The sequence below is a fragment of the Acetobacterium sp. genome (assembly GCF_039830195.1).
GTDB lineage: Bacteria > Bacillota > Clostridia > Eubacteriales > Eubacteriaceae > Acetobacterium.
In genome coordinates this window covers 57672-115342 of sequence record NZ_JBDODG010000046.1, presented here as the reverse complement: position 1 = coordinate 115342, position 57671 = coordinate 57672, and the positions used below count along the sequence as shown (strand labels likewise).

48 protein-coding genes (2 of these 48 cut by a window edge) are annotated in these 57671 nt (G+C 44.5%); 30 read left to right on the top strand and 18 right to left on the bottom strand.

Annotated elements, in window-relative coordinates; translation table 11 throughout:
- Positions 1 to 463 carry the start of a low-specificity L-threonine aldolase gene (ltaE, locus tag ABGU93_RS15125; RefSeq protein ID WP_347414230.1) on the bottom strand. 569 nt of this gene lie to the left of the window's left edge, so only the first 463 of its 1032 coding nucleotides appear in the window; it begins with the start codon at positions 461 to 463; its stop codon lies off the left edge, out of view.
- 222 nt (positions 464 to 685) lie between these two features.
- Between ltaE and ABGU93_RS15120 the strand changes: the two genes are divergently transcribed.
- Both ABGU93_RS15120 and ABGU93_RS15115 read left to right on the top strand, forming a co-directional pair.
- Positions 686 to 1963, top strand: coding sequence for an HD domain-containing phosphohydrolase (locus ABGU93_RS15120; protein ID WP_347414229.1), 1278 nt, complete (start codon positions 686 to 688; stop codon positions 1961 to 1963).
- Positions 1947 to 2825, top strand: a complete 879-nt coding sequence (locus ABGU93_RS15115) for a patatin family protein (RefSeq protein WP_347414228.1) — start codon at positions 1947 to 1949, stop codon at positions 2823 to 2825. Before ABGU93_RS15120 ends, ABGU93_RS15115 begins: the two co-directional genes overlap by 17 nt.
- A gap of 108 nt (positions 2826 to 2933) precedes the next feature.
- Here ABGU93_RS15115 and ABGU93_RS15110 read toward each other — a convergent pair whose 3' ends face one another.
- The 3 genes from ABGU93_RS15110 to ABGU93_RS15100 form a co-directional block, all read right to left on the bottom strand.
- Positions 2934 to 5672: a methyl-accepting chemotaxis protein gene (locus ABGU93_RS15110; protein ID WP_347414227.1), complete on the bottom strand. Its 2739-nt coding sequence runs from the start codon at positions 5670 to 5672 to the stop codon at positions 2934 to 2936.
- 505 nt (positions 5673 to 6177) lie between these two features.
- Positions 6178 to 9543 (bottom strand): methyl-accepting chemotaxis protein, encoded by a 3366-nt coding sequence (locus ABGU93_RS15105; protein WP_347414226.1) that lies wholly within the window; start codon positions 9541 to 9543, stop codon positions 6178 to 6180.
- A gap of 298 nt (positions 9544 to 9841) precedes the next feature.
- Positions 9842 to 10414, bottom strand: a complete 573-nt coding sequence (locus tag ABGU93_RS15100) for a GGDEF domain-containing protein (RefSeq protein ID WP_347414225.1) — start codon at positions 10412 to 10414, stop codon at positions 9842 to 9844.
- A 307-nt stretch (positions 10415 to 10721) separates the two neighbouring features.
- Here ABGU93_RS15100 and ABGU93_RS15095 point away from each other — a divergent pair, with 307 nt between their 5' ends.
- Positions 10722 to 11606 carry an EFR1 family ferrodoxin gene (locus tag ABGU93_RS15095; RefSeq protein WP_347414224.1) on the top strand — a complete coding sequence of 295 codons (885 nt, stop codon included), beginning with the start codon at positions 10722 to 10724 and terminating at the stop codon, positions 11604 to 11606.
- Between the two features lie 41 nt (positions 11607 to 11647).
- Positions 11648 to 12235, top strand: coding sequence for a protein-L-isoaspartate(D-aspartate) O-methyltransferase (locus ABGU93_RS15090; RefSeq protein WP_347414223.1), 588 nt, complete (start codon positions 11648 to 11650; stop codon positions 12233 to 12235).
- Between the two features lie 86 nt (positions 12236 to 12321).
- On the opposite strand, the gene ABGU93_RS15085 is transcribed toward ABGU93_RS15090, so the two are convergent.
- The 3 genes from ABGU93_RS15085 to ABGU93_RS15075 are packed head-to-tail and all read right to left on the bottom strand — an operon-like array spanning position 12322 to position 15197.
- Positions 12322 to 12846 (bottom strand): diguanylate cyclase, encoded by a 525-nt coding sequence (locus ABGU93_RS15085; RefSeq protein ID WP_347414383.1) that lies wholly within the window; start codon positions 12844 to 12846, stop codon positions 12322 to 12324.
- A 41-nt stretch (positions 12847 to 12887) separates the two neighbouring features.
- A complete protein-coding gene (locus ABGU93_RS15080; RefSeq protein WP_347414222.1) occupies positions 12888 to 14459 on the bottom strand; it encodes a response regulator in 1572 nt (523 codons plus the stop codon).
- Positions 14460 to 14498: 39 nt separating this feature from the next.
- Positions 14499 to 15197, bottom strand: coding sequence for an MBL fold metallo-hydrolase (locus tag ABGU93_RS15075; RefSeq protein ID WP_347414221.1), 699 nt, complete (start codon positions 15195 to 15197; stop codon positions 14499 to 14501).
- A 247-nt stretch (positions 15198 to 15444) separates the two neighbouring features.
- Here ABGU93_RS15075 and ABGU93_RS15070 point away from each other — a divergent pair, with 247 nt between their 5' ends.
- From ABGU93_RS15070 to groL, 17 genes are all read left to right on the top strand, one after another.
- The gene (locus tag ABGU93_RS15070; protein WP_347414220.1) at positions 15445 to 19194 is read left to right on the top strand and encodes a phosphoribosylformylglycinamidine synthase; all 3750 of its coding nucleotides are present in this window, start codon (positions 15445 to 15447) and stop codon (positions 19192 to 19194) included.
- A gap of 179 nt (positions 19195 to 19373) precedes the next feature.
- Positions 19374 to 19868, top strand: a complete 495-nt coding sequence (gene purE / locus ABGU93_RS15065; RefSeq protein ID WP_347414219.1) for a 5-(carboxyamino)imidazole ribonucleotide mutase — start codon at positions 19374 to 19376, stop codon at positions 19866 to 19868.
- 34 nt (positions 19869 to 19902) lie between these two features.
- Positions 19903 to 20610 (top strand): phosphoribosylaminoimidazolesuccinocarboxamide synthase, encoded by a 708-nt coding sequence (purC, locus tag ABGU93_RS15060; protein WP_347414218.1) that lies wholly within the window; start codon positions 19903 to 19905, stop codon positions 20608 to 20610.
- A gap of 74 nt (positions 20611 to 20684) precedes the next feature.
- A complete protein-coding gene (purF, locus tag ABGU93_RS15055) occupies positions 20685 to 22073 on the top strand; it encodes an amidophosphoribosyltransferase (protein ID WP_347414217.1) in 1389 nt (462 codons plus the stop codon).
- Positions 22074 to 22123: 50 nt separating this feature from the next.
- On the top strand, positions 22124 to 23170 hold the full coding sequence (gene purM / locus ABGU93_RS15050) for a phosphoribosylformylglycinamidine cyclo-ligase (protein WP_347414216.1): 1047 nt from the start codon (positions 22124 to 22126) through the stop codon (positions 23168 to 23170).
- Positions 23161 to 23799: a phosphoribosylglycinamide formyltransferase gene (gene purN, locus ABGU93_RS15045; protein ID WP_347414215.1), complete on the top strand. Its 639-nt coding sequence runs from the start codon at positions 23161 to 23163 to the stop codon at positions 23797 to 23799. Before purM ends, purN begins: the two co-directional genes overlap by 10 nt.
- A gap of 47 nt (positions 23800 to 23846) precedes the next feature.
- On the top strand, positions 23847 to 25376 hold the full coding sequence (purH, locus tag ABGU93_RS15040; RefSeq protein ID WP_347414214.1) for a bifunctional phosphoribosylaminoimidazolecarboxamide formyltransferase/IMP cyclohydrolase: 1530 nt from the start codon (positions 23847 to 23849) through the stop codon (positions 25374 to 25376).
- 19 nt (positions 25377 to 25395) lie between these two features.
- A complete protein-coding gene (gene purD, locus ABGU93_RS15035; RefSeq protein WP_347414213.1) occupies positions 25396 to 26652 on the top strand; it encodes a phosphoribosylamine--glycine ligase in 1257 nt (418 codons plus the stop codon).
- A gap of 34 nt (positions 26653 to 26686) precedes the next feature.
- Positions 26687 to 27574, top strand: a complete 888-nt coding sequence (rarD, locus tag ABGU93_RS15030; RefSeq protein WP_347414212.1) for an EamA family transporter RarD — start codon at positions 26687 to 26689, stop codon at positions 27572 to 27574.
- 242 nt (positions 27575 to 27816) lie between these two features.
- A complete protein-coding gene (gene proC, locus ABGU93_RS15025; RefSeq protein WP_347414211.1) occupies positions 27817 to 28632 on the top strand; it encodes a pyrroline-5-carboxylate reductase in 816 nt (271 codons plus the stop codon).
- An 88-nt stretch (positions 28633 to 28720) separates the two neighbouring features.
- Entirely contained in the window at positions 28721 to 31324 is a 2604-nt protein-coding gene (locus ABGU93_RS15020) for a glycoside hydrolase family 3 C-terminal domain-containing protein (RefSeq protein WP_347414210.1), read from the top strand.
- 133 nt (positions 31325 to 31457) lie between these two features.
- Complete coding sequence (gene tsaB / locus ABGU93_RS15015) at positions 31458 to 32144, top strand: tRNA (adenosine(37)-N6)-threonylcarbamoyltransferase complex dimerization subunit type 1 TsaB (protein WP_347414209.1); 687 nt, start codon at positions 31458 to 31460, stop codon at positions 32142 to 32144.
- Positions 32141 to 32584, top strand: coding sequence for a ribosomal protein S18-alanine N-acetyltransferase (gene rimI, locus ABGU93_RS15010; RefSeq protein ID WP_347414208.1), 444 nt, complete (start codon positions 32141 to 32143; stop codon positions 32582 to 32584). The genes tsaB and rimI overlap by 4 nt, the downstream gene beginning before the upstream one ends.
- Positions 32577 to 33323 (top strand): TIGR01906 family membrane protein, encoded by a 747-nt coding sequence (locus tag ABGU93_RS15005; RefSeq protein WP_347414207.1) that lies wholly within the window; start codon positions 32577 to 32579, stop codon positions 33321 to 33323. The genes rimI and ABGU93_RS15005 overlap by 8 nt, the downstream gene beginning before the upstream one ends.
- Positions 33310 to 34323 carry a tRNA (adenosine(37)-N6)-threonylcarbamoyltransferase complex transferase subunit TsaD gene (tsaD, locus tag ABGU93_RS15000; protein WP_347414206.1) on the top strand — a complete coding sequence of 338 codons (1014 nt, stop codon included), beginning with the start codon at positions 33310 to 33312 and terminating at the stop codon, positions 34321 to 34323. The genes ABGU93_RS15005 and tsaD overlap by 14 nt, the downstream gene beginning before the upstream one ends.
- A 235-nt stretch (positions 34324 to 34558) precedes the next feature.
- Positions 34559 to 34843 carry a co-chaperone GroES gene (gene groES / locus ABGU93_RS14995; protein ID WP_026394612.1) on the top strand — a complete coding sequence of 95 codons (285 nt, stop codon included), beginning with the start codon at positions 34559 to 34561 and terminating at the stop codon, positions 34841 to 34843.
- A gap of 30 nt (positions 34844 to 34873) precedes the next feature.
- Complete coding sequence (gene groL, locus ABGU93_RS14990; RefSeq protein WP_347414205.1) at positions 34874 to 36505, top strand: chaperonin GroEL; 1632 nt, start codon at positions 34874 to 34876, stop codon at positions 36503 to 36505.
- Positions 36506 to 36607: 102 nt separating this feature from the next.
- On the opposite strand, the gene ABGU93_RS14985 is transcribed toward groL, so the two are convergent.
- Both ABGU93_RS14985 and ABGU93_RS14980 read right to left on the bottom strand, forming a co-directional pair.
- Entirely contained in the window at positions 36608 to 36841 is a 234-nt protein-coding gene (locus tag ABGU93_RS14985) for a hypothetical protein (RefSeq protein ID WP_347414204.1), read from the bottom strand.
- Between the two features lie 61 nt (positions 36842 to 36902).
- Complete coding sequence (locus ABGU93_RS14980; protein WP_347414203.1) at positions 36903 to 38837, bottom strand: ATP-binding cassette domain-containing protein; 1935 nt, start codon at positions 38835 to 38837, stop codon at positions 36903 to 36905.
- Between the two features lie 148 nt (positions 38838 to 38985).
- On the opposite strand from ABGU93_RS14980, the gene ABGU93_RS14975 reads away from it, so the two are divergent.
- Positions 38986 to 39615, top strand: coding sequence for a redox-sensing transcriptional repressor Rex (locus ABGU93_RS14975; protein WP_347414202.1), 630 nt, complete (start codon positions 38986 to 38988; stop codon positions 39613 to 39615).
- 174 nt (positions 39616 to 39789) lie between these two features.
- Here the strand turns inward: ABGU93_RS14975 and ABGU93_RS14970 are convergent, their stop codons facing one another.
- The 4 genes from ABGU93_RS14970 to ABGU93_RS14955 form a co-directional block, all read right to left on the bottom strand.
- Positions 39790 to 40170 (bottom strand): helix-turn-helix transcriptional regulator, encoded by a 381-nt coding sequence (locus tag ABGU93_RS14970; protein ID WP_026394608.1) that lies wholly within the window; start codon positions 40168 to 40170, stop codon positions 39790 to 39792.
- Positions 40171 to 40299: 129 nt separating this feature from the next.
- Positions 40300 to 41064, bottom strand: a complete 765-nt coding sequence (locus ABGU93_RS14965; protein ID WP_347414201.1) for a hypothetical protein — start codon at positions 41062 to 41064, stop codon at positions 40300 to 40302.
- Between the two features lie 102 nt (positions 41065 to 41166).
- Positions 41167 to 42789, bottom strand: coding sequence for a putative manganese-dependent inorganic diphosphatase (locus tag ABGU93_RS14960; protein ID WP_347414200.1), 1623 nt, complete (start codon positions 42787 to 42789; stop codon positions 41167 to 41169).
- 15 nt (positions 42790 to 42804) lie between these two features.
- Positions 42805 to 43743 (bottom strand): alpha/beta fold hydrolase, encoded by a 939-nt coding sequence (locus ABGU93_RS14955; protein ID WP_347414199.1) that lies wholly within the window; start codon positions 43741 to 43743, stop codon positions 42805 to 42807.
- Positions 43744 to 43934: 191 nt separating this feature from the next.
- Between ABGU93_RS14955 and ABGU93_RS14950 the strand changes: the two genes are divergently transcribed.
- Together ABGU93_RS14950 and holA are read left to right on the top strand one after the other, a co-directional pair.
- The gene (locus tag ABGU93_RS14950; RefSeq protein ID WP_347414198.1) at positions 43935 to 46355 is read left to right on the top strand and encodes a DNA internalization-related competence protein ComEC/Rec2; all 2421 of its coding nucleotides are present in this window, start codon (positions 43935 to 43937) and stop codon (positions 46353 to 46355) included.
- Positions 46356 to 46430: 75 nt separating this feature from the next.
- A complete protein-coding gene (gene holA / locus ABGU93_RS14945) occupies positions 46431 to 47447 on the top strand; it encodes a DNA polymerase III subunit delta (protein ID WP_347414197.1) in 1017 nt (338 codons plus the stop codon).
- Between the two features lie 285 nt (positions 47448 to 47732).
- Here holA and rpsT read toward each other — a convergent pair whose 3' ends face one another.
- A complete protein-coding gene (rpsT, locus tag ABGU93_RS14940; protein ID WP_026394602.1) occupies positions 47733 to 47999 on the bottom strand; it encodes a 30S ribosomal protein S20 in 267 nt (88 codons plus the stop codon).
- A gap of 182 nt (positions 48000 to 48181) precedes the next feature.
- Here rpsT and lepA point away from each other — a divergent pair, with 182 nt between their 5' ends.
- The gene (lepA, locus tag ABGU93_RS14935) at positions 48182 to 49987 is read left to right on the top strand and encodes a translation elongation factor 4 (RefSeq protein WP_347414196.1); all 1806 of its coding nucleotides are present in this window, start codon (positions 48182 to 48184) and stop codon (positions 49985 to 49987) included.
- Between the two features lie 59 nt (positions 49988 to 50046).
- Here lepA and lsrF read toward each other — a convergent pair whose 3' ends face one another.
- Genes lsrF through ABGU93_RS14920 form a run of 3 tightly spaced genes read right to left on the bottom strand, consistent with a single transcriptional unit; the run spans position 50047 to position 52581 of the window.
- The gene (lsrF, locus tag ABGU93_RS14930) at positions 50047 to 50925 is read right to left on the bottom strand and encodes a 3-hydroxy-5-phosphonooxypentane-2,4-dione thiolase (protein ID WP_347414195.1); all 879 of its coding nucleotides are present in this window, start codon (positions 50923 to 50925) and stop codon (positions 50047 to 50049) included.
- Between the two features lie 2 nt (positions 50926 to 50927).
- On the bottom strand, positions 50928 to 51926 hold the full coding sequence (locus tag ABGU93_RS14925) for a dihydroxyacetone kinase subunit DhaK (RefSeq protein ID WP_347414194.1): 999 nt from the start codon (positions 51924 to 51926) through the stop codon (positions 50928 to 50930).
- 28 nt (positions 51927 to 51954) lie between these two features.
- Complete coding sequence (locus tag ABGU93_RS14920; protein ID WP_347414193.1) at positions 51955 to 52581, bottom strand: dihydroxyacetone kinase subunit L; 627 nt, start codon at positions 52579 to 52581, stop codon at positions 51955 to 51957.
- 204 nt (positions 52582 to 52785) lie between these two features.
- On the opposite strand from ABGU93_RS14920, the gene ABGU93_RS14915 reads away from it, so the two are divergent.
- The gene (locus ABGU93_RS14915; RefSeq protein WP_347414192.1) at positions 52786 to 53712 is read left to right on the top strand and encodes a sugar-binding domain-containing protein; all 927 of its coding nucleotides are present in this window, start codon (positions 52786 to 52788) and stop codon (positions 53710 to 53712) included.
- A 28-nt stretch (positions 53713 to 53740) separates the two neighbouring features.
- Complete coding sequence (locus ABGU93_RS14910) at positions 53741 to 54508, top strand: DeoR/GlpR family DNA-binding transcription regulator (RefSeq protein ID WP_347414191.1); 768 nt, start codon at positions 53741 to 53743, stop codon at positions 54506 to 54508.
- 107 nt (positions 54509 to 54615) lie between these two features.
- Here ABGU93_RS14910 and ABGU93_RS14905 read toward each other — a convergent pair whose 3' ends face one another.
- Positions 54616 to 55614, bottom strand: coding sequence for a dihydroxyacetone kinase subunit DhaK (locus tag ABGU93_RS14905; protein WP_347414190.1), 999 nt, complete (start codon positions 55612 to 55614; stop codon positions 54616 to 54618).
- Positions 55615 to 55901: 287 nt separating this feature from the next.
- On the opposite strand from ABGU93_RS14905, the gene ABGU93_RS14900 reads away from it, so the two are divergent.
- From ABGU93_RS14900 to ABGU93_RS14890, 3 genes are all read left to right on the top strand, one after another.
- Entirely contained in the window at positions 55902 to 56615 is a 714-nt protein-coding gene (locus ABGU93_RS14900; protein WP_347414189.1) for a LytTR family DNA-binding domain-containing protein, read from the top strand.
- Entirely contained in the window at positions 56612 to 57472 is an 861-nt protein-coding gene (locus ABGU93_RS14895; RefSeq protein ID WP_347414188.1) for an ATP-binding protein, read from the top strand. Before ABGU93_RS14900 ends, ABGU93_RS14895 begins: the two co-directional genes overlap by 4 nt.
- Before the next feature lie 106 nt (positions 57473 to 57578).
- Positions 57579 to 57671, top strand: the 5' portion of a protein-coding gene (locus ABGU93_RS14890) for a sugar-binding domain-containing protein (RefSeq protein WP_347414187.1). 840 nt of this gene lie beyond the right edge of the window; 93 of the gene's 933 nt are visible here — the first part of the coding sequence; its start codon is at positions 57579 to 57581; its stop codon lies beyond the right edge, outside the window.

The following is a 57671-nucleotide window of genomic DNA, read 5'->3' as shown; positions in this document are numbered from 1 at the left end:
TATACACTGTTTGCATATTAGCGAGTGGAACGGTTTTTCCGGAAGACTGGGCATTTTCCATACAGATCAGGCCAGTTTCCGGGAAGTGGATGTCATCGCCCCGGAGCATTAGCTCCAGTTTTTCAACATCAATGCCATCATCCAGAACGGGGAAGGTTCTGATCTGAACGCCTGAAAGAACCGCGGCAGCACCCACCTCATGCATCAGGATATGGCAGGCATTACCGACTAACACCTCGTTTCCTCTTAGGGTGTGAGTCATAATTGCCAGCTGATTTCCAAATGTGCCGGAGGGTACAAACAGTGCAGCTTCCTTACCCAGCAATTCGGCAGCCATTTCTTCTAGCTGGTTGACAGTGGGGTCATCCCCATAGACATCGTCTCCGACGGTCGCATTGGCCATGGCATCCCGCATCGATTGCGTTGGCTGGGTAACGGTATCGCTTCTTAAATCAATGATCATTGTAATTCTCCTTATAATGTTAGACTTAATCTTAATCTCTATGGATATTATATGTTTTTACTGATTGGATTGCTAGAACAGTTTGAAATATTTTGTGAACACTAGAGTGTACGCCAATGGTTTTATCAAAATTAGATGGGATTAGGATTACATTTATCAGAAAAATATGTTATCATATCAAAATATTATGTGCAATTTAATTTTTATCGGAAAGGAAATAATATGGTTTCTTTATTAGAGTTAACCCTTCAATTATCAAGAGCCTCTGACATGGTAAGTCCGGAACTGAATCACCATCAACGGCTCGTCGCTTACATCACTTTTAACCTGGGAGAAGCGTTGAACTTTGATGAAAAGAAACTCAATTTAGTCTCTGTCGCTGCGGTCCTTCATGATATTGGTGGCTTAAGCATGCAGGAGCGGATTAATGTATTGAGATTTGAAGCAATAAATCCCCATCAACATGCCCGAATTGGATGGCTGCTTTTGAAGGACTATCGGGAATTTTCAGAAATTGCGAAGATTATCAAATTTCATCATGTCGACTGGAATGATGGTAAGGGGCTTAGCTTTGAGGGAGAAACGGTCATGCCGGAGAGTCATCTTATTCACCTGGCTGACCGGATTGCGACACTGATTTCAAGAAGTGAAAAAATAATTAATCAAAAAGATCGGATTTATGAGAAAATTGTATCCGCATCCGGTCGCAAATTCGATCCTAATTTTATTAGAGCCTTTGAAATGATAAAAGATAAAGAATATTTCTGGTACGACCTCGAATCAATTTTCAATGGGCGCCGTTATTATAAGAAAATTAACTTTAAAGATCAATGTCTGAATATCGACGAATTAATTGGAATTACCAAACTTTATGCCCGGGTCATTGACTTCAGGAGCAATTTTACAGCGGTTCACAGCGAAGGGGTATCAGCTGTGGCCAAACGGCTGGCCCAGCATTTGAATTGCGACGAACTAACCTGTAAAAAAATTCAGGCTGCCGGCTATATTCATGATATCGGCAAACTGTCGGTCCCCTCTGAAATACTCGAAAAACCGGCATCGCTGACCCGAGAGGAATTTGCCGTGATGAAGGAGCATACTTATCACACCTATGTATTACTGCATCAGGTACACGGATTAGAGGAAATCAATGAATACGCGTCAATGCATCATGAACGATTGGATGGAACCGGTTATCCGTTTAAATTAACAGAGAAAGATCTTTCATTGGGGGCCCGGATTATGGCTGTTGCTGATATTTTTACAGCCGTGACCGAAAACAGACCCTACCGCAAGGGGATGCAGAAGGATGAGGTTATCAGGATTTTAAAAAACATGGCAGCTGACGACAAAATTGATGCAAGTATTGTTGAAATCCTCATCACTTTCTATCAGGACATCAATAAAGCGAGGATAAAAGCCCAGAAAAAGGCAAGAACCCGATATGAAGATTTTGCAAAATTGCTGGTGCAGGGAGAAAACAATGGAAATAAAAAATAATATTCATGACACGGCACTGATTTTTGAAGGAGGTGGCATGCGTGGCAGCTATACTGCTGGTTTCTTAAATAATCTGCTGGATAATGAACTATATTTCAACTACGTGGCAGGAATATCGGCAGGTTCCAGCCACTGTGTCAACTATCTGTCACGAGATCGGGAACGGGCTCGGAAATCCTTTGTCGATCTGGTCAAGGATCCGAAGTTTGGCGGATGGAAATCATTTATTAAAGGGGAAGGCTTCTTTCGGTCAGAATATATTTATGAACAGACCTCACATCCGGAAGGTCCACTGCCGCTTAAGTTTGAGATCTTTATGTCAAATCCGGCAAGTTTGCGAATTGGTGTTTTTGACAGGGACTCAGGTCAGGTTGTTTATTATAAAAAAGAGGATATTTATGAGATGCAAGACCTGATGAAAATTGTCCGTTCCTCCTCTTCGCTCCCAATTTTTATGCCGCCTACCGAATATCAGAATCATACCTACGTTGATGGCGGCTTGGGGGGCGGTATAGCTCTTGATATTGCCCAAAAAGATGGCTATCAGAAGTTTTTTGTAGTACTGACCCGGGAAAAGGGATATCGAAAACCACCGATGAAGTTCAAACGGACGATCAGGGCCTGGTACCGAAAATATCCCCTGATGGTTAAGGCCATGATCATACGACATCAAGTTTATAATCAGACCCTTGATGAACTGGAAACTCTGGAGCGGGAAGGGAAAGCCTTCCTGGTATATCCGGAGATCATGCCGGTGTCAAATCGGGAAATTGATTTTGAAAAGCTCTCCAATAGTTACGAAATGGGCTATGCTCAGGGGAAACGGGATCTGCCAAAATGGCGGGAGTTTCTGGAGATATAACTGCAGCAATTTTGCATAAACATGTAAAATAAAAATCCTGTCTGAATCTGAGAATTCAAACAGGATTTTTTTAGTTCCATTTTAAAAGTAACATAGTTGTGGAATATTTTAGTATTTATCAAGCTCCTGATCGTCGAGAATGATTTCTGGCTGATCGTAAATTACTTGTTCAACGACGTTTTCTTTTTTGGTGGCGACCGGCGCTTTGCCTGAATGGGATGATTTTGAATTTTTTAGTTTAAACGCTTCGACCATTTGTTTTAGCATTTCTGCTTGTCCTGACAGTTCTTCACTGGCTGCGGCGCTTTGTTCAGCAGTGGCGGAATTGGTTTGAACTACCTGCGAAACCGCTTCAATGCCCTGATTGATCTGGGCGATTTCTGATGCCTGGTCATTTGAAGCCCTGGCAATACGGCCGACCAAATCGGTGACTTTTTCAATCTGTTTAAGAATCTCTGCCAGGCTAATAGCGGTTTCATCGGCAATCCGAGTCCCGACTTCCACCTTATCGATGGAACCTTCAATCAGACCGGTGGTTTCCTTGGCAGCTTCAGCACTCCGGGCCGCCAGGGTTCGGACTTCTTCAGCAACGACGGCAAAGCCCTTTCCGTGTTGTCCGGCTCTAGCCGCTTCAACAGCGGCATTGAGGGCCAGAATATTGGTCTGGAAAGCAATGTCGTCGATAACTTTGATGATTTTAGAAATATTGTTTGACGAATCATTGATTTCACTCATGGCGGCAACCATTTTAACCATCTGGGTATTGCCGACTTCAGCGTTGGTGCGAACGTTGATGGCTAGTTCGTTGGCTTCGTTGGCATTTTTTGCGTTTCGTTTGGTTTCCGAAGCGACCTCTTCAATGGAAGCTGTTAGTTCCTGAATCGAGCTGGCTTGTTCGGTGGTACCCTGCGACAAGGCCTGACCGCCGTCGGAGATCTGCTGGGCACCGATTTCCACCTGGCTGGCGGCAACATTGATGTCAGATAGGGTGGTACTTAAACTAGTGGCAATATCATTTAAGGCTATTTTAATAGCCAGGAAATCCCCGCAATAGAGGTTGGTAATCTCTAAATCAAAATTTCCGCGGCCCATTTCTTCAAGCGTATGGGTTATTTCTTCCACATAAGCTCTCAAGAACTCAATTGTCTGATTCATGTCATGCTTAATTTTCCCATGTTGACCTTTAAAATCGCCGTCCATCGTAATATTGAGGTTACCTTCGGCAAGTTCGTTCAGCGTCGCTGAAGCAGCTTTAATAGGATCAATAACAGCATCAAGGGTCTGGTTGAACCCTTCAATGACGGTTGCGTATTCGCCCTGGAATTTTGAGATATCGCCACGGTTGTTCAAATCGCCGTCGATGGCAATTTGAGCCATGGTTCTGGTTTCTTCAACCAGCATGAGAATGGTTTCGGTCATACCCAGAAGGGCTGGGACCAAATGGTCATTTTCACTGCGTTTGCCAATGCTGCGGAGGAAGTCCAGGTCACTTAAATCACCATTGCGGATATTGGTGGAAATATCGACAATCCGACCGAGCTGAGCGTGAACGCCGTTGATGGACTTGGAAATTTCTCCGAAGATACCATCGAATTCTCCTTCTATGGGTTGGGTTAAATCGTTCTTATTCATTAATTTAAGGGTATGATCGGCTACCGACAAGGCACTTAATCCATCCAGACAGGCATTGAGGTTGTTTTTAATTTCCCGGAAGTCGCCATAATATTCATCAGTTATTTTGGGTGGAATTTCACCTTTGCCGATGCGCTCAATATATTCAGCAGCGACGTTAAGGGGTCCGACAACTGCATCCAGGGTGCTGTTAACACCAGCAACGATCTCTCGGAAGCCACCGTTGAATGCATCAGCATGTCCCCGGGTATCCAGTCGGCCTTCCACAGCGGCCTGAGATAGCGCGTTGGCTTCGGTAATCAGAGATCGGATGGTTTCGATGGTTTTCTTTAGAGCTGGCGCGATTTCATCTTGCGAATCAGCGATTTCCACGTTCATGGAAACATCCCCGTCAGAGATGCGATTTATCGTGCCGATGACCATAAACTGAAGAGCATCGGCCATATGATCCATGGCGATTGCCATTTCTCCCACTTCGTCCTTAGTATCCATATTGAGGCGATTGCTTAAATGTCCCTTACTCATCTCCTGAATCATATGACTGGCTTTGCGAAGCGGTCCGCAGATCAGCGAAGTCAGCAATAAGCCAAGTGCAACGGCCAAAATCATGCTGATCACCATCATGATTGTCATGGTAGTAGTTGCACCAGCCGCCTGGGCAATATTACTTTCGGATTTTGCCAATCCATCGGCAAGTTTCAAGGCCGACAGATTGTCGATGGCTGATTGCATCGCAGCTGTAGCTTTACCGGCCGCTCCATCAGAGCTCATCAGGTTAAAGGCTTCAGTATCCTGATTTTGAGTTGCCTGATTCATCACTGCTTCGAGATGTTTATTATACTCGATCCGGGCTGATGAAAATGTTTCAAAGGCTTTTCGCATTTCATCAGACTGAATTGTTTTTTCGTATTCTCCGGCTAATTCGTCGATCTTCAGTTGCTCTTCAGCAATATTTTTCTTGATTGTTTGAATAAGATCGGGATCGTTTGCCAGAATCATATCCCGCAGGTTCACACGCATCATTTGAAAGGTGGTGGATATTTGACCCATTTGGGAAATCGGCACCGTCATGCTTTCATAAAGCTCCTGATCGGATTCCTGGAGTGACCAGGTGTTTAAGATTCCGATGAAACCAACAACACCGACTAATAGCGCAATAAGAATGAAAGATGTCAGCAGTTTCGTTTTAATTTTTAAATTTCTAAACCAATTCAAGTTATCTTCCTCCGGTTTTTAATCTGGGGGCACACAAATTGCGGACGGAGTCCTTACTCACAGGTGATAAAACAAAAAAAGTTCCAAATGAATTGGAATTAATCGGTTCAAACCTGGGTAGGACCATTCAGATAGAATTATTTTGTTAAACACCACCTTGCAAAATGAATACATAATCATATTTTAAATTAATATAATTATTTTTGTCTAGATTAAATTATAAGTGATAACGTTTAAAAAAGAAACAAAAATTTTATGAAAATCTATAATATTCTTATGAATTGTATATATTATATTAATATTTTTATACTTAAAGTTATCATTTGCTAAAGAAGTTGATAACTTTGAGTTGTGTGTCAGATGACAAGCATATAAATCATGGTGAATTAGCAATGAAAACAAACTATTTGTTGAAGTGATCTTAATTGGCATAAAAAAATCCTGAAGACAATTATTGTCTTCAGGAAGGGTGATGCATAAATCCGTGTTTTCATCTGGCAGTTTGCTATAAGGTAGGGGCACGTCGACCGACCAGCAGACCGACAACCTGACCATTGTTTTTAATGGGAGCCACATCAAATACAACAGGTTCATTTGTGACTTTACTGATGGTTACTTCAGAAATGGATGGTTCTCCTTTAAAGCCGTTTTCGTACCAGAATTCGCCCCAGGCATCAAATTCACCGCCACCTTTGATGTACTTGGCATGACCGGCAAGGTTCATTATTGCGAAGTCCTGGTAGCCTAGCCGTTCAACATCACCAGTAAGAGCTTCGACCTGCTTTTGCCAGTCCATGGTGGCAACTAGCGGTTGAGTCGCTAATTCATTGAGTAAAATGGTGCCTTTATGGGAAGTCGTTTCAGTATTGACCTGTTTTGCGCTTTTTAGTTTGAAGGTACTGATCATATGTTTAAGCATTTCGGCCTGGCTGGATAGTTCTTCGCTGGATGCGGCACTTTCTTCGGCAGTGGCTGAGTTCGTTTGAACTACATTTGAAACCTGCTCGATGCCCTTGGTAATTTGAGCAATTTCTGAGGCTTGATCATTGGAGGCTCGGGCAATGTTGCCCACCAGTCCAGTAACCTTTTCAATTTCATTCAGAATCTCAAGCAGACTTTCAGCGGTTTCATCGGCAATCTTGGTGCCAACCGCAACCTTATCAATAGAGCCTTCGATGAGGCCGGTAGTTTCCTTGGCGGCTTCAGCACTACGGGCTGCCAGGGTTCGTACTTCTTCAGCAACAACGGCAAAACCTTTACCATGCTGTCCGGCTCGGGCAGCCTCGACGGCGGCATTAAGGGCCAGAATATTTGTCTGGAAGGCGATGTCGTCAATCACCTTGATAATCTTGGATATATTATTGGATGCTTCGTTGATTTCGACCATAGCCGTTACCATTTTAGCCATTTGCGAATTGCCCACTTCGGCGTTGGTACGAACCTCAATGGCCCGTTCGTTGGCTTCGTTGGCATTTTTGGCGTTTCGTTTGGTTTCAGCAGCCACCTCTTCAATGGAAGCGGTGAGTTCCTGGATGGCACTGGCTTGTTCGGTGGTACCTTGAGACAAGGCCTGGCCGCCGTCGGAGATTTGGATGGCACCGGCTTCAACCTGTCCGGCTGCAGCATCGATTTCTTTTAACACCTCGCTTAAACTGGTGGTGATATTATTTATCACAAGCTTGGCAGCATTATAATCGCCATGATAATAGGCTTTGATTTCCTGTGTGAGGTCACCCTCGCCAATAAGTTGGAGCAATGATGTAATGTCAGCCACATAATTTTTCAGGAAGCTGATGGTGCGGTTCATGTCTTCTTTAATTTTGCCATGCTGTCCTTTATAATCCCCGGCCATGGTAAAGTTCAGATTACCTTTTGACAGTTCATCGAGAGCTACTGATGTAGCTTGGATTGGTTCGATGATCGCATCCAGTGTCTGATTGAAGCCTGAAATAACCTTGGCATATTCACCCTTGAATTTGAATGGATCGCCGCGATGATCCAGATCACCTTCAACTGCCAGATGCGCCATTTCATCGGCTTCACTGACCAGGGAGTGGATATTCTCAATCATTTGAATCAGACTGGGAATAAATTCATCTTCGTCACTGCGCTTTCCGATTCTAACCAGTTCGTCATAGTCATGCATATTACCATTGGAAACATTATTGACAATAGAGTGAATATAGTTGAGTTTCCATTGAATTTCATTGACAGAGGTCGCCAGATCTCCGAAGACGCCTAAATAGTTACCCTCCATTTTTGCTGAAAAGTCATTGACATAGAGTCGGTGGAGGACTTCGCCGGTTTCAGTTAAGGCTCCCAGTCCGTCAATACAGGCATTGATATGATTTTTAAGATCGTTGAAATCACCCTTATACTCAGTTGTGATTTTTGGTGGAATCACCCCGTTGCCAATGCGTTCAATGGCTTTATTGGCTACTTTGAGTGGCTTAACAAAGGTATTGATGACATTATTTAAGGAAATAATCATATCTTTGTAGGCTCCAGTGTACTCATTGGTATTACCACGGTAATTGAGCTGACCTTCTAAAGCAGCGCTACCGATTTTGACGATGGCGTCGTGAACTCTGTTCATTTCAGTCAGGACGGCAGTCATTGAATAGGAAATTACATCATCTTCAGATCGGGGGATAATTTCAACTTCAAAATCACCCTTAGCCATCCGTTGGGCAGCATCGGACATGCCCTTGTTGTTTTGAATCATGGTTTCGAAGGATTGCATTAAATCGCCTATTTCGTCATTGGTGGTGACTTCAATGTCGATATCCACCTTTCCCACAGCAACCTGATCTGCAACCTCTTTAAGTTTGATAATGGGTTTGGCGAGTTTTTGCGCCATTATAAAGGCAGCGACGCCTCCAATTAAGAGAATCGCCAATGAGATTAACAAGATGAGATTTCTCAGATTGATGATGGGTACCAGAACGTCATCCTGATATTGGGCAACAATCAGGGTCCAGTTTGTTCCTGGGATAGGTGCCGATGATCCAATCTTCGTTTCGCCGTTTACTGTATATGTCAGCATTCCGGTTGTTTGGGTTCCCAGTTCCTTCAAGGCTAAACCAAAACTTTTCCAGGTGCCATCTTTTTCAATATCATCAAATACATTTACCTGATCCAGAACCATCTGGGCATCTGGATGGGCTACCATCGCTCCGTTGGCATCGACAACAAAGCCGAATTGACGTTCACCATCACCCATGGTATTGGTAGTACTGTTCAAGAAGGTGGGTTCCCGACGACCAATCAGTAATCCAACAACCTGGCCATTGTTTTTAATTGGTGCCACATCAAAGACAACAGGTGCTTTGGTGACCTTACTAATGACCACATCAGAAATGGAGAGCTTGTTATCGAAACCGTCTTCATACCAGAATTCACCTGAGGCTTCAAACTCACCACCGCCGTTGATGTATTTGGCATGACCGGCAAGATTCATTACCGCAATATCCTGGTAGCCCAACTGTTCAACATCACCGGTAATAGTAGCGACTTGGGTTTGCCAGTCCATGGTGGCAACTCGCGCCCGGTTTGCCACTTCACTGAGGGTGGACAGGTTTCCGGAAATAATGGCGCCAACGTGAGCAGCGCCTTGAGTAGCATACTTTTGGGCATCGGCATTTGCCTGGTTGGTCAACGCAGTTGTGCCCAGATTAACGGCAATAATCCCCAGTGATAGCACCGCCAGTGCAATCAGAGAAACAGTAAACGTTAACAATTTTACGGATATCCGGCCCTTGCGTTGAGTTTTAGTCTGAATAGATCCAGCTGTATGTACAGCGGTTGCCTGTGCTGCATCGGTAGCATGTTCTATTTCCCGATCCAGCAGTGGTTCTTGATTTTTGTTCATAATGACCCCTTTCAAATATAAACCTTCAGAATACCCGACTGAGTAATTTCTATTTAAATTAAGAATTATTCAGCCGGGAGACCACTTAATAACTAAATGCTTTTAGCATCATGAGTAATTTCACACTGTTTTATTATAGCTCTTTTCACAGCAAATATCTACCGTTTGTTAACTAATATTTATCATGTTCGGTCGATTTGATTGAGTAATCCTATTAAAATTGCTAAATGTTGAAGTAAAAAATCGGGGTTGGATTTTATGACAACCAAATTAAAAAACCAGGCTGATAACCTGGTTTCTAACTTTTGTAAATATAGATTTGATTTCCACCCATTTCGATAGCAGTTAATAAGGCGTGATCCGCATTTTTCAAAAGCGTATCATAGGAAGTTTCATCCGTGAGAATGGACGTCACCACACCAATCGAAACGGTGATGACTGCAGCAGTTAGGGAGTTGGGGATGGCCATGTTCACAACTTTTTTTCTTATTTTCTCAGCCATGTCTGCAGCACCAGCTGGGTCGGTGTCTGAAAGAATACAGGCGAATTTTTCATCGTCCCAACGGGCAGCCAGATCTCCAGATCGCTTTAAAATGTTTTTTAGGGTCAGGGCAATAGGACGCAGATAGTCGTCACGGGCCAGTTGTTCATCGATTTTATTTTGATCGTTGAAGTAATCAACCTTGAGCATCAGGATCGACAAATAGCACACCGTTGTTTTGGCTTTTTTTATAGCATTGGTGAACATTTCATCAAATTTTCGGCGATTGGCAATCTGGGTGAGGATGTCCAGGTCGTTAGTGCTTCTTTCTGAAACTTCCGCTCTAAAGTCACCGTCACTGTATTGATCTGGATCGCAAAATTTATTCATGTTCGGGGTTCCTTTCCGGTTCGTCGAACGCGTGTTATTGTTGCTATTATTTTATACTTGATAAGGGCTGGATGTAAAGCTTTTTAATAATAATTAAGTTCAAACTTATTGTGTTTACTCACTTCTAAGTAGGGTAAAAATTATAGGTAAAACATGCCGTTTATAGAAACATCCGTTACCGGAAGAATTTAATCGAGTTGTAAAACCGATGAAATCCATCAAGATGAGGATGCATAAATTTGTTTACTCTAATTGTGGCTATTGATTAAAGATATATTTGGTAAGAAAAATAGATAGTGAGGAAAAAATGAATATAAAAAGCGCAAATTTAGTGTATTTTACGGGCACTGGAGGCACGGCTCGAGTCGCTGATGTATTTGAACGTTCGTTTATGAAAAAATCGATAGCTGTTCAACGAACTGAGTTAAAAGGTACGGTTGCGCCGGTTGGATATGGGGATCTACTGGTTTTGCTTTTCCCAGTGTATGCTTTTAATGCTCCTAAACCAATCGCGGAGTGGCTTAAAAAAATCCAACCGGCTCAGGGACATCCGGTAGTGGTGATTTCAGTTTCCGGCGGCGGCGAAATCTCACCAAATACAGCTTGTCGCATGTCCACGATTCGTCATCTTGAGAAAAAAGGATACGATGTAGTTTTTGAAAAAATGATGGTGATGCCCTCTAATTTTTTGATTGGTTTTGATGAAAGTCTCAGTGCCATGATACTCCATGCTACCCCGGTGATTGTTGATAAGGTAGTAGCCGAAATCATGGAAGGGAAGCGGCACAGAACAGAGCCTTACGGAATTGATCGGATTGCCTCAAAACTCGGGTATCTTGAAAGATTAGGCGGAAGTTTTTTTGGCCGGCAACTGAAAATCAGTGATAAGTGTGTGGATTGTGGCTGGTGTGAAGAACTGTGTCCCCGGGATAATATCAAAATCATTGATGGTAAGCATATCTTTGGTAAGGACTGTGTCATTTGTTTGCGCTGTATCTATGGGTGTCCCCAAAGGGCCATCACACCGGGATTTGGGAAATTTATGGTACTACCAACAGGATTTGATTTGAAAAAGGTGGAAAACCGTATGGATCACCTGACCGTTTACCCTCGAATTAGTCAGGCGACCAGTCAATCTTCTCTTCGTGGCGTACGGGATTATCTTATTGAAAGTAATTGCTTCGAATTATAAAAAAGAACAATAATTTTAAGATTGGAAAGTGAGAAATAAAGATGGATGAAAATATCTTGATCGAATTCTATCACCATTTGGATCGATCCTATTTTATTGATAATGAGATGAAAGAATATGCGGATTTGGATAAACCTCTATCAATTGGTTTCGAACAGACTATTTCCCAGCCTTCTCTGGTACTGGAAATGACCCGGATTCTGGAACCGGAAATGGATAGTCAAGTGCTGGAGATTGGAACTGGTTCGGGCTATCAGACAGCTCTATTGGCCAGATTCTCGAAAACTGTCTATACGATTGAGCGAATCGCTGAATTGTCGGAAACGGCGCAAAAGCGACTCGAAACCCTTGGGTATACAAATATAGTATATAAGATAGGGGATGGCAGCGAAGGGTGGGAAGAAGAAGCGCCCTTTGATCGGATTATGGTCACCGCCGCTGCAGAGCGAATTCCAGATGAGTTCATTGATCAGTTGGCCCGTGGAGGAAAAATGATCATACCTGTTGGTCCGCCGGAATTACAGGAATTGGTGCTTGTTTTTAAAGACGATGACGGGCAAGTTTACCAACAAACAGTTGATCTGGTACGCTTCGTTGAAATGAAGGGCAAATATGGCTGGCATGAATAAAAAACACGTCAACTGACCGCATGGTAAATTGTTGAAAAAAGAAGCCCCTAATCCAATTTTAGGAAATAGGGGCTTACTATTTTTAACTATTTTCGGTAAACAAAAACCCGGTTTCGACCGGTTTCCTTTGCTTTTGTCAGGGCCACCTGGGCGTGGTCAAGAAGGCGTTCATAGGCATCTTCGCGAGAATTTTCATCAGATCTGATCCCGGAGGCAACACCTAGCGATAGGGTGACAATTTTTTCCACTGGCGAGGACTGGTGGGGAATTCGCAGATTCAATACCGATTTTCTCATATTTTCAGCTACATGGGCAGCTCCCTTGAGGTTCGTGTCCGGGAGCAAACAGCTAAACTCTTCACCTTCCCAGCGGGCAAGCAGATCACCGGCACGTTTTAATGTTTTATTAAGTGCATTAGCAACTTCCCGGAGACAATCATCACCTTCTAAATGCCCGTAGCTGTCATTGTAAGGTTTGAAATAGTCGATATCAATTTTAATTACTGACAGCGGGGTATTATTTCGCTTAGCTTTGCGAATTTCAATGGCCAGCATTTCATCGAAGCGGCGACGATTAGGGATCTGAGTTAAGGCGTCGGTGTCGGCAGTAATGCAGAGGATTTCCCGATAGTGTTTAAGAGCGAGCTGGTTTTTTATTTTTTTTCTACATTAGTGAGGTCAAAGGGCTTGGAAATAAAATCTACCGCACCGGATTGCAAGCCATAAGCTTCATTCTCCGTGTCACTCAGGGTGGTCAGAAAGATAATCGGTATCGCCATGGTGCTTTCTTCCAGTTGGATTTGTTTACAGACCTCGTAGCCGCTCATATCCGGCATGTTCAGATCCAGCAGAATTAGGTCCGGGACCGGAACCTGTTGAGCAAGGCCTAGGGCGTCATTCCCATTATTGGCAACAAGAATTTCATAATTTTCGACTAAAGCTTGAGCTAGTAACTGGGTGTTTGCCGGGGAATCATCAACGACTAAGATCCTTGGTCTTCGTTCAGTAATGGCGGTGTTATGAGCTTTAGTTTGATCATTTCTGATTTGCTCAATAGCCAGCAGCTCCTCTGATTTAAGCCGAATGTTCTTATTGTACATGGGTAATACCCGTTGAGGCGAACTGCTGTTGTTTTTTCGATTCTGGGTATCGTCTCTTAGTAGTAGAACATGAAACGAAAATTCATAGCCGCGCTCATGATCATGGGTGGCAGATAGCTTGCCATTCATGGTTTCAACCAGTGTCTTTACCAATTCCAGACCATAATTAAGGTTGCTTTCATTAGCTCGGCGATTGGAATCATTGATCGAAAAAAGATCATCGGTACTGTCTTTTAACGGTGCGATCCCAGAAGTTTTGACAGCAAAATAAATCTTAAAAACGGCTTTGTTGGTATTTTCCGGAGTCACCTCGATACTGATTTTACCGCGTTCCAGGCATTTGATGGCGTTGAGGATTAAAAAGGAAATAATCTGTTTAAGACGCTGCGGATCACCCACGACAGTCGGCGGGATCTTTGGATGTATAGACAAATCGATGGTAATGTTATGGCGTTTGGCGCTGACGATCAAGGGGATAATCGCATCTTCAACAGTATTGTGAAAATTAAAAGATACAACATCATGGCCGGTTAGATTGTTTTTGTCGGCAGCCAGCATTCCGTTGATCAGGTTCTCCAGAAAATCAGCGGAAAGCCGGATATTTTCCAGACAGATATTCTGATCCGAGCCGGACTGGGTTTTGGTCATTAATTGCAAGAACAACAGTAAGCTTTCTAGTGGTTCATAAATTTCATTGGATAAAATGGAAATTAGTTGATTATTTAAAAATTTGGTGGAATCGGCATCTTTTTTTGCATGATAGATTTCAGTCAGATCTTTGGCACAACTGTAAATTAACCCATCAACCCATTGAAATTGCCAGGTTACAAATCGATAGGTACCGTCATTTGAATGCAAACGGATGGAAAGAGCCAGACTTTCATTTTCGGTAGCGAGCTTTTTAAAAGCTAGAATCAGGCTTGCCACATCGTTGGGGTGGACCAGGTCAATGAGATTTTTTCCGATCAGCTCAGGGGTCAGGTAACCCAGTTTGGTTTCCCAAACATGGTTTGACTTTATGATGTTCCCGCGCTCATCAGTAATGCAAAGAAATTCCATGCAAATTGTAAAAAATCCGTCCAGATGCTGACGGCTTTGTTCATTGAGTGAAAAAAAGTCATTCATGGTTGTACCCCTTTCAATAGGTTCGATTGGTGTTTTTTATCAGACCTCTGGCGACCAGGTGTTTTTGATCTTAACGTTGCGCTCTTTAAATTCAGGAATAATAGTTTTAGTATTTCCGATTTTATCTTTAAAACGTTTGATGATGGCAAAATCATCCCTGAAATGCATGGGAATCATGACCTTGGGGTGGAAGTTTTCAATAAAATATTCACCGGCTTTATAAAAGGAGTCGCCCAGACGAGGATCTACCGGAATAAATGCGAATTCCATCGGCAGGTTTTTCATTTTTTCCAGCTCGGCTTTAAAGTCTTTTTCCTCTTGGAGTGGATCTATGTTTGGTTTTTCGTTGGTGTCCCAGTCCCACCAGTTCAAATCCCCGGCGTGGAAAATCCGATGGGAATTGGTGGCAATATAAAAAGAGAGTCCCTGATCAGTGGAACCAAAGGTCTTAATATCCATGCCGCCCAATGACATGTGCTGGTAGGGACCGATAGCGTGGGTTTTGTGAGTGGAGGCCTTGGGTATATCGTCACTTAGTATATAGGTAGGATGATAAATCCGGTCGGTTGAAAAAATATCGGCCGTGTAGTGATCGCTATGACCGTGAGACACAAAGAAATAATGGGGAATCCCCTTGCGCAGGAGACTGGTTGGAATATGGGTAAAGCAATCAAAGATCAGGGTCTTATCCGCTAATTGAATTAAAAAGCCGCTATGATGTAAATGGAAAATTTTCATATTTTACCTCTCATGAATCTTTTTTTTTATCTGTTTTAATATCTAATGGTTGGATAAAACTATATTACCCAAATACAATTCAATTATACTTTAAATTAGACCTTATTCGTTAAAAACTTAAAAAATAATCGGATAAACCTTAAAAGTATCCGGAAAATAAAAAAATAATCCGAACGTTTTAAATTCTATTGATATTATTGTTCGGAAATAGTAAAATAAGTTTATCATTAAAAAAGGTGGAAAAATTGTGATAAAACGAATTTTTGTAGAAAAAAAAGACAAGTTTGAAGTAGAAGCCAAATCGCTGACACAGACCTTTCAACGAATTTTAAAAATTCAGAAGCTTGAATCCATGCGTATTCTATACCGATACGATGTGGAAGGCGTGGCAGATGGTTTATTCAATCAAATTATCGGCACCATTTTATCCGAACCCAATGTCGATCAGGTATTTGAAGGAACCCTTCAGATTAGTGATGACGAGAAAATCTTCGGGATTTCCTATTTGCCCGGTCAATATGACCAGCACGGCGATTCTGCGATTCAGTGTATTCAGATCGTGTCCGGGGAACGGGCTCTGGTTAAGGTTGCAAAAATTGTTGTACTCACAGGTGAATTGACACAAAATGAATTCGACAGCATCAAACACTACATGATCAATCCGGTGGATTCTCAGGAAGCCAGCCTTGAACCTGTTACCAGCCTGGTTGAAGAAGTGCGAGAGCCAGCAAATATCAAACCGTTGGATGGTTTTATTGCGCTGCAGGCAGATCAATTAGAAACTTTTCGGGTGGAGAATGGATTCGCTATGACTACCGAGGACATTCAGTTTGTGCAAAAATATTTCAATAAAGATGAAAAACGAAATCCGACCATTACGGAATTAAAGGTAATTGATACCTATTGGTCGGATCATTGTCGTCATACGACCTTTTTGACCCAGATTAAGCAGGTGCAGTTCCTGGGAGATGATCCGATTTCGCAGGCGATGAAACTGGCTTATGATGATTACTGTCAGGCCAGAACGGAATTATACGGTGAAAATTCCGAACGCCCAATGAGTCTGATGGATCTGGCCGTGATCGGCACCAAAGCGCTGAAGAAAGAGGGACGAATACCAGATTTGGATGAATCTGAAGAAATCAACGCCTGCAGCATTAACATGGTCGTTGATCATGACGGTGCCGACGAAGAATGGCTGCTGATGTTTAAAAATGAAACCCATAACCATCCTACCGAAATCGAACCGTTTGGGGGCGCCGCCACCTGTTTGGGCGGTGCCATCCGGGATCCGCTGTCAGGACGAAGCTACGTTTATCAGGCGATGCGGGTTACCGGTGCCTGGGATCCTCGGGCAGCCATTGAAGATACCCTGCCGGGTAAATTACCGCAGCGCAAAATTTCGACGGAAGCGGCTCATGGTTACAGTTCTTATGGGAATCAGATTGGTTTGGCGACCGGTCAGGTAACTGAAGTTTATGATCCCGGTTTTCTGGCCAAGCGGATGGAAGTCGGCGCTGTAATTGCGGCGGCACCCAAAGAAAATGTCATCCGCGAACGCCCCACCCCCGGTGATGTGGTGCTGTTAGTCGGCGGACGAACCGGACGGGATGGCTGTGGCGGGGCTACTGGGTCATCAAAAGCGCACACCGAAGAATCGATTCTGGAAAGCGGTGCTGAGGTTCAAAAAGGGAATCCGGTCGAAGAACGAAAAATCCAACGGTTGTTCAGAAGCAAAGAGCTGGCTAATTTAATCAAACGCTGTAATGACTTTGGTGCCGGCGGGGTATCGGTGGCCATTGGCGAACTGGCAGACAGTCTGGAAATCGATTTGGATAAGGTGCCAAAGAAATATGAAGGATTGGACGGCACCGAACTGGCCATCTCCGAATCCCAGGAACGAATGGCAGTGGTGGTTGATCCTAAAGATGTGGCGGCTTTTATTGCCATGGGGCACGCTGAAAATCTAGAGATTACCCCGGTTGCCACCGTTACCGATTCCGGCCGTCTGATCATGAAATGGCGGGGCGCAGAAGTTCTGAATATTTCCCGGGCCTTTCTGGAAACCAACGGCGCTCCGCAATTTATTGATGTGGCGATTGAATCGCCAATTGAAATGAAGAACATAGTAAAAACTGCGGATCAAGACTCGAAAAAAGACGAACAGTTCAATTTTGTTAAGATGATGATCGAAACTCTCAAAGACTTGAATGTTGCCAGCCAGCGGGGCATGGTGGAAATGTTTGACGCCACCATTGGTGCCGGCACCGTAGCCATGCCTTACGGCGGCAAAAACGCCTTGTCGCCAATGGATGGCATGGTAGCTAAGATCCCGATGATTTATGGCGATACCACCACCTGCAGTATGATGACCTTTGGCTACAATCCGGTCATTGCCAAAAACAGTCCCTTTTTAGGCGGGATGATGGGAGTGCTTGAATCTCTGTCGAAACTGGTTGCCATGGGTGGGGATTATAAAAAGGCCCGACTCAGTTTCCAGGAATATTTTGAACGATTAGGCAAAGAACCAGTTAAATGGGGCCGACCGTTTGCCGCTCTCTTAGGCGCCCATCAGGTCCAGACGGCGATGGGAACTCCGGCCATCGGCGGTAAGGACAGTATGTCGGGCACCTTTGGGGAACTGACAGTGCCGCCAACCCTGATTTCTTTTGCGGTGGCGACATCCCATGTGGATGCGGTTATTACCAGTGAGCTTAAGTCCACGGAATCACTGTTACAATTATTCACCTTGCCTTTAGATAAAAATGGCATCCCGGAACTAACGGTGGTTAAAGCCGTTTATGATATCATCATCAAGGCCAATCAGGAAGGCAAAATCTTAAGTGCAAAAACCATTGGTTACGGCGGCCTGGCGCAAGCCGTGGCAAAGATGGCCTTTGGTAACGGCATCGGAGTTACATTCAATGACCGGATCAATCCAGCCTTTTTGTTTAAACCGCTTTATGGCAGTATTTTAGTCGAAAGTTTTGAAATCCTGGAAGGCTCAACCCCGATCGGAAAAACAAATGATAGTAGTGAAATTGTTTGCGGCCGTGATGCCATCGCGATCAGTGACCTGGTTGAAGTCTGGGAAGCACCACTGCGGTCAGTTTATCCTGAAAAAGCGGAAACCACCGGGGCAGTAGAAACCTTGAGTTTTAAGGCAACACCTTTTGTTTACCGCAAAGAAAAGCAGATAAAACCTCAGGTATTCATCCCGGTATTCCCGGGCACCAACTGCGAATACGACTCGGCTAAAGCCTTCGAGAACGCCGGAGCAAAACCGGTCACCACAATTTTCAGAAATCAGTCAGCTCAGGATATTACTCATTCCATTGATGAAATGGCCGCGCAGATCAGGGCATCCCAGATGATTATGATACCCGGTGGGTTCAGCGCCGGGGATCAGCCCAATGGTTCCGGTAAATTCATTGCCTCGGTTTTTAGAAATCCCAAGATGATGGATGCCGTCATGGATTTACTCAATAACCGGGACGGTCTGGTGCTGGGAATCTGCAATGGCTTCCAGGCGTTGATCAAGCTGGGACTGGTACCCAATGGCGAAATCTGTGAGATCACCGAAGAGATGCCGACCCTAACCTTTAACACCATCGGCCGGCATGTGTCCACCATCCCGATGACCCGGATCAGCTCGACACTATCACCTTGGCTTGCCAATACCAGCGTGGGCGATATCCATCGCATGCCCATGTCTCATGGGGAAGGCCGCTTCGTGGCCAGCGATGAGGTGCTGAAAACCCTCATCGAAAATGGTCAAATCGCCACCCAATATGTAGATTTTGAGGGTACAGCCACCCTTGAGGGCCGCTTTAATCCGAATGGATCGGTTTTTGCGATAGAAGGCATCACCAGCTTAGACGGACGGGTGCTCGGAAAAATGGGTCACTCCGAACGGATTGGTAAAAATCTTTACAAAAATATTCCCGGCAATATGGATCAGCAGATATTTAAAGCTGGAGTCAATTATTTTAAATAAATAAATTTTCAAAAAGATAACCTAGTACCGACAATTGTTAGATCATGTTGTACGCATCGGAGCGGACAGGTTGATTAACCTGTCCGATTCCGCGGCGAACAACAGATTAACAATTGGTCGGTGCGATAGTTTATCAACAACCTCAAATTTAAGAAACTTACACCAAAGGAGATTAGAAAATGAGTACACCAAAAGCTGCTGTTATCATGGGTAGTGATTCTGATTTTGACATCGTCAAAAAATGTTTGATTGCACTGGAAAAATTTGGTATTGAATATGATGTTCAGGTTATCTCAGCCCACCGCAATCCCCATAAAATCTTTGACTATGCCACCACTGCCGAAGAGCGGGGGATTGAAGTTTTTATTGCGGCAGCGGGAAAAGCTGCGCACCTGCCGGGTGTCATTGCCGGAATCACACCACTTCCGGTCATCGGCATCCCCATTCAAACCTCTTTTCAGGGTGGACTGGACTCCCTTTTGTCGATCGTTCAGATGCCATCCGGCGTACCAGTGGCCACAGTAGCTGTCAACGGTGCCGAAAACGCCGGGATTTTGGCAGCCCAAATGCTGTCAATTAAGTACCCGGAGATTCGCGAAAAAATGAAAGCCTTCAAGATTCAGCTAAACGACGAAGTCGTTGCGAAAAATGAAAAGGTTCAGGAAATATTATAAACCACATTATCAATTAGAAATAAAGGAGATTAAGATGGAAAAATTAGAACAATTGTATGAAGGCAAAGCCAAGAAAGTTTTTAAAACCGACAATCCCAACGAATTTATTATTGAGTATAAAGACGACGCCACCGCTTTTAACGGTGAGGTCAAAGGCAGCATTGGCGGTAAAGGGGTGATCAACAATAAAATGACCGGCGTTGTCTTTACGATGCTGGAAGAAAAAGGGATCCCCACCCATTTTGTCAAAATTCTTTCCGAAAACGAACAGTTGGTCAAAGCAGTTACAATTTTCCCACTGGAAGTCATTATCCGCAACACCGCCGCCGGTTCCATTTGTAAACGCCTCGGTTTGGAAGAAGGTCTGAAATTAAAGTCACCAATCTTTGAATTCTGCTATAAGAATGATGATTTCGGGGATCCGGTTATCAACGATTATCACGCCATCGCCATGGAACTGGCCACAGCTGAAGAAATTGAAGTGATCCGTGATATGACTTTTAAAATTAATGAGATCTTAAAAGCATATTTCCTGGAAAGAGGCATCAACCTTATCGATTTTAAAGTCGAATTCGGCAAAACCAGTGATGGACAAATTGTTCTGGCCGATGAAATTTCACCGGACACCTGTCGCTTCTGGGATGTGGAAACCAATGAAAAACTGGACAAAGATCGTTTCCGCAGAAACCTTGGCCATATCGAAGAAGCCTACGAAGAAATGCTAAAACGGGTTCAGGCGTAAAACGTATTACTATTATATAAAAATTAAGGTAGCAAGAAAATTAAAATTATAATACCTGGAGGATGCACACACCAATGATAAATGACAAGTTTCGCGATGAATGTGGAATTATGGGGGCTTATCTCAAATCCAAAGAGAATAACTGTTCTTCCTATATCTATTATGGACTTTATGCGCTTCAACACCGAGGTCAGGAAAGCGCCGGCATATCGGTTAACAAAGACGGGAAAATCTTAACTCACAAAGAGACCGGCCTGGTTAGTGATGCTTTCAAGGGCAATGTCCTTAAACAGCTCAAAGGAAACATCGGAATCGGGCACGTCCGCTATTCCACTTCAGGAGAAGACGGTGTCACCAATGCTCAGCCTTTAACGGTCAATCATAGTATGGGTCAAATTGCGTTAGCGCATAATGGTAATCTCATCAATGACAGTGCGTTACGAAACATGCTGGAAGATTCTGGGGTTGTTTTTCAAACCACCATTGATACCGAAGTAATGGTAAATATTCTGGCCAGAGGTCTGCGCCACGGAATGATCGAAGCGATTCAGCGGATGGTTGAAATTATCAAGGGTGCCTACGCTCTGGTAATCACTGTTGGTGACAAACTGGTGGGTGTACGTGATCCCTATGGTTTGCGTCCGCTATGCATCGGCAAGAAGGATGAAGATTATTTTCTGGCATCGGAAAGTTGCGCCCTGGATGCGATCGGGGCCGAACTGGTTCGTGATGTTGAGCCCGGAGAAATTGTCGTCATCGACGAAAACGGCTTAACCAGTTATGGTCAAAACAATTGGGTAAAAAAGAAGGCCTGTATTTTTGAACTGATTTATTTTGCCCGACCAGATTCGGTGATGGATGAAACCTCGGTTTATGCGGCTCGTCATAAAGCCGGCGAAATTCTTGCCAAAGAGTCACCGGTTGAGGCCGACGTCGTCATCGGGGTACCGGATTCAGGGATTGGTGCTGCGATCGGTTATGCTGAAGCTTCAGGAATTCCTTATGGTGTCGGTTTAATTAAAAATAAATACATTGGCCGGACCTTTATTCAGCCTAATCAGAAGCTGAGAGAAGAAGGGGTGCGCATTAAACTAAACCCATTAAAAGAAACCATTAAAGGCAAACGAGTCATTATTATTGACGATTCCATCGTTCGGGGAACCACATCCAAACGACTGGTTGAAATTTTGAGACAGGCTGGCGCAACTGAAGTTCATTTCCGGGTTACCAGCCCACCGGTAGCGCACACCTGCCATTTCGGGATTGATACCCCGCGGCGAAAATACCTGATTGGCGCCAAGAAAACCGTCGAAGAAATCCGCGATATCTTAGGCGCAGATTCGCTGGCCTATATATCATTGGATGGCTTAACGGAATCAGTTGGCGGAAAAACAACTTTCTGTCGCGCTTGCTTTGATGGGGAATACCCCATGGAAGTGCCAATCTTAAATGCCAACGACTAAATCGCAAGTAGAATTAAATTAATTGGAACTAAGAAATAGATGGAGGAAACATGTCAGAAAATCAGATAAAAACAGATGCCTATCGACAGGCCGGAGTGGATGTGGAAGCGGGTTACGAATCGGTTAAACTAATGAAGGCTGATGTCCAACGAACTTTTAACGATCGGGTTCTTTCGCACCTGGGCGGATTCGGCGGGCTGTTCGAATTGCCGGAAGGTTATCGGAAACCGGTCCTGGTATCTGGAACCGATGGCGTTGGAACCAAACTGCGGTTGGCATTCATGATGGATCGTCATGATACCATCGGTGTGGATTGTGTAGCGATGTGCGTTAATGATATTTTATGTCAGGGTGCCCAGCCAATGTTCTTTTTGGACTACATTGCCTGTGGCAAAAACTATCCGGAAAAAATCGCCACCATTGTTAAAGGGATTGCTGAAGGCTGCATCCAGGGAAATATGGCTCTAATCGGCGGCGAAACGGCTGAAATGCCCGATATGTACGGATTGGATGAGTATGATCTGGCTGGTTTTGCAGTGGGAATCGTCGAAAAAGATGATATTGTCACCGGTGCCGATATTGCTGAAGGTGACGTGCTGGTAGGTTTGCCATCTTCAGGGGTTCACAGTAACGGTTTTTCGCTGGTACGAAAGGTTTTATTTAAAGATCTGTCACTAGATGTCAATACCTATGTGGACGATCTGGGTATGACGCTGGGTGAAGCCCTGCTGACACCGACCCGAATTTATGTGAAAGCCTTGGCTGATCTGATCAAACCCTGCGGAATCAAAGGCATGAGCCATATCACCGGCGGCGGTTTCTACGAAAATATTCCCCGGATGATTCCCGATGGACTTTGCGCCAAGGTCGATGCCAGTGTGATCGAAACCCTGCCGATTTTTAAATTTATTCAGGAAGCGGGGAAAATTCCTGCTGAAAGCATGTATGCCACCTTTAATATGGGGATCGGCCTGGTGGCGGTTCTGCCAGCCGACCAGGTTGAAGCCTTTGTGTCCGGTTTAACCGCCAAGGGCGAAAAGCCGGTTATTCTTGGTTCCATTGTTAAAGGAAAGGAAAAAATCGCTTTATGTCTGTAAAAGCTTTAAAAAAAATCGGCGTGCTGGTTTCCGGCGGCGGAACAAATTTTCAGTCCCTGATTGACACCATTCATCACAATTATGGCGAAATTGCGGTGGTGATTTCCAACAACCGCCAAGCCTTTGGTCTGGAACGGGGGAGAGCGGCCGGGATTCCGGCAGTTGCCGTCAATCCCAAAGGCTATCCCAGCAATGAAGCCTTTGATGAAAAAATTGTCGAAATTTTAAAAGGCTACGATGTCGATCTGGTGGTTTTGGCCGGTTATATGAAAATCATTACCCCAGGCTTTGTAGCAGCTTACCCCAATGCCATTATCAACATTCATCCCGCTCTGATTCCATCTTTTTGTGGGGCCGGATTTTACGGGATGCATGTTCATCAGGCCGTCATCGATTATGGCGTCAAGGTCACCGGGGCAACGGTTCACTTTGTTAACGAAGTGGCTGACGGCGGCCCGGTTATTCTGCAGGAAACCGTTATCGTCGCCGATGACGACACCCCGGAATCGATCCAGCAGAAAGTCCTTAAAATTGAACACAAGCTTTTACCACAGGCGGTGAAGGATTTTTGTCTTGACCAATTGTCAGTGGAAGGCCGAGTTGTTAAAAATAAAGCAGCATCAAATTAGATAAAAACACAGGGAACTTGTTAGAGTTATAAATTTGGAGGAATAAAATGAGAGCATTGTTAAGTGTATCGGATAAACGTGGGATTGTCGAATTTGCATCAAAACTGGCAGAAATGGGATGGGAAATCCTGTCCACCGGGGGAACAGCCAAAGCCCTGAGAGAAGCAGGATTGACAATTACCGGTGTCTCAGAAGTGACCGGCTTTCCGGAATGTCTGGACGGACGGGTCAAAACCCTGCATCCTAAAATTCATGGCGGGATTCTGGGCATCCGCAACAATCCCGATCACCAGAAACAGATGGCGGAGCTTGAAATTACTCCCATCGACTTGTTGGTCATCAACCTTTATCCATTCAAAAACACCATTTTAAAAGAAGGGGTTGCCTTTGAGGATGCGGTTGAAAACATTGATATCGGGGGACCAACGATGCTGCGATCAGCGGCCAAAAACTTCAATGACGTAACCGTCGTAGTAGACCCGGAAGACTATGCCGTGGTACTGGCAGAGCTGGAAGCAAACGGCAAAACAAACTATGAAACCCGCTATAACCTGGCCCTAAAAGTGTTTGAAACGACCTCCAACTATGACACGATGATTGCTGACTATTTAAGAAAACGGGTCGCCGGGGAAGTCTTACAAGATACTATCACGATGACCTTTGAAAAGGTTCAGGATCTGCGCTACGGTGAAAATCCTCATCAAAAAGCTGCTTTCTACGGTGAAGTGGTTCCGGTTAAAGGAGCACTCACCGCAGCTAAACAACTCCAGGGCAAAGAACTTTCCTATAATAATATCAACGATACCAACGGGGCCCTGGAAATTTTAAAGGAATATGGGGATGAACCCACCATCGTGGCGGTTAAGCATGCCAATCCCTGCGGGATTGCCAGTGATGAAAAAATTGCGGTGGCTTATAAAAAAGCCCATGACAGCGATCCGGTTTCCATTTTTGGCGGTATTATTGCTTCTAACCGCCTGATCGATGAGACTGCCGCCAAAGAAATGGTGGAAACCTTCCTCGAAGTCATCGTCGCACCCGGATTTACACCGGAAGCATTGGCGGTTCTGGCCGCGAAACCGAATCTGCGGTTATTGGAGCTGGCCGATATCACGCACAACGAACCCAGCTATGAAGTGAAAAAAGTGATGGGTGGTCTATTGGTTCAGGAACGAGATACCAAGTTGTATGATGAGTTAAAAGTCGTCACCAAACGTCAGCCCAGCGAGGCCGAAATGGCTGAATTGCTGTTTGCCTGGAAAGCGGTTAAAAACACCAAATCCAACGCCATCAGCCTGACTAAAAATAAATGTCTGATTGCCAACGGACCGGGCCAGGTCAATCGAGTCGGCGCCCTGGAAAACGCCATTCGTCAGGCTGGCGAAAACGTCAAAGGAGCGGTGATGGCATCTGATGCCTTCTTCCCCTTTGACGATAGCGTCAAAGCCGCCGCCGCCGCCGGTATTACCGCCATCATCCAACCCGGTGGGGCGGGACGCGATGAAGATTCAATCAAAGCCTGTGATGAGGCGGGCATTGCGATGGTATTTACAAATATGAGACACTTCAAACATTAAGCAAAACAAGGAGAGACAGATGAATGTATTAATGATTGGATCCGGTGGCCGTGAGCATGTGTTGACATGGAAGCTTGCCCAAAGTCCCCGGGTTGAAAAAATATATGCCGCCCCGGGTAACGGTGGTATGGCAGAATTGGCCGAATGTGTGGATTTGTCGGTTGAAGATATTCCCGGCTGCCTGGCCTTTGCCAAAGAACATCAGATTGATCTTACTGTTGTCGGTCCTGAAGTTCCCCTGGTGATGGGAATGGTCGACGCTTTTGAAGCGGCGGGTTTAAAGGTCTTTGGTCCCAACAAACATTGTGCTCAGTTTGAGGGCAGCAAAGCCTTTACCAAGGAATTTTTATTCCGTCACAATATTCCCACCGCCGCCTATAAAGAATATACCGATTTTGATGAAATTATCAAAGATCTTGGTGTTTATGGCTATCCAATGGTGATTAAGGCTGATGGTCTGGCCGCTGGCAAAGGTGTTTTGATTCCTGAAAACGAAGCCGATGCCCGAGCAGGCATGGAAATGATCATGAAAAAACGGGAATTCGGAGAAGCTGGCGATAAGGTGGTTATTGAGGAATTCTTAACCGGACAGGAAGCCTCGATGCTTTGTTTTGTCGATGGCAAAACCATTGTTCCGTTGGAAAGTGCTCAGGATTACAAACGGGCCTATGACAATGACGAGGGTTTGAACACCGGTGGTATGGGAACCTATTCCCCCAACGTGCTGTTTGCCGATGAAGCCCTGAACCAGCGCATCAAAGCCGAGATTCTGGATCCGATTATCAATGGTTTTATTGCCGACAGCATGAACTTTAAAGGTATTTTGTTTATTGGCCTGATGATTGATAACGGTGTACCGAAGGTTCTGGAATTCAACGTCCGCTTCGGCGATCCCGAAGCCCAGAGTGTCCTGATGCGGATGGAATCGGATCTGGTCGACATCATGGAAGCCGTCATCGAGGGCAAGCTGGCTGACTGTGAGATCAAATGGAGTAATCAGGAAGCCGTTTGCGTGGTCATCGCCTCCGGCGGTTACCCCGGTCCTTACGAAAAAGGCAAGGTCATCACCGGCATTGAAGATGTGAAAGACTGCGTCGTCTTCCACGCCGGAACCAAGCTGGTCAATGGCGAACTGCTAACCAACGGCGGCCGGGTCCTCTGCGTCACCGCCCTGGGCGAAACCCGTGAAGCCGCCAGAAAAACCGTCTACGCCAATATCGGCAAAATCCACTTCGAAGGCGCCCAATACCGAACCGATATTGCCAAGTTTAACTAAAATTTAATAGCAGAAAAATTTATGGAGGGCTACCATGCAGAAGAGTATTATCAGCGCCATGATGGCATATGTTTTATGGGGAATCCTCCCGATTTACTGGAAGGCACTGAAAGAAGTGTCGCCGCTATACATCCTGGTTTCACGCATTTTCTGGTCCTTTATCTTTTGTGTGATTTTTGTCACCATCATCAAAAAATGGCCAGAAATAAAAACCATCCTGTTAGACAGGAAAAGGTTTATTTATTGCATTCTCAGTGGGATCATGGTGTCGCTTAACTGGTACACCTATATCTGGGCTGTCAATGCCAATTTTATTATTGATGCCAGTCTGGGATATTATATCAACCCACTGGTGGTGGTATTGTTCAGCGCCTTTTTCTTTGGGGAACGATTTAATAAATGGGAAAGCCTATCAGTCTTGCTGGCACTGGTCGGGGTTGTTTTTATCACCTTAAAAATCGGAAAATTTCCGGTGGTGGCGATTGTGCTGGCACTCACCTTTGCCTTATACGGCGTCTTTAAAAAGAAACTCGATGCCAGTCCGATTGTCTCGCTGATTCTGGAAACCGCAGTGGTGGCACCATTTGCCTTTGTGGTGATGCTGTATATCGAAAGCCAGGGACAGGGGGTCATTGCGCTGGGCAGTCCGATGGTGACAGCATTGGCGGTGTTGGCCGGCGTGGTCACCGCCATTCCGTTACTGCTGTATGCTAAAGGGGTCCAGGAAATATCCTTTTCACTGTTGGGCTTTTTTCAATACATCACCCCCACGATCATGCTATTCCTCGGAGTATTTCTTTATGGCGAAGTTTTCTCAACGGTGGATCTGATTGGTTTCGGATTTATCTGGGTGGCATTGATCGTTTTTACCATTTCCAAGATCCATAACGGTACCAAAGAAATCGTAGAACCGGATTTATAAAAAACAGACAAGCGAAATTTACGTGATTAACCCATTAATTTAAGAATTAGTGGGTTTTTCCATTTTTGGTTTGCACTGGGTTGAATTAAAGTCTAAAATAGAGGGTATAATGATTAAAGAATCTTGGCACTAAAAAATCAATCAGCATCGCAATGACTAACGAGACCATGAGTATCATAGGATGAACTCATCACTCGCGCAGACCTGCAAACAGCTGATAAGCATATGACTGAGGAGATAACGTGAAAAATAATATTGGTTTTATTGGGTGCGGAAACATGGCAAAGGCCATGATTGGTGGCTTGGTGAAGGGTGAATTATTCCTTTCGGAAAATATTTTATGCTTTGATCCCTCGGATGCGGCAAGGGCTCAGGTGGCGGCAGAATATGGGGTCAATATTCAGGAGTCCAATGCGGCCGTGGCGGCACAGGCCGACTATCTGGTTTTGGCAGTAAAACCCTTTTTGTATGGCAAGGTGCTGGAGGAAATTGCTGACAGTATCAAATCAACCGTGATTATTATCTCCATTGCCGTGGGCGTCGGTTTTGAAGATATCAAGGAATTTCTGGGCAAGCATGTTAAAGTGATCAGAACCCAACCCAGTACTCCGGCATTTGTCGGTGAATCCGATTCGACCCTGTGTCCGGATGAAGATATGACTCAGGAAGATATCCAGGATGTCATCACCATTTTTGAAAGCTTTGGTAAAGCTGAAATTATCAGCGAGAAGCTGATGGACGTGGTGCCCGGAATCGCCAGCTCAGCACCGGCGTATACGATGCTGTTGATTGAGGCCATGGCCGATGGCGGGGTCCTCCATGGCTTTCCCCGGGACCAGGCCTATCGTTTGTCAGCCCAGGCAGTTTACGGCGCCGCTAAACTGGTTCTCGAATCCGGAGAGCATCCGGGAAAACTGAAAGATCAGATCTGTACCCCCGGGGGGACCACCATCGAAGCCGTCCGGGTTCTGGAAGCTAAAGGCTTCAGGGACGCTGTGATTTCAGCAGTTGACGCCTGTGCTAAAAAATCATTGGCAATGAGCAAAAAACACGCGTAATGGTACAAATAGCGTAAAAATTGAAACCTTAGGCAAAATCAAAGGTTATTGCGGTAATTTGGTTAATCCATTAAGGAGATGATTTATCATGGATGAAGGATTAATTAAAAAAATTCGAAGAAATATGAGTTTGGAAGAAATGGTGTCCCTCTGTTCGGGCCGAACCGATTGGGAAACCGTGGGCAATTCAAAATATGGCATCGAACCGGTGTATATGGCTGACGGCCCCCATGGTATGCGGGTGATTGAAAATGAAGGCGCGCTGGGGATTCCCCAGGGAAAACCGGCCACCTGTTTTCCGCCAGCGGTGCTCTCCGCTTGTTCCTGGGATGAAGGTCTGCTTGAATTTGTGGGCCGAACCATTGCCCTTGAGGCCCGCAGTCTGGGCGTCGACCTGATTTTAGGACCCGGCATCAATATCAAGCGATCGCCCCTGTGCGGACGTAATTTTGAATATTTTTCTGAAGATCCGCTGTTGTCAGGCCGCTTGGGAAAAAGTTTTATTCGTGGTGCTAAAGATCATGGCGTGGGTACCACCGTCAAGCATTATCTGGCCAACAATCAGGAAACCCGACGCATGACGGTGGATGAAAAGATTGATATCCGAGCGCTGCGAGAAATCTATTTAAAACCCTTTGAGATCGCCATCAAAGAAGGAAAACCGATGGCGGTGATGTGTTCCTACAACAGCATTAATGGCAAGTTTGTCTCCCAGAGCAATTATTTTCTGACTCAACTGCTCCGAAATGAGTGGGGGTTTGACGGGATCGTGATGTCCGATTGGGGCGCTGTCTACGACCGGGTCCGAGGGGTATTTGCCGGAATGGACCTGGAAATGCCTGGCAATGGTGGTGTCAATAACCAGAAAATATTTGACCGCATCAAAGAAGGGAAACTGAAAGTCACCATTCTCAATGAAATGGTAGAAAGGCTGATTCGATTTTCCTTTCAGGCCAAAGAAAACCGGCGAAATTATGCCACTAATCTGGAAATTGAACCAAAGGGGCATCATAAAATCGCTCAATTGGCAGCGGTAGAAAGTATGGTGCTACTTAAAAATGAAGAGTGTATTCTGCCCATTGATCGGACCACAATCAAGAAGCTGGCGATTATTGGTAGCATGGCTTTTGATCCCCGCTATCAGGGTAGCGGCAGTTCGAAAATAAATCCCTACCATATCGATTCACCCTATGAACGGATTAAAAAATTGGTCGCCGACGAAATCCAGCTGTTCCCGCATCAGGGCTATATCCATGATGAGGTGGTGGAGCAGATCCATCTGGCTGAGCAGGCGGTGGAGGTAGCGAAAAACTCCGAAATGGCCTTGTTATTTGTGGGCTTGCCGGATCATGATGAATCGGAAGGTTATGACCGCACTCATTTGCATCTGCCCCAAAAACAGATTGCCCTGATCCGCAAGATCTGTAAGGTCCAACCCAAGACAGTGGTGATTGTTCAGAATGGCGGTGTCGTTGATATGAGCTGGGAGCACCAGCCCAAGGCCATCGTCGAGATGTTTTTAGGGGGTCAGGCTGGTGGCGATGCCATTGCCAAGCTCTTATTTGGCGAAAATAATTTCTGCGGTAAACTGGCGGAAACCATTCCAATGCGGTTGGAAGATACCCCGGCTTACATAAATTTCCCGGGAATCCACGATGAGGTGGTTTACGGCGAAAGTATTTTTGTGGGCTATCGCTATTACGACTTTACAAAAAAGAAGGTCCGCTTTCCCTTTGGGTTTGGGCTTAGCTATACGCATTTTCAGTACGAGCCCATCGATGAAGATGAGCTAATAATTGATGCCGAAAAAACGGTTACTGTTAAATGCCGGATTAACAATACCGGCGCGATGAATGGCAAAGAAATTGTTCAACTTTACACGGGAAAAGCAGATACCGCCATCCTGCGGCCGCTGCGGGAACTGCGCGGATTTAAAAAGGTCTTCATCCCGGCGGGGCGATCGGCCGAGGTCAGCTTTGAGCTGGGACTCAGTGACTTCAGCTATTACAATCCTACCACCAAATCCTGGGAACATGAATCGGGCAGTCACCAGATCTATATCGGGTCATCCAGCCGGGATTTGCCGATTGTCTATCCGGTTCAGATTACCAAAGATCTGATTCATCCGATCAACCCGTTATCCTATCTCAGCGATTTTGAAAAAACCGAGCGGGGACAGACGATTTTAAAACTGCTGCTCTCGGGGTTTGAAGAAATTATGGGGGATGACCAGACCAGAGAAGATGACTTTTTTATGACGATGCTGGCCAACACCCCGTTGCGCAAGCTGGTTGAGTTTTCTAATGGCATCTTCACCGAAGAGTGTATTGATAAGATTATCGAACTGGTCAATTCAGATCAGTCCCTGGAAGGGATTACCTTCGAAAAATTGGTTAATTGTACCGAGAAGAAAAAAGGCTTTTTCAAAAGTCTTTTCGGCGGTAATGAGGAAGAATACTACTGCATCCAGTCCAAAGTCCGGGATCTGGTTGAGGATGAGGATGTCATGAAGATTCTCCGAAATTATTTTGGCGATGAAACCTTTGAAAGTGACTATCTGCAAATGGCCATCAAAATGGGGATCTGCTTTGATAAGGCTCAGAAATTACTGCCCGACGAATTTTTCTCCGACGAAAAGCTTAAAGAAATCGATCGGGATCTCAAAGCATTGGCAAAGTTAAAAAAGAAGTAAGGCGATTAACGAGAAAGCGTACCGATTAGTTTGTAGTCAATAATCGGTACCTTCTCTTTGTCAGGCTGTTGGATTATTTTCAAATAACTAAGTTAAGTTTTATATTATAATAAGCTAGAAGGAAAGATAAAAGATGAATACACTCACCATTGATACATCCACCATTGTGGCATCGGTTGCCATATTAAATGAAGAAAAATTAGTCGGCGAAATGATTATCAATCATCAAAAAAAACACTCCGAAAAACTGATGATTGCCATCGATCATTTGCTCAGTGATGGGGGTCTTTCCATTCAGGATATTGATGTTTTTGGCATTGTTTCCGGTCCCGGTTCGTTTACCGGGTTGCGTATTGGCATGGCGACCGTCAAAGGATTTGCTCAGGCCCTGAATAAGCCGGTGGTAGGCGTATCCACCCTGGAAAGTCTGGCCATGAATATTCCCTTTGCTGATGGCCTGATCTGTCCGGTTCTCGATGCCCAGCGTAACCAGACCTATACTGGTGTTTTTCATTTTGAAGACGGACAACTGGTTCGGGATCTGGCCGATGCGGTGATGGAAATTGATGATCTCATTACTTTTTTAAAAGGGCGAAATGAGACCATCTATTTTTTAGGCGATGGCTTGCCCCGCTTTTCACAAATCCTGCAAGAAGCCATCCCCACCGCCCGGATCGTCCCCAACTATCTCAATATGAATCGGGCCTCGTCAGCGGGTGCCCTGGTTCTGGAGCGGGCCTTAAAAGGGGAGACCAGCCATTATCGGGAAGTGGAACCCTTTTATATCCGGCCTTCCTACGCCGAAGAGCACAAAAAATGATGGTCCATTATCGATTGATGGAATCCCGGGATGTACCCGGCGTTTTTAAGGTGGACCAGGCCTGTTTTTCACATAATTGGACCCAGGATTCCTATCAGGCGGAAACTAAAAACATCCTCTCCAATTATATTGTCGCCGAAGCGGATGGCGAAATTATTGGCTTTGGCGGTTTCTGGCAGGTGCTTGATGAAGCTCACATTACCAATATCGCGGTCGTGGAAGCCTATCGCCAGACCGGGGTGGGACAAAATATTATGAATGCGATGCTGGCCCTGGCACTGGAAAAAGGCTGTGTCGCGATGACCCTGGAGGTACGAGGGGATAATCAGCCGGCCATAAATTTTTATCTGAAAAACCAGTTTACCCGGGAAGGCCGACGCAAAGATTACTATGGCACGGGAATGGACGCAATCATCATGTGGAGGTACGGACTTGAATAAAACCATCAAAATAGTTGCAGTGTTGCTGGGTATGCTATTTCCGATTATTATTTTTATCAGCGGCATTGAAGCGGCGGTGTTTGACAAAGCTTTTTACATGGATCAAATGGGAAAAAATCAGGTTACTGAAAACACCGGTATTTATCCCCCGGATATGGAACTGGTAGTGGATGAAATTATCAGTTATCTCAAGGGCGTCCGGCAGGATTTTGACATCCAAGCCCGTTTGGCACAGGAAAATGCCAAAAACGTTGTCGACAGCGTTTCGATTTTCAATGACAAAGAAATTACCCATATGGATGATGTCAGAGATCTGCTGTTATTCTTTCTTGGCCTCCGGGACGCCGCTCTGATTCTGGCGCTGATAGCTTTTCTGATGCTTTTAAAATACGATCATAAGGCCATCATCAAGGCCTTGTTTTATGGATCAGCCACTTTTATGGTGGTATTGCTGATTGTTGGTGAGAGTTTTATTTTTAATTTCAATAACACCTTCATTCTTTTCCATCAGCTGTTTTTTGCCAATGACTTATGGATAATGGACCCCTCCACTGACCGACTGATCTGGATTGTCCCCGAGCCCTTCTTCTTCGCCATGATCGGCCGAATGGTCATCTACATCCTGGTGCCCCTGGGACTCACTACCCTGGGATTGGGGCTGGTATTGATAAACGAGAAGAAAAAATTACATAACCAAATAACGAGTAATTCTAATCGAGGTAAACATGAAAATTCTTAGTATTGAGACATCCTGTGACGAAACATCCGTGGCCATTGTGGAAGATGGCCGGAAAATATTGACCAACCGGATTTATTCCCAGATTGATATTCATCAGAAATATGGAGGCGTGGTACCAGAGATTGCCTCCCGCAACCATGTCACCAAACTGCCCTACATCATCGACGAAGCCCTGGCCGAAAGCCAGCTTTCCCTGGCCGAGATGGACGCCATTGCCGTGACCAATGGTCCCGGTCTGGTGGGAGCGCTGCTGATTGGTCTCTCTACGGCCAAAGCAATGGCTTACAGTCTCGGAAAACCGCTGATTGGCGTACACCATATTGAAGGCCATATCGCCGCTAATTTTTTGCAATATCCGGAGCTGGAACCGCCTTTCTTGACATTGGTGGTATCCGGCGGCCACAGTCATCTGGTCCTGGTGGAAGATTACCAGACCTTCAAGGTGCTGGGACGAACCATCGATGATGCCGCCGGAGAAGCTTTCGACAAAATTTCCCGAGTTTTGGGGTTGGGTTATCCCGGTGGCCCGGCGATTGATGCTGCGGCCAAGAATGGCAACCCGGAGGCTATCGCTTTTCCCAGGGTCATGCTGGATAAAACTCGGTATGATTTCAGCTTCAGCGGTTTGAAATCAGCAGTGCTGAATTACCTCAACGGTAAGAAAATGAAAAATGAAGCGGTCAATCCCGATGATGTGGCGGCATCTTTTCAGCTGGCTGTCATCGAGGTATTGGTGAGCAAAACCATTTCCTGTGCTAACAGCATCGGTATGAAGACCATCTGTATGGCTGGCGGCGTGTCCTGTAATTCGCTGCTGCGAAAAATGATGGGGCAGGCCGCTGCGGAAGCGGGCATGACCCTGTACTATCCCGATCCCATTCTCTGTACCGACAACGCCGCCATGATCGGTTCGATGGCTTACTATAATTATATCAATGGGGAAGAGAGCGACCTGAGTCTCAACGGCATCCCGGGTTTAAAAATTGGAACTCGACAATAAAGGCAGACGGAAAATAGGCCTGACGATAAAAGGGTAAACACGTTTATATAAAGAGAAGTGTACCCTCTTTAAAAATTAAAACAATCTTAAAAAAAATTAAGATGAACGAAAAGGGAAAAAATACTTGCAATCAACCTGCAAATCATTTAAAATACTATTAGCACTCAAGATGAATGAGTGCTAATAAATGAAATAAAAGGTACAACGTACCCAATATAATCAAATGGAGGAAAAAATGAGTTTAAGACCTTTAGGTGACAAAGTAGTAATTAAAGTTAAAGCTGAAGAAGTAAAAACTTTAGGTGGAATTGTTTTACCAGGATCTGCCCAGGAAAAACCACAGCAGGGTAAAGTCGTTGCAGTCGGAACTGGGGAAATTATCGATGGTAAAAAAGTACCATTGGATGTTAAGGTAGATGATGAAGTTATCTATTCTAAATACTCCGGCAATGAAGTGAAAATTGGTGATGAAGAGTTTTTAATCATTCGTCAGGCTGATATTTTAGCAATCGTAGAATAATAAAATTTAGAAAAACAGGAGGAAAATAATATGGCTAAAGAGATTAAATTTCGTGAAGACGCCAGAGCATCACTGATCACTGGTGTAGATAAATTAGCAAACACTGTTAAGGTGACATTAGGACCAAAAGGAAGAAATGTTATTTTAGCTAAATCATACGGTTCACCAACCATCACTAATGATGGGGTAACCATTGCCAAAGAAATTGAACTGGAAGATGCTTTTGAAAACATGGGTGCTCAGCTGGTTAAAGAAGTCGCTACTAAAACAAACGACGTCGCTGGTGATGGAACAACCACCGCAACATTATTGGCTCAGGCTATTGTCCGTGAAGGAAACCGCAACGTTGTTGCCGGCGCAAACCCAATGGTTCTGAAAAAAGGGATTGAAAAAGCAGTTGCGGCTGTTGTCGAAGAATTAAAAGCAAACAGCAAAAAAATCGAAAGCAAAGAAGCAATCGCCCAGGTTGCATCCATTTCTGCAGCCGATGCCGAAATTGGAAAACTGATTTCCGAAGCTATGGACAAAGTCGGTGATGACGGCGTTATCACTGTTGAAGAAGGCAAAGGAATGGGTACTGAACTGGAATTTACCGAAGGGATGCAATTTGACCGTGGCTACTTATCAGCTTACATGGTAACAGACACTGAAAAAATGGTTGCCATCCTGGATAATCCCTATATCTTAATCACTGACAAAAAAATCTCCAACATTCAAGAAATCTTACCAGTCTTAGAACAAATCGTTCAAACTGGCAGCAAGCTGTTAATCATTGCTGAAGATGTTGAAGGCGAAGCCCTGGCAACTCTGGTTGTTAATAAATTACGAGGAACCTTTAACTGTGTTGCTGTAAAAGCTCCGGGCTTTGGTGATCGTCGTAAAGCAATGCTGGCTGATATTGCCGCATTAACCGGTGGAGAAGTTATCTCTGACGAATTAGGGTTAGAATTAAAAACCACAACCATTGAACAATTAGGCCGGGCCCGTCAGGTTAAAGTAGACAAAGAAGATACCATTATTGTTGAAGGCAGCGGAAATAAAGATGCTGTTGAAGAACGAATCCGTCAGATCAAAGCGCAGATTCCAGAAACTTCTTCTGAATATGATAAAGAAAAATTACAGGAACGTTTGGCTAAATTATCCGGCGGCGTAGCTGTTATCCAAGTTGGTGCAGCCACCGAAACTGAACTGAAAGAAATCAAATACCGTATTGAAGATGCTTTAAATGCGACTCGGGCAGCGGTTGAAGAAGGCGTTGTATCCGGTGGTGGTACCGCTTATATCAATGCGATTCCAAAGGTTGACGCTTTAATCGAAACCCTGGAAGGTGACGAAAAAACCGGCGCTGGTATCATCCGTCGGGCGATTGAAGAACCAATGCGACAAATTGCCGAAAATGCTGGCCTTGAAGGCTCTGTTATCGTTTCACAAATGGCTGGTAAAGCAGTTGGCGTTGGTTATGATGCTTCTAAAGGCGAATTTGTTGATATGTTCAAAGCAGGAATCATTGACCCAACCAAGGTTACCCGTTCGGCGATTCAAAACGCCGCCAGCGTTTCAGCAATGTTCTTAACAACAGAAGTAGCGGTTGCTGATCTTCCTAGCGAAGATGCCGGAATGGGCGGAATGCCAGGTGGCATGGGCGGAATGCCAATGATGTAAGCCTCAGGCTGCATTAGTTGAAAAATTATAAAGGTTGAATTAAAGCAATCAAAAAGGCAGTCTCTTGTGAGGCTGCCTTTTGTTTAGGGGTTTTAGAAGCGTTTAGTCAACATCGTAGGGGATGCCGGCGAATAAAACTTCCATTTCGGGCTGTTCCAATTCAGCCAGCTTAACGATCAGGCCGTTTAACAGAGTGATCATGGCTTGGGCATCAGGAGATTCATCATCGGTTGGTTTGGCGGCATAAAGGGCAATCAGCATGGTATTGCGGGTAGTCCCTTTGACATCTTTAAACAGGGTATTTAACACTCTTTTTTCATTCGTAGTCAGTTCCATTTTTTCCTCCAGATATTTATTGAAAATTTGTTTAATTAAATCTATTTCTCTAAGTTACACGCTAAAGCGACTCAGTTTCCAGAGCCATCAAGGCGAGCTCCCAGGAGTCGGTGAGTTCAGACAATTGCTGTTTGAGATTCTCATAGGAAAGATTGATTTCTGAGGCCAGGGTGAGGTTATCGTAGAAATCCGGAGCGCACATAGTCGCTTCAATGGCTTCGATTTTTTGCTCCATCACCAGAATGGCTTCTTCAATTTCCTTAACCTGTTTCTTTAAGAGACGAACACGGGCTTCCTCTTCTTTTTGCTTCTTACGATCGGTTTTCAGTTGTGTCTTGGTTATAATTGTTTTATTTTCCTCAGCCAGAACAGCTTCTCGTTCTGAGGCGTCGGCTTTATGTTTTAAATAGTCGTCGTAGTTACCCAGATGGATTTCCATTCCATCAGCTGAGAATTGGTAGATCTGGGTTGAAATGCGGTTTAAAAAATACCGGTCATGGGAGATAAAGAGCAAGGTGCCCTCATACTGGCTCAAGGCATTTTCGAGGATTTCTTTGGTATCCATGTCGATATGATTGGTTGGTTCATCCATCAGCAGAAAGTTAGACTGGGAAATCATCAGCCGGGCTAGCAACAACCGGGCCTTTTCGCCGCCAGACAGGGTGTTGATCGGCTTGAAGACCTCGTCGCCGACAAATAAAAAGGCTGCCAGAATATTTCGCAGTTCGCCTTCCGTCAGTTTCGAATCCACATCCCACAGGGCTTCCAGTAGATTTTCATTGTAGAATTTCTTCAGCGCCTGATGTTCCTGATCAAAATAGCCGATATGGACCTTCTGGCCCAGGCGGATTTCGCCGGCATCGGCGGCCAACTTGTTCAGCAAAATGCGAAAGAGGGTAGTTTTCCCGGCGCCATTAGGACCGATGATGCCGATTTTGTCACCCCGATGAATTTCAAAGTTCATGTTCTGAAAAAGCAGACGATCGCCAAAGGATTTTTTGATCCCGGTTACGGCCAAAACATCATTGCCACTTTTAACCCGGGGGATAAAGCTGAAATGGCTGTTATGAGCAGTTTCTACCTTATCGAGTAACTCGATCTTACTGAGGGCCTTTTCTCGGCTGGAAGCCCGTTTTGAGCTTTTTATAGAGTTATAGGCCCGGAATCGGTCGATGACTTCCTGCTGGTGTTTGATTTCTTTCATCTGTTGCTGATATTGATGGTTTTGTTCCATCATATCCTGACGTTTTTTAATAGCATATTGGGTGTAATTACCATGATAATCTTTGACGTTCTGTTGCGTTACCTCGATGATTGAAGTACAGACCTTGTCAATAAAATAGCGGTCATGAGATACGATGATAAAGGTACCGGGGTAATTCTTCAGATATTGTTCCAACCATTGCAGGGCATCGATATCGAGGTAGTTGGTGGGTTCATCCAATAAGAGCAGTTCCGGTTCCTGAAGCAGGATCTGGCCCAGGGTAGCCCGGGTTTTTTCACCACCGCTGAGCATCGAGAAGACTTTGTCCTGATCTTCGGGTTTAAAACCAAGCCCGTTGATGACGCCGCGGATCCGGCTGGGATATTCGTAACCATGTTGTTCAGCAAAGATTTCCTGCAGTTCGCCAAACTCCAACATCAATTTTTCCTGATCTTCCCCCGAGGAGTGGGCAATGGCCTCGCCGATATGTTTCATTCGCTGTTCCATCTCAAGCAGTGGCTTAAAAACATCAGTGAGCATTTCAATCAAGGTGGTGTTTTCGGCGATATTCGACTCCTGGGATAAATAGCTGATAGTCAGTCCGTTTTTCTTGCTGATCCGCCCGGTGTCGGGAACCAGTTCGCCGGTAATCAGTTTGAGCAAGGTTGATTTACCGGTTCCATTCCGTCCGACAAGACCAATTTGCTTTTTTTCATTGATAGATAGGTTCAGCTCATTAAAAATTTCATGAATGCCGTAACTAAAATGCAAATTTTCTATATTAATTAACATTATTTCACCTGTTTTCGTTTTTGTTCAGTTATTTAAGTTTACTTTTACTATTCTATCAAAAAAAACAGCAAATTAAAATGAATAATTTGACGTAATTGGTACATATTGATATAATTAATTGATTATCCGAAAGAAAGGAGAAGTTATCATGCATCGCTTCTCAAAAAAAGTATCTATGACCGTTGTTAAACGGTTGCCAAAGTATTACCAATATTTAAGTGATTTACAGCTTAATGATATCGAAAAAATATCATCCCGGGAATTAGCAAGTTTAATGGGACTGACAGCTTCTCAAATTCGACAGGATTTAAATTCTTTCGGGGGTTATGGCCAACAGGGTTATGGCTATAATGTCGGGGAATTAAAGGAGGCTATCAAGGAGATTCTTGGTCTTGATAGTGAATATAATTGCATTATTATCGGTGGCGGTAATATGGGTCATGCCATTGCAAACTATGAACGGTTTAAGCGGGAAGGCGTAATTCTGAAAGGTGTATTCGATGTTGATCCATTAACGGTTGGTACTGTTATTGGCAGCGTGGTTGTAAAACATATGGATGAGCTTGATGAATTCATCAAGTCAAATGAAATAGACATTGCCATTTTGTGTGTGCCCCGGGAGGTGGGACAGAAGGTGGCAACCCAAGTAACGGAATTGGGTGTGAAAGGCATACTTAATTTCAGTCCATTGGATTTAGACGTACCCAGTGATGTTGTGGTCGAAAATGTGAACATCACAGATAGCTTGTTCACCTTAACCTATCTGTTGGGGGAATAAGAGATTAGCTGTAAAATAGGGAAGAGTTTGATTTATATCAGACTCTTTTGTTTTGCAAAAAAATGTACAGGTATAGCTGTGAAGATTTATTTGTGAATTAAAAAAGAAACACATTTGGTGTGTTTCTTTTGTTTTATAACAAGTTATTTAAACATGATTTTCGTAGTTTTTGACTTACTTTCCGCTGGAACTCTTGAAATTGATAAAATCCAGAACTTCTTGCTTATAGCTTTCCGGGAAAGAGAAGTAAGAAGAAAAAGAATCTACTTCTTCGTTGGAAAAAACGTAAGATTTTAAAAATTCTTCACAGGTCATCGGTTTGGGATTGCTTGGTAAAAGTTTTGGCTGATCGGTTCTGCATAATAAATAGTCCACAGAAACTTCAAAAAAATCAGCGATTTTAATCAGTAATTGGTTTTCTGGTAAATTTTTATCTTTTTCATACTTGGAGATGGAGCTTTTGTTGAGATAGAAAAGATTGGCAAAATTTTCCTGAGTTAATCGTTTTGAAATTCGCAACGCCTTTAATCGACTACCAAAAGTATTATTTTCCATTTTTTCACCTTCTTTCAGCTTAGAATTGTTGGCATAAATGCACTGCCTATTGACTAATTATAACACGTCTTTAACATTTGTCAAGATTTGCAGTTGAATTTAAGTAATAAATCTTAAAGGGATAAAGCATCAAAAGGGCGCTCTTGCTTCTCTTAAAAGTCGCAGACACTCTCCATATTTGGCTTTTTCAGGCGATGCTTCATTAATTGGGAATGGGGATTCCAGTGTTTGAGTGCTTATGGCGGTTTCAGTTATTGTGTCAAATAAAGCATTAAATTCTGTACTGACTGAGGAATCAGTTGATTTGCGTTTTGATTTTCCGTCTTCGGTTATAATTTCATCATAATTCAGAGAGACCAGTGTTGGTCCATTAAAGGTCGCCTGGAGTAATCCCTGATAACCATCGTGGTCAGCGGTGCTGGTGATTGAATAAGTATCGAGGGTATCAATTTTTATTGGTTCGTGGTCACCTTTCTTTGCCAGATCCAGAATTGCTGCGGATAAATTGATGTATCGCTCAGATGTTTGAGTCGCCCCAGAGATAGCGTCTATTTCATCAGGATTCTGGGAAAGCATCAGTTCGTTATAAAGACGGAGATAGAGGGTGCTTAAATTTGCCACAGCCAGATTGGGCCAGGTTTTGTCGGAACCCTCGACAGATAGGCGATCGGCTTTATTTTTGTCGATTTCTTTTAAATTCACTCGGGTAATTATGCCATTTTTGATTAAAATGTTCAATTGCTGGGCATAACCCCGGGAATCATAATATTTTGTAGCCGCAGAATACTGACCGTCGACTAAGGATTCGGAATTTTCGTCAGGTAAAATTGAACCGGTAGCGGGGTCGTTGATCAGTTCTTTTTCGGCACAGCCGGTCAATAAAAGTGGAATCAAACATGCGACCAGGAGCAAAATCAGCAGATGTAGGCGAGAGTAATTTTTGAATTTAATTTTTAGCATTTTTATCACCAATGTTTTTTATTTGTTATCCTGATCCTAATAAGCTGAGGCATTCATCAGCGGTGGAACAATCTGTTTTTTTCGGGAAAAAACACCATTCATGTACTTGCTGAATTCTCCCGGCTGGAAACCAAAAGCCAGTTGAGCAAGGTTTTTGGCATCTCCGGCGATGATCAGCTCGGTTCCGCCTAAAATAATGTCGGTAACCATTAAAATGGCGAGATCCAAGCCTTCCTCCGCACATAATTTTTTCATTTCCAGCAGCACCCCATCCAACTTGTCAAAAATACCCCGGAAATCCCCGGTATTAATTTGCGACACCCCAATTTTATAGGCCCCCATGGTGAATAGCTTGCGATCGGTGGAGATAATTTCGGAAGGGTGCATTTCTTTTAAATTACTGCCTGCCACCAACATTTTTTCGCCGTAACTCTTAACATCAATATTTAGTATCTTACCTAATTCCCGGGCGACGGCCCGGTCGTCTTTGGTGCAGGTGGGCGAATTAAAAAGAAGTGTATCAGAGATGATCGCACTGAGCATCAGTCCCGCCATATCTTTGGGAATGATGATCTTATTTTCATGGTACATTTTGGCAACAATCGTAGCCGTACAGCCAACTGGTTCAATCCGCAGGTACAGTGGCGTGGCGGTTTGTATTTCGGCCACCCGGTGATGGTCGATGACTTCAATGATTTCGGCTTCTTCCACCCCGATAATCGACTGGTTGCGCTCATTGTGATCGACCAGAATTACTTTTTTTCGGCTGAAGTCGATCAGGTTGCTACGTGAAATGGTTGAAATAACTTTTCCGTCCACATTTACCACTGGAAAACGCTCATGATCAGAGGTCAGCATATTTTTTTTGACATCATCGATGGTTTCATAGGTCATGAAATACTCCAGATGATTTTTCTGGTAATATTTTTTGATTGGAATTCCCTGGCAAAGCAGCCGGATGACTTCGAAGGGGCCGAAGGCCACAATCAAAACGGCGCCCTGATAGTCATCCGGGATTTGGAAGACGATATCCGGCGACGCATTGGAAACGATAATGATCCCGGCACCAGTGGCAAAGGCTCGGTTCATGTAGATCTCCTGCTGAACCGTAACCAGAATGTCCTGACTGCTTAAGGTCTGACCTTTTTCGATTTCGGTGATGGTATAAACATCCCCCTGAACCAGTTCGGACTTAATTGACCCGTAAACCTGGGCTTCCAGCAATTCAATGATATTATCCAGGGGGGTTTCGCTGTCCCTGAGCAGCGATTTTGAAAAAGCGTCAGTGTAGGCTGGGATAATGTCCGACAGCGAAACCATGCCAATGAGTTTTTGATCATCACTGATCACCGGTAGGGAGCGGCCGGGGTGATCAATGATCTGCCCCATCGTTTTAGAGACCGAATCATTTTCGCAGGCCACTGAAAAATCGGTGAGAACCAGATCCGAAACCTGGGGCTTGACGTCCTTGATCAGTTGGGGTAAATCGATTTGAAAGGTATCCAGGACAAACTGGGTTTCCTTATTGATGGGGCCTAATCGGGCCGGTAAGACCTGGGTGTGGCCCAGAGCCTGTTTTAAATGGGCATAGGCAATGGCGGAACAAATGGAATCAGTATCTGGATTCCGGTGTCCGAAAACATATATTTTCTGAGTCATCGCTGGACCTCCTTTTTATTTAGATAGTGAATGAGTATTTATAAATCGCAGCACATCCGCGTAGACAAGATCCCGTTTATCTTCATTAAGAATTTCATGACGTAGCAGTGGATAAAGAATCAGATCAACATCCAAAACTCCGGCTTTCTTTAGCTGCTGGGTAATCTGGATCACTTCTTTGCCCATACCACCGACGGGGTCATCCCGGCCTGCTAGAAAAAACATGGGGAAATCGTGGGGGATCTTTTTTAGATTGGCATCTTTGGTGGTGTAGTCAAGACCATAGAATAAATCCCGGTAAAATCCGGCGCTGCAAGTAAAACCGCAATGAGCGTCCTGCAAATAGGCATCCACGTTGGTTTTGCTCATGGAGATCCAATCATATTCGGTCCGATTGGGTTTGAATTTTTTATTATAGCTGCCAAAGGAAAGGTTGGACAGCAGTTTAGATGGTGTTTTTTCGCCCTTCTTGCGGATTTCACGGCGGGCAATGACACTGGCGGCTTTGCGCATAAAATTGTTGATGCCCACGGTGGTGCCAATAATAACCGCCCCGTGATAGAGTTCGGAGTAATCGATGACCGCAGTTCGGGTTACCACCGATCCCATGCTGTGACCGATGATAAATAGCGGTAAATGCGGGTAGGTGTCTTTGAGCATCCCCGAGATTTCTTTGACATCTGAGACAACCCGGGCCCAGCCATTGCCACTGGCAAAAAAGCCCGGATCACCGGAATCTTTGCCGGTTTGGCCATGGCCCCGCTGATCATGGATTACAACCAGGTAGTGATGTTGATATAAAAAATCCATAAATTCATGATAGCGTCGGGCATGTTCGGCCATGCCGTGAACGATCAGCACAACGCCCATTGGTTCGGCCGGGCAGGGGGTTTCGTAATAAGTCAGCTTCGCCTCATCGGATGCATAAAAACCATTGGTAGTTAAATCAATCATTAGCGATCCCTTCTTTCCAGTTGTCTTTTAATCTATTTTCACATTATAACAAAATATCTTAAAAAAAACAGCGTTCCTCGTACTAAAAAACTGATAATCAGTGTATAATTAAGATAAAAATCGTTGGATAAGGGGTATTGAAAATGAAATTAACGGTACTTGGCAATAACGGATCCGTTAAACCCAGTTAAATGAAGCGACCGTTATTATGGGGATTTGTCACCCTTTGTCTGGGGATTGTCGCGGTTTATTACCGCTTACCGGTGTGGGCGCTGCTGGGCTTTGCTGCTATGCTGGCGGTGATGCCGTTTTTTCTGAGGGATATCAAAATAACCCAGATGGTATTTGTCCTGGGATTATTCGGGTTAGGTGCGTTTTTAGGCTATGAGGCCTTCCCGGATACGGATGCGCTGGAAAACCTTTACCAAAAAGATGTTTCCCTAATTGCTGTGGTGACTGATTATCCGGTCCGTACCGAAAGTCGGTTAACCATCAATCTGACTGCTAAAGAGTTGGTGGCGACCGCAGATGAGAACAATCGTCACGAGGAAACGGCAGGGATCAAGGCGACCATCTATTATCCGACTGATGAAGATACAATCGGGGAGTATGAGGCGTCAAATATTGATGCAGATCAGCAACTGGAACTTACCCCCGGTGATCTACTGTTATTACAGGGAAAACTGTCCCAACCGGCCGGTAAAAGAAATCCCGGTGGCTTTGATTATGGGCTGTATCTCAAATCCCAGTCAATTGACGGCTTGCTGACGGTCGAGCCGGAAAATTTTGAACGAATCAGTCAGGAGACGACATTATATTACCAGATACTGGGCATCAAAAGAGCCCTGGAAAATCAATCTGATGCCATTTTTTCCGAGGATGTATCAGATTTACTCAAGGGTGTGGTATTTGGCGAAAAAAATATCAATGAGGATCTGGCGAAGCGCTTTCAGGATGCCGGCGTCACCCATGTTTTATCGGTCTCCGGACTCCATGTCGGTTATGTGTTCCTGGCACTAACCTTGCTATTGATGGCCGTAAAAATCAACAAGCGCTACTGGATGCTTTTTCTGGCCCCGGCTTTACTGTTTTACGTCGCGCTGACCGGGTTTGCTGCACCGGTGATCCGGGCCTCGATCATGCTCTTGTGTGTCACTGGGGGCCAGGGATTGCACCGGGAGCGGGATGCCTTGAATCAGCTGTGCCTGGCCGGACTGGTAATCTTGGGAATCTGGCCGGCTCAGCTTTTTCAGGCCGGCTTCCAACTATCCATGGGCGCGGTGCTGGGGATTATCCTGTTTTATGGTCCGTTGTTGTACGCTTATGAAAAACATCGCAATAAAAAGCGGGTGCATCATAAAATTAAACCGGGACCGGTGGTTCAGGGACTGGTTCTGACTTTTTGTGCCACGGTGGGCACTCTGCCGATGCTGTTATACCATTTTAACAGCTTTACGCTGATGAGTTTCTTTTCCAATTTACTGGTGGTCCCGCTGATCGGTGTGTTTTTGCTGGCTGGGATGGGATTTCTGGTGATTGTTTCCATCGTTCCCTTTTTAGCCCCCGCTTTGTCAGTACCGGTGACGTTTTTAGGGGAATCAATCATCGTGGTACTGGATGGTATCAATGACCTGGGTGCGGTTGCAAATTTCTTGTGGATCAACCGGGGCGGATTATCGCTAGCTGAAACCGGGCTGTTTTTACTGCTAGTTTTTCTGATTTCAGGCTATTTTTATCTCCGCCAGCCCTATGTCCGAAACACCGTGATGAGTTTGGCGTTGGTACTGATGCTGATTGTGATGGTAACCCCGATGTTGCCCAAAAATCTGGTGGTTACCGTGCTGGACGTTGGTCAAGGCGACAGCATTCTGATTGAGACACCCGGCGGGCTGAATTACCTGGTCGATGGCGGCGGCTATCTGTTTGAACGATCCAATCGGGTTTCCGATCAGGTGCTGTATCCGGCCCTGTATTCCAAAAATATCCGGGAGCTGGATGCCATCTTTTTAACTCATAATCATGTCGATCACAGCCAGGGGGTTGAGGAACTGGTCTTTGACGGCTATCCGGTTAAAAATCTGTTTATGAGTGTCCAGACAAATAATGAACAACTTCTCAATCAGCAGCTGGTCCCGGTGTCCTTATTAAAAAAGGGATCGGTGATTGAAGGGAGTGACGGTGTGATCATTACGGTGTATAATCCAGAAGGCCAGATCAGTCCAGTAACGGATGAAGAACAGAACAATGCTTCGCTGGTGATGACGGTTTCCTATCACAATATCAATTTGTTATTATGCGGGGATATCGAAGCCGAGGTGGAAAAACAGCTGGTCACGGAATTACAAGCCCTAAGTACTGAGCGGGATTTTCAGATCATCAAAATCCCTCATCATGGCAGTAAAACCTCATCCACCCGGGAATTTATTCAGGCCATTGATCCGGAAACAGCGGTGATTTCGGTGGGGGCAAATAATTTCTTTGACCATCCCAGTGACGAAGTGATGGATCGTCTGGACGAGGAAGCAATCTCGGCATTACGAACCGACCAGAAGGGAGCCGTGGAAATTATCAGCAACGGCGAATTTATATCTATCAAAAACTATGCTAATTAAATTTTATAAGAGAAAGCAATAATAACTAATCAATAATCAATAATAATACCTAACCTAAATTAATGGAGAAATATTGTGAATTATAAAGAACTAAGTAAAAGTGTAAAAAACCAGCAGATCAGTCCGGTTTATTTATTCACCGGCCCGGAACAGTACATTGGCCATATGATGGAAAAAACGCTGATCGGCACAGAACTGGCCAAGGGCTTGGAGCCCTTAAATCTGACCACCTACAGTGATAAAAATCTGGATATTTCAGAACTGCTGGCCACCTGCGAAACCCTGCCGATGATGAGCAATAAGCGGATGGTCATTGTCCGGGAAGAGGCACAATTAGATAAGATTAGCGATAAAAAGGATTTGGATCGGATTGCGGCCTATCTGGAGAAACCCTGTCCGTCGACGCTGTTAATTATCTACTGGGAACAGCCGGACAAGCGCAAAAAACTGTACAAAAATCTGACCAAAGCTGGCTCTCTGGTGGTGTTTGAGAAACTCGATGCCAGTGATCTGCAGGCCTGGATCATCCGCCGGGTCAAGAATGCCGGAAAAAAAATCAACCGTACCGAATTGGAACTTTTTATCCAGCGATCGATGTATTTAATGAATGAGAAAAAAACCATGGAGATGGTCGACAATGAACTCAACAGCCTGATTGACTATGCCGGCGACCGCAATGAAATAAGTAAAGAAGATATCCTGCTGATCTTGCCCCAGTCCATTGAAGAAGGGATCTTCAAGCTGATTGACTATGCTATCAGCGGTCAAAAAGATCAGGCGCTACTGATGCTGAATCACTTTTATCTGGAAGGGGAATCCCCCTTTGGAGTTTTCAGTCTGTTGCTGCGGCAAATCCGGATGCTGCTGATGGTCAAGATTTATACCAGTCGCGGCTTGCCGGCCAAAACAGTAGCTGCGGAAATGAAGCTGGCTCCTTTTATCGTCAATAAAATTCTAAAAAATGGGAAGAATTATCCCATCGACAATTTGTGGGAGATCATGCTGGTTGGCGCCGATCTGGATGCCCAGATGAAATTGGGCGAAATTGATCAGAATTTTGCCCTGGAATTATTTTTGATGAAGATTGGTTAAATCCCGAACACTTCGTACTGATGCGTTAGATTATCAAACTAACCTAGTACCGACAATTGTTACATCATGTTGTACGCATCGGGGCGAACAGGTTGATAAACCTGTCCGATCCCGCAGCGAACAACAGATTAACAATTGGTCGGTACGGTAGTGTGTTGACAAAGTTTCGCACCGGTACGAAGAGGGGAACTGGTTGCTTTCACGCAAAAAAAAGATGTACCTGAGTAAGTACATCTTTGGATAGACCCTAGAGACACGGGTTTTGGGAATATATAAATGAGGTAATTAAGCAGTCATCTTGTTCATGATTCTAGCCAAAGTACTTTTTTTACGTGCTGCTGTGTTTTTATGTAAAACACCTTTTGTAACAGCCATATCAATTTTCTTTGTTGCTAAACGAAAAGCTTCCTGCGCTGCTTCTACGTTACCTTCAGTAACTGCAAGATCAAATTTTTTCACAGAAGTCTTAAGATTAGTTTTTACCATCTTATTTCGCAGACGACTGATTTCATTTGTTTTAGCTCGTTTCATAGCCGATTTAATGTTAGCCATGGGTTCACCCCCCTCATTTATTTATAACATAGCAATTCTAACACATTTAAAGCGTATTATCAAGAAAAAACGTGACAAAAAAAATATTTCTTGATAGAATATGAATCTAGGTATAAAAAAACTAGGGATTTACAGAACATTTCAACCATTTATATAGATTTGAAAGTAGAGGATTTAAAAAATTGACTAACAAACAATTACATACACGAAATTTTTCCATCATTGCCCATATTGATCATGGCAAGTCAACCCTGGCGGATCGACTCATTGAAGACACCGGGTTGATGAGTAAACGGGATATGGAAGAACAGTTTTTGGATAATATGGATATTGAACGGGAGCGGGGCATTACCATTAAGCTTCAGGCCGTCCGTTTACTGTATACCGCCGATGATGGCGAAGAGTATATTTTAAACCTGATTGATACCCCGGGTCATGTGGATTTTACCTATGAGGTATCGCGCAGTCTGGCCGCCTGTGAAGGGGCGTTATTGATTGTCGATGGTTCCCAGGGAATTGAAGCCCAGACCATTGCCAATGTTTATCTGGCGCTGGAGAACAATCTTGAGGTTATTCCGGTCATCAATAAGATTGACCTGTTGAGTGCCGATCCCCAGCGAGTTAAGGATGAGATTGAGCATGTCATTGGCATTGAAGCCCAGGATGCGCCGTTGATTTCTGCTAAAGCCGGTCTCAATATCCGGGAAGTGCTGGAGGCAATTGTCAAAAAAGTGCCCGCACCAAAAGGCGATGTTGATGCGCCGCTGCAGGCCCTGATTTTTGATTCCTATTATGATCAGTATCTGGGCGTTATCGCCTCAGTTCGGGTCATTCAGGGAAAAATCCGCAAAGGTATGAAAATTGATATGATGGCTGTTGGAAAAACCTTTGACGTCAATGAGGTTGGCGTCTTTGGCAGAGGCTTGATCCCCATTGACGAACTTTGTGCCGGTGATGTTGGTTACGTCAACGCCGGGATAAAGAACGTCCGGGATACCCGGGTCGGGGATACGATTACCGAAACCTTGAATCCGGCCAAAGAACCCTTGCCGGGCTACAAAAAAGTGACCTCCATGGTTTTCTGCGGGATTTATCCGGCCGATGGCTCCCGCTATGAAGATTTGAAAGAAGCCCTGGCCAAGCTGCAGCTGAACGATGCCTCCCTGCTTTATGAGGCGGAAACGTCAATGGCCCTTGGCTTTGGTTTCCGTTGTGGATTTCTGGGACTGCTCCATATGGAAATCATTCAGGAACGGCTGGAGCGGGAATTCAATCTGGATCTGGTCACCACAGCTCCCAGTGTTATTTACAAGGTCGTTAAAACCGATGGCACCGAATTGTGGGTGGATAATCCCTCCAATTTGCCCAACCCGGTCGAAATTAAAACCATGGAAGAACCGATTGTCAATGCTGATATCATGGTGCCGTCCGAATATCTGGGCGCCATTATGGAATTGTGCCAGGAACGTCGCGGCGTTTATCTGACCATGGACTACGTTGAAGAAAATCGAGTCATCCTGAAATATGAATTGCCCCTTAATGAGATCATCTATGATTTCTTTGATGCGCTTAAATCCCGGACCCGGGGTTATGCGTCCTTTGACTATGACATCAAAGAATATCGGCCCTCGGATCTGGTCAAACTCGATATTCTGCTGAATGGCGAACTGGTGGACGCCCTTTCCTTCATTGTTCACCGGGACAAAGCAGCAAACCGGGGACGGCTGATCGCCAAAAAATTAAAAGAAGAAATTCCCCGACAGATGTTTGAAATTCCGGTTCAGGCCGCTATTGGCACCAAGGTGGTCGCCCGCGAAACAATCCGGGCGATGCGTAAAGATGTTCTGGCCAAGTGTTATGGTGGGGATATCAGCCGTAAACGAAAACTGCTGGAAAAGCAGAAAGAAGGCAAGAAGCGGATGCGTCAGGTCGGTAATGTGGAGGTACCGCAAGAAGCATTTATGGCGGTTCTTAAACTGGATTCCTAATTTTATGATAAAAAAGCTGGATTGGATGAATGTCATCCAATCCAGCTTTTTTCATTTGACTAACAGGAAGAAAGATCAGTGTAGAATTCAAAGGCTTCGGCGCCGGTGAACTTTTCATGAACAACTTTGCGGATGCTCTGGATCATCGCCGCCGGGTTGTCGGCCTGGAAGACGTTTCGGCCCATATCGACGCCGGCAGCGCCTTTTTGAATGGCCTGATAGGTGATTTCCAGGGCTTCCTGTTCGGGAACCTTTTTGCCGCCGGCGATGACAATCGGCACCGGACAGGCTGCGGTGACTTCTTCGAAGTTATCGCAGTAATAGACCTTAACAATCTGGACCCCAAATTCAGCCAGCATCCGGGTGGCCAGGGAAAAGTACTTGGTGGTGCGTTCCATATCCTTGCCCACTGCCACCACGCCCAAGGTGGGGATACCATAACGGTTGCCGGCATCCACGGTTTTGATAATGTTCTCAATACTCTGGCATTCGTTTTCTGATCCGATAAAGGCCTGAATCGCCATACAGGTGGCGTTCATCCGAATGGCGTCTTCAATAGTGACACCAATGATTTCCTTGCTCATATCCTCTTTCAAAACCGAACTTCCGGCCGAACAGCGCAGCGCGATGGCCTTGCTATGATCTGGTCGGATGCAGGTTCGCAGCGCCCCCCGGGTGGCCATCAGCACATCGGCATAGTCCTGCAGGGGCGGGATAGTCAGATCCATCCGCTCCAATCCCTGGGTCGGACCCATGATATAGCCGTGATCAAAGGCCAGCATCACGGTATGACCACTGCGGGGATCGAATATTTTTGACAGACGGGTTTTCATGCCCCAGTCCACATCGTCCATCCCTTTGACATGAAAATTCCGTTTTTCCATGGGCTGGTCAAAGCCGAAGTCTTTAGCCTTTTTGATTGAATCCTGATCTGCCATAATTATCGACTCAGATACGGCGTTTTAGCCGGAGCTTCCCAATAAGCCAGTTTTTCCGGATTCATCCGGGCAAAGAAAAGTTGGAAGCCGGCCTGTTCCTGAACCGTCAGAACCTCTTCAACCCAATTGGCGACAATGTTAATACCCTTTTCGCTGAGATACTTATGAACTCGACGGAAGACCAGCAGCATTTCCATGATCGTGGTGGCACCGGTGCCATTGACAATGACCATTACCTCTTCGCCGGATTTCAGATCCAGATCTTTGACCAGAGCTTCAGCCATGATTACCGCGGTTTCGTCAGCAGTGGCCATTTTCTGGCGGCCGCCACCACCTTCGCCATGCTGGCCCATGCCAACTTCCATTTCATCATCCCCAAGATCGGCAAATGATGCGCCATTCTGGGGATGGGTGGCCGTTTTACAGGCTACGGCAATGGTGGCCATATTGTCGGCAAAATCTTGGGCAATGGCGGCTACTTCGGCCAGGGATTTACCCTGGGCGGCAGCAGCACCACAGATCTTGTATAGGGGCACACAGCCCACCAGCCCCCGCCGGTTTGCCGCATCGGAACGGGGCGCATTGGCGATATCTTCCTGGGTAACCACCTTGATGACATTCAAACCCAGTTTTTCGACTTCTTTCATGGTCCGGTCACCAGCCAACATATCGCCAGCATGGTTCAGTATCACTAAAAGTACGCCCTTACCCTTATCGGCCAGTTTCAGGGCTTCCACCACGGCTTTGTAGCCGGGAGCTGCAAAGATATCCCCGACAACCGAAATATCGATCATCCCTTCACCCACAAAACCTTCAAGGGCTGGTTCATGACCAGCGCCGCCGATGGTGACAATGGTAACCCGATCGGCAGTCGCCAGACCCTTATTGATGATCAGATTGTGTTCAGTCACATCAAGAATTTTGGGGTTCGCCAGAGCCAGACCTTCTAATAATTCAGCGGTAATGTTATCCGGATTGTTAATAAACTTTTTCATCGTCATTGTATTTTCCCCCTTATAATTATAATTTTTATGCTGAATATCCTTTGGCCAGTCCTTCGTAGAAATAAGCAAAGGTAACCGACCCAGGATCCCGATGACCTAAACAGTGGTCGCCGATATACCGGGCCCGCCCAAATTTTGCCAGCATTCCGGCGGTGTTGTCGGATCCAGCCCGGGCAGCCTGAGCAGCTTTTTCAAGAGTTGTTTTCATATCGGCGGTAGATTGGCGGATCACTTCAGTGGCCGGACAGATGGCATCCATCATCGATTTATCGCCAATAACCGCTTTGGAGGTAGCGAAAAATTCGTCATAGGCACCAAGCAGGATGACTTTTATAAATGCATCGGTGGTTGGCGCTTCAGGATCTGCCGCTTCCGCCATGCCATAAATAAATGCACCAAACAAGGGTCCGGCTGAACCGCCACTCACATCTTCCAGCGCTTCATTGAGGGATTCCAACCCTGCTTTGAAGTTGGTGGTTTCATTCCAAGTTTCAATTTCGGAAAACATAACATTTGTCAACTTTTTCATGGTTATGCCATGATCCCCATCACCCAGCGCGCAATCCAGATCGGTCAGAATATCAACATGATTGGCAATTTCCCGGGCGGCAGACAGGAGCAAGGTTTTGATTTTTAATGGTTCTATCGGCATTATTACACCCCCATAATCGTTTACATCTTTGTGTTCAGTATAGCAAGTGTCAATCGGGAAGTCAAACGAATTTAGCATATGTTACGTTGAATGAGATGAATTTGTAAAAAAAATCAATAAAACTAGAATATATTGACATATGATACTAATTGTTATATATTAGACAATGATAAAACTAACAGGTAAAGAAAACGGAGTAACTAAATGAAAGAGAAAGAGTTATTGCGACTCATCCAAATATCAAAACTATACTATGAAGAGAATAAGACCCAGGCAGAAATCGCCAGAATCATGGATATTTCCAGACCATCGGTGAGTAATTTGTTAAATAAGGCCAGAAAAGAAGGGATTGTCAAAATTGATATCCTTTCATATCAGCACTCCAATATGGGATTGAGTCAGGGTCTGTGTCGCCGTTTTAACCTAAAAAGCTGTCATGTTGTGGCAGTGGCTGAAGATCTTCACCAGGCGGCGGCAGGAGTCTTAGTGGAATTTCTTGATAAAACCAAGGTTTTGGGTCTGGGATGGGGGAATAATATCAACAAAATGATTGAATCTATGCCCCAGCCTGATAGTGACGCAACTGCACATGGCATCATCTGCCCCTTAATTGGAACAGCCACCGTTCCTCATCGGGGCTATCACCCCAATGAGCTGGCCACTGAACTGTCTCGTAAAACCGGGTTTCAGGCAGAATATCTGATCAGCCCGGCTTTTCCTACCACCGAACAGGATCAGGAATTGTTTAAGAATACCAATAATTATCAGGAAATTCTTGAGCGCTGGCGAAAAGCCGATACGGCCATAATTACCTTGGGTAGTTTTCCGCTGGTGCCAGATCATGGGACGGCCCTGCGGTTTGGCAAAAAACTGACTCATGAAAAAGCGGTTGGGAGTCTACTGTCCTATTTCTTTAATCTCCAGGGTGAGCAGATCCAAGGAGATGATGATTATGCCATCCAGATTCCCTTAAGTTTGTTGAACCGAATTAAACATGTCATCGGTATTGTCCCGCGGGAATCCAACATCAGTGCGGTCATCAGCTGTTTGCGAACCGGTTATATCAGACATCTGGTGATCACCGAACAAACCGCTAAGGAGCTCATAACCTTCAATGTCGAGTTTGAGTAGCAGAGTAATGAAATAAAAGGAGGATAGGATGTCACATATTGAACGAAGAAAAGAAATATTAAATGCGATTATGAGTAAAGGTTCAGTAAAAGTTGCCGAGCTTTCTGGTAAATTCAGGGTGGGGGAAGCGACGATTCGCAGGGATTTGAAATATCTGGCTAACGAATATGGGATTACGCTATCCTATGGTGGGGCTTTCACAAAGGAACGAATTAATTATCAAAACATTGGAGAAATGGACATTTATAAAAAAAGGACGCAAAATATTGAAGAAAAGCGGCTGCTCGCAGAAAAAGCGGCACAGCTGATTAACGACGGCGACACCATTGCTTTAAACGCCGGCAGTACAGTGGAACTTGTTCTGGACTACCTTGAAAATATTAAAGATGTCAATCTGATTACCTTGTCGCTCAGTACTGCGTTAAAAGCGTCGTCCATTCCCGGAATTACCGTATACATGCCCGGAGGAAAGCTGCGAAGTTTTTCAGGCGCCTTCTATGGAAAAGAAGCGATTTCATTCTTGAAAAGTTTTAATATCAATAAAGCTTTTATGGGGGCAATGGCGGTATCGATAGACAAGGGAATTACCCATGAGGCTTTTGAAGAGGTGGAGATTAACCAGGTGATTCTCGAAATTAGTCAGAAGCGTTACCTGATGGCCGATTACAGTAAATTTAACAAAGTTTCGCTAACCAAGCTGTCTGAACTGACAATCTTTGATGGATTCATTTTTGATGACAAAACCCCAGAAAGCTATTGGGAGTTTTGCCGAAGCAATGGTATCGAAATGATATAAACCGATAGTCAAAACAATGGGGCTTGTGTTCGGGGTAGGAGTCCGGTGGTTTTTGCCGTTTGTGAAAATAAAAAATCAAAAATAGTCCAGTGAAAATCAATAATCATTTATCGCACCAGATAAGGGGTTCGTGCGGGTGCGTTCCAATACCAGAGGTTCTGTGCATCCATTCGGGCAAAAAACAATTGAAAGCCGGCTTGCTCCTGAACGGTCAATACTTCCTCAACCCAATTTGCCACGATCATGATCCCTTTAGCTTTTAAATGTTTGTGAACACATCTGAAAATGATCAGCATCTCCATGATCGTAGTGGCACCGGTACCATTGACAATGACCATGATTTTTTCACCGGCACAGAGATTTAAATCCGCAATCAGTAAATCTGACATCTTGACAGCTGTTTCATCTGCACTTTTCATTTTTTGACGGTCACCGCCGCCTTCGCCATGTTGGCCCATCCCAATCTCCATTTGGTCCGTCCCAAGCACTGAAAAAGCCGAGCCGTTTTGCGGATGGGTGGCAGTTTTACAGGCTACTGCAATGGTTGCCATATTATCAGCAAAATCTTGAGCTATGGCCGTTATTTCATGAAGTGATTTACCTTGGGCGGCAGCGGCACCAACAATTTTGTACAGTGGTACACAACCCACCAGCCCCCGACGTCTGTCTGCATCAGAACGGGGAGCATAGGCCACATCTTCCCTGGTGACCACCATCGATACCTTGATGCCCGCTTTATGGGCTTCTTCCATGGTTCGCGTTGCCGCCAGCATATCACCGGCGTGGTTTAAAACAACTAAAAGGACACCTTTGCCTTTGTCAGCGAGCTGAAGTGCTTCAAAAACCGCTTTATACCCTGGCGCAGCAAAAACATCACCAACAACGGCGACATCGATCATTCCTTCACCAACGAATCCTTCAAGCGCCGGTTCATGACCAGAGCCGCCCAAAGTTACAATGGTGACACGGTTGGCGGTTCTAAGACTTTTACTGACAACAAGATTATTGGGCATGACCTCAAGAATAAATGGATTGGCAAGAGCCAGCCCTTCCAGTAACTCAGCAGTAATATTTTCCGGTTTATTGATAAATTTTTTCAGAGTCATGGCAGGTTCCTTTTTTGTATTAGAGTTTGTATCGAATCATTACCGTCATTGTTACGGAATCAACTGTTTTAGCTTGAAATTAGTTGAAAAAAGTCAATGACCCAGATAAATTAATACTAGCAAATATTGTTTATTAAAACAATATTGATGTCATGAAAACAGAATTTGATGTCATCAAAAATAAAACTAGTCGCTTAAATAAGAGTAAAAGATTGTAACAAGGACATTTATACGGTATAATAATTCAGTTGAAAAGTACGATTTTGGCTGGAATAAAAGGTGAAAAGATGTTAAGAATTGCAGTCTGCGAAGATGAGGAACAACACAAAAAAATATTGGTTGATTTGATTGGACGATATCCATTTGAAACGGATTATCATTTAACTACATTTCAATTTGGCTATGAACTCATTGAAGCAAGTAACAAAGGGATAAAGTATGATATTATTTTTCTGGACATGCGTTTAGAAAACGAAGATGGTATTGACATCGCCAACGAGATTAGAAAAACGGATAAAAAAGCCCGTATTATTATAACAACATCATTAATTGAATATGCAGTGTTGGGGTATTCGGTTAATGCCAGTGACTTCTTATTAAAACCATTTCCAGAAGAAAAATTATTTCTGGTTTTAGAAAAACTGGAAACTGAGATCAGGCATTCCAGATCCAGTTTTTTTGAATTTGAAATGAATAATGAAAAAGTTTTTCTAATCAGTGATGATATCTTGTATTTTGAGAGTCTTGGCAGAAAAATAAAAGTGGTTACCAGTGAAGCTGAGTACGAATATTACTACACGATTTCAGCTTTAGAAAAGGAGTTGGATCCGGTTCGTTTTGTTTTATGTCACCGGTCTTATATTGTTAATCTTAAGAATGTAAAAAGCATCAAAACAAAAATGGCAGTATTGAAAAATGGTGTGACGATTCCCATCAGTCCCAAAAGGAATCAGAAAGTATATGATACCTTTACCCGGTATCTGGTAGGATCGTTGGAATGAAATCATCATCAGCAATCCGGGGTTTCGTTCTTTTAAGTATTCCGATTATCAGTTTAATTGTCGGCTTGAACCTGTATTTTATTGACGTTCACGTCGAAGGCAGGCAGTTTGTTGGAATTGTTTCTTTAGCAGCCCTGGTATATATAAATGTGGTTATTTTTGTCGTCTTAAGAGGACTTGATCATGAAGCTAAAAAGACAAATGAATACAAGAACGTCAATATTCAGTTGGAACTACAACAAAAACACTACAAAGAAATGCTTGAAAAGAATTATCAGGTACGTGGATTATGGCATGATATGAACAATCATATTATTACCATGCAGTACTTAATCGAGAACCATGCCTGCGAAGAAATCGAAGAATATTTGCTGCAATTCCATAATATGTTGCAAAATGCCGTCGATCATAATCGATCGGGTAATCATGTGGTGGATGCGCTGTTGAACTATAAAATCAAAGTTGCGGCTGATAATGAAATTAACTTTGTCCATTATATTGCCATCCCGGAAAACCTGAAAATGAACAGCATCGATCTGTCGATCATTCTGGGTAATGTCCTGGACAATGCCATTGAGGGCTGTCTGCGGGATTCCCGACAGAATCAGGATAAGATAATCAAGTTTAATATGTACTATAAGCGTGAAAGTTTGCTTATTGACATTGAGAATACCATTGATGAAAATACCATCCATAAATCAGGAAATAACATGGTCAGCAGCAAACGAATTGATGAGGATCAGAGTGGCTACGGCATTTCAAATGTAAAACAGGTTCTAAAAAGCTACGAAGGAAACATGGTCACTCAGATTCTCGAGGACCGATTTAAATGCACGATCCTGATTCCGCTCGACTAGATAAGGATGAAAACCAGACCGTAAGGTTGAGGCATACAAATTGACAAAAACCCACAGATGCGATATATTATACACGCATTTAAAGCGTTAGAATGAGGTGATTTTGTTGAAAGAAAAAGAATTGAATCGTTTGATACATGTTTCGCAATTATATTATGAGGAAAATAAAACTCAGTCTGAGATTGCCAATGATTTGGAA

Excerpts from the sequence above, each read along its gene's own strand:
- ABGU93_RS15120 (WP_347414229.1), top strand. The coding sequence starts at position 686 with ATGGTTTCTTTATTAGAGTTAACCCTTCAATTATCAAGAGCCTCTGAC.
- ABGU93_RS15115 (WP_347414228.1), top strand. The coding sequence starts at position 1,947 with ATGGAAATAAAAAATAATATTCATGACACGGCACTGATTTTTGAAGGA.
- ABGU93_RS15105 (WP_347414226.1), bottom strand. The coding sequence starts at position 9,543 with ATGAACAAAAATCAAGAACCACTGCTGGATCGGGAAATAGAACATGCT.
- ABGU93_RS15100 (WP_347414225.1), bottom strand. The coding sequence starts at position 10,414 with ATGAATAAATTTTGCGATCCAGATCAATACAGTGACGGTGACTTTAGA.
- ABGU93_RS15095 (WP_347414224.1), top strand. The coding sequence starts at position 10,722 with ATGAATATAAAAAGCGCAAATTTAGTGTATTTTACGGGCACTGGAGGC.
- ABGU93_RS15090 (WP_347414223.1), top strand. The coding sequence starts at position 11,648 with ATGGATGAAAATATCTTGATCGAATTCTATCACCATTTGGATCGATCC.
- ABGU93_RS15080 (WP_347414222.1), bottom strand. The coding sequence starts at position 14,459 with ATGAATGACTTTTTTTCACTCAATGAACAAAGCCGTCAGCATCTGGAC.
- ABGU93_RS15075 (WP_347414221.1), bottom strand. The coding sequence starts at position 15,197 with ATGAAAATTTTCCATTTACATCATAGCGGCTTTTTAATTCAATTAGCG.
- purE (WP_347414219.1), top strand. The coding sequence starts at position 19,374 with ATGAGTACACCAAAAGCTGCTGTTATCATGGGTAGTGATTCTGATTTT.
- purC (WP_347414218.1), top strand. The coding sequence starts at position 19,903 with ATGGAAAAATTAGAACAATTGTATGAAGGCAAAGCCAAGAAAGTTTTT.
- purF (WP_347414217.1), top strand. The coding sequence starts at position 20,685 with ATGATAAATGACAAGTTTCGCGATGAATGTGGAATTATGGGGGCTTAT.
- purM (WP_347414216.1), top strand. The coding sequence starts at position 22,124 with ATGTCAGAAAATCAGATAAAAACAGATGCCTATCGACAGGCCGGAGTG.
- purN (WP_347414215.1), top strand. The coding sequence starts at position 23,161 with ATGTCTGTAAAAGCTTTAAAAAAAATCGGCGTGCTGGTTTCCGGCGGC.
- purH (WP_347414214.1), top strand. The coding sequence starts at position 23,847 with ATGAGAGCATTGTTAAGTGTATCGGATAAACGTGGGATTGTCGAATTT.
- purD (WP_347414213.1), top strand. The coding sequence starts at position 25,396 with ATGAATGTATTAATGATTGGATCCGGTGGCCGTGAGCATGTGTTGACA.
- rarD (WP_347414212.1), top strand. The coding sequence starts at position 26,687 with ATGCAGAAGAGTATTATCAGCGCCATGATGGCATATGTTTTATGGGGA.
- ABGU93_RS15020 (WP_347414210.1), top strand. The coding sequence starts at position 28,721 with ATGGATGAAGGATTAATTAAAAAAATTCGAAGAAATATGAGTTTGGAA.
- tsaB (WP_347414209.1), top strand. The coding sequence starts at position 31,458 with ATGAATACACTCACCATTGATACATCCACCATTGTGGCATCGGTTGCC.
- rimI (WP_347414208.1), top strand. The coding sequence starts at position 32,141 with ATGATGGTCCATTATCGATTGATGGAATCCCGGGATGTACCCGGCGTT.
- tsaD (WP_347414206.1), top strand. The coding sequence starts at position 33,310 with ATGAAAATTCTTAGTATTGAGACATCCTGTGACGAAACATCCGTGGCC.
- groES (WP_026394612.1), top strand. The coding sequence starts at position 34,559 with ATGAGTTTAAGACCTTTAGGTGACAAAGTAGTAATTAAAGTTAAAGCT.
- groL (WP_347414205.1), top strand. The coding sequence starts at position 34,874 with ATGGCTAAAGAGATTAAATTTCGTGAAGACGCCAGAGCATCACTGATC.
- ABGU93_RS14985 (WP_347414204.1), bottom strand. The coding sequence starts at position 36,841 with ATGGAACTGACTACGAATGAAAAAAGAGTGTTAAATACCCTGTTTAAA.
- ABGU93_RS14980 (WP_347414203.1), bottom strand. The coding sequence starts at position 38,837 with ATGTTAATTAATATAGAAAATTTGCATTTTAGTTACGGCATTCATGAA.
- ABGU93_RS14975 (WP_347414202.1), top strand. The coding sequence starts at position 38,986 with ATGCATCGCTTCTCAAAAAAAGTATCTATGACCGTTGTTAAACGGTTG.
- ABGU93_RS14970 (WP_026394608.1), bottom strand. The coding sequence starts at position 40,170 with ATGGAAAATAATACTTTTGGTAGTCGATTAAAGGCGTTGCGAATTTCA.
- ABGU93_RS14960 (WP_347414200.1), bottom strand. The coding sequence starts at position 42,789 with ATGACTCAGAAAATATATGTTTTCGGACACCGGAATCCAGATACTGAT.
- ABGU93_RS14955 (WP_347414199.1), bottom strand. The coding sequence starts at position 43,743 with ATGATTGATTTAACTACCAATGGTTTTTATGCATCCGATGAGGCGAAG.
- ABGU93_RS14950 (WP_347414198.1), top strand. The coding sequence starts at position 43,935 with ATGAAGCGACCGTTATTATGGGGATTTGTCACCCTTTGTCTGGGGATT.
- rpsT (WP_026394602.1), bottom strand. The coding sequence starts at position 47,999 with ATGGCTAACATTAAATCGGCTATGAAACGAGCTAAAACAAATGAAATC.
- lsrF (WP_347414195.1), bottom strand. The coding sequence starts at position 50,925 with ATGGCAGATCAGGATTCAATCAAAAAGGCTAAAGACTTCGGCTTTGAC.
- ABGU93_RS14925 (WP_347414194.1), bottom strand. The coding sequence starts at position 51,926 with ATGACGATGAAAAAGTTTATTAACAATCCGGATAACATTACCGCTGAA.
- ABGU93_RS14920 (WP_347414193.1), bottom strand. The coding sequence starts at position 52,581 with ATGCCGATAGAACCATTAAAAATCAAAACCTTGCTCCTGTCTGCCGCC.
- ABGU93_RS14915 (WP_347414192.1), top strand. The coding sequence starts at position 52,786 with ATGAAAGAGAAAGAGTTATTGCGACTCATCCAAATATCAAAACTATAC.
- ABGU93_RS14910 (WP_347414191.1), top strand. The coding sequence starts at position 53,741 with ATGTCACATATTGAACGAAGAAAAGAAATATTAAATGCGATTATGAGT.
- ABGU93_RS14905 (WP_347414190.1), bottom strand. The coding sequence starts at position 55,614 with ATGACTCTGAAAAAATTTATCAATAAACCGGAAAATATTACTGCTGAG.
- ABGU93_RS14900 (WP_347414189.1), top strand. The coding sequence starts at position 55,902 with ATGTTAAGAATTGCAGTCTGCGAAGATGAGGAACAACACAAAAAAATA.
- ABGU93_RS14895 (WP_347414188.1), top strand. The coding sequence starts at position 56,612 with ATGAAATCATCATCAGCAATCCGGGGTTTCGTTCTTTTAAGTATTCCG.